This window comes from Ferrovum myxofaciens (assembly GCF_000735045.1).
GTDB lineage: Bacteria > Pseudomonadota > Gammaproteobacteria > Burkholderiales > Ferrovaceae > Ferrovum > Ferrovum myxofaciens.
The window spans coordinates 1-41,338 of sequence record NZ_JPOQ01000056.1; the positions used below are offsets into that span (position 1 = coordinate 1).

Here is a 41,338-nt window from a genome sequence, read left to right on the forward strand (position 1 = left end):
GGTGCGACTCAACTCATCCTGAAATCGGCTGAAAACGGGTAAATCAGCCACTTTTGGTACAGGAAACTGGTGTAGTTGCCCGGTTAAAAGTGGCTTTTAAAAATATTCAGGGCGTTTGAGTCCACAGCTGGGTGGCAGGTCGAAGAGATATTTGCATAGCCTTTGTCATAGCTTAACCGGGCTCGTCCAACAAACGGTTCAGGTCGTGGCTCGCTTCGCGATCACGACCTAACCTTATTCGTTATAAGCCCTAATCCACGAAATTTTCAGATTCGTTTAAACCGATACTTATCATCGCAAGTAATAAGGTCTGTAACCTAAGGTTTAGGCGTGTGCGTGCGGTGTCTGGACAGACTGCACCGCTAGGCGCAGACCCATTGCTTTGAGAATGGCAGACAGGCTGCTAAGCACAGGATTACCCTCTGGTGACAAGGTGCGGTAAAGTTGTGTCGTGCTCAAGTGAGCAGTTTCAGCTACGGTTTGCACTCCGCCAAAGGCTTTCGTCATTTGACGTAGGGTAATTAGAAGTTCGCTCTGATCGCCGTCCTCAAGAATACTATTGAGCAATTGAATCGCATAGCCGGGATCATCCCGGAACATCTCGGCCATTGCCTCGTCATGCGCTCTATCTTTCATCGTTTGATCTCCTTTGCCAGTCTTGCCAGTATCCACATGCCCTATCGATATCTGCATCTTGGGTTCGCTTGTCGCCGCCACACAGAAGCAAAACAATTTCTTTACCAGAAACCGCGTAATACACCCTATAGCCAGAACCAACATCAATGCGTAGCTCCCATACTCCATCACGACAAAATTTATGATCGCCAAAATTGCCAAGCTCGATGCGCGTCACTCGTCGATTCACCGCAATTTTTGCAGTCACATCGCGCAATTCTCGAAGCCAGTCGAGATAGATATCCTTCTCGTCCGTAGTTAGATAGTGTCGGATTTCGTACATGGTTAATTTTCGTCTATAAACGAATTACTGTCAAGAGTTACGAGATTCGATAAAGGAAGTAAATTTGTTTCAAAACTGCGGCAATTGCAACTTCTTGCCTGTCGGAAAATAAGTGATTGTCAATGGCCAACAGATTTGACCCACTTTTGGCCATTAATTTTGACCCACCCCAGAACCACCGCCTAATTTTTGCCTCAGACGGTAGCTTTCACCCCCAAGCATGAATATTTGGGCATGGTGTATCAGTCGATCAACAATTGGTACGACCACATTTTCATCAATAAAGAAATCTCCCCAGCGTGTAAAGTCCTTGTTGGTGGTCAGGATGATTGATCTGAACTCATGCAGGGCATGGATCAGTTGAAACAGATTATGGTTGCTCTGTCGGCTCATCGGCAGGTATCCCAATTCGTCGATTACGATTAAACCCAAATTGTTCATTAGAGATTTGGGTTGATTTCTGGCAAACTACCAAGGCCATTGACTGAGGGGGTCATGGTTGCAAAGGTTCTAATGGACATAATTAGATATATTCTTTTTTATCATGTGGTTACCGAAAATGGCGCAATCTGAAATTCTTTCTGGCGATGATTTTTCCGTGGGATTCAGTGACCGCGAGGTGACTGCCTGGGGTGGGCTGGCCCTATTCAAGAAAATGCTCGACAGTATGGGGTTTTCTGAGGCAGTCACGACCTGGGGGCTCCCCGAACCTGGTTCCAATCGGGGATACGACCCGAGGCAGTTGGTGGAACAATTTCTCGTATCGATATGGTGTGGTGCCTGTCGGTTTTCGCATCTTGAGATGGTGCGTATGGATAACACGCTGGTACGTTTGTTTGGCTGGACGAAAGCGGCTGGGCACAAGGCTTTGGTACGTTTTTTCAATCGGTTTGACATGATCCGTAACGAGCAGGTGCAGTGCGAGATTTATCGCTGGCTGTTTGATCAAATTCACGCGTTGAAAAGCGTGACTCTGGATCTGGACTCTACCGTGATCACGCGCAATGGGGAGCAAGAAGGGGCGGTCCGAGGGTACAACCCGGGGCGGCGTGGTCGGGCCAGTCACCATCCCTTGTTGGCTTTTGTGGCTGAGGCGCGCATGGTGGCTAACTTCTGGCTACGTCCGGGAAATACACACTCCGCCAACAATGTTCTGCAATTTCTTGAGGCCACATTAGCCCATCTTGGGGAGAAAAAAGTTGGGTTGTTACGTGCTGATAGCGGCTTTTTCGAAGATGTTTTCCTGAAGGTTCTGGAAGAAAAGAGAATCCCTTACATTATTGCGGCACGCCTGAATCAGGTATTGCAACGGGGGCTTTATCAGGCCACGGGTTGGTGGGCACTGGAGCCCGGATTAGAATTGACGGAAATTAGTTATCAAGCGGCATGCTGGAGCCAACCACGCCGGGTTATCGTGGTACGACAAAGCATCCGACAAAGGAAAAATGCTCCGGGAAAACTTTGCCCCTCTTCGAAGATGATCCTGACATTCAAGGATGGCGTTACGGGGGCTTTTGTCACTACTCTGGAACTCCCGGTTGCGGAGGTCTGGCGCACTTATCGCGGACGTGCGGATTGCGAGAACAGAATCAAGGAATTGAAAGCCGACTTCGGTCTGGATGCATTCAATCTCAGGGACTTTTGGGCGACAGAATCCGCTCTTGGATTTGCCATGCTGGCCTACAACCTGATGAGTTTATTCCGTCAATCCGTGATGCGCGCACGGGTGCAACATACCTTATCTACCCTGCATGGGCTCGTGCTGTCTATCGGAGGCGCATGGAAAACAAATTCGAAGACCGATGAGCCAAAACGACTGATGCTATCAATCCCAAGAAAACATAGGGCTTGGTTACTTCGCGCAACCGTTCCGGCATCTGATCAATGATGTCGAAAACTTCTGCGCCGAAAGCCTTGACTAGCCTGCCTGCATATACCGGACCGATGCCCTTGACCATGCCTGAACCCAGATAGCGCTCTATTCCGGACAAGGTATTGGGGGGAGAGACTTTGACGACGAGGGCGCGAAATTGCCTACCATGTTCTCGGTCTATGGCCCAGTTTCCGGATGCCGAGACATATTCTCCTGGAGAGATCATGGGGGTATGTCCGATCAGGGTGACGAGTTCGCGTTCTCCCTTGACCTTGAGGCGCAGGACGCAGAAGCCGTTTTCGGCGTTATGGAAGGTGACGCGCTCGACCAGACCGGCCAGGCGCTCATGTTCGCTGGTGGTTTCTTGCGGAATTCTTGGATTCAGCATGGGAGGCGTAGCCGAAAAATACGAAAGGACGGCAAGCGGTGCAGAGTACCGTCTCAATCAATGGAATAACTCATCGGATCCACAGCACTTCTTGAATTTCTTGCCGGAACCGCACGGGCACGGGTCGTTGCGTCCCACTTTGGCGTCGCTTCGGCGAAAGGGCTGTGTTTCATCATCGTTTGAAGTACGAATATTCCCGATACGCGACTCAATTGCCTGCATGCGTAGGGGCTCGAAATAAGCGTGCAGCGCCACTATGGCATCGGGAATGGAATCATAGGCTTCCTGAATCGCGCGTTTCTCGTCGGCACTCTCTGAAAGAATCTCCCAACCCGGCTCGGTTCCCAGGAGCACCATGGGTGCAACCAGTTCGGTGCGATCCTTCATGATGGATCGCCACCAGGGTTCAAGAAATACCGCGGCACCGAGCATGAATCCTTCGCACCAGCCTTCAGCATCGTAAAACTCACTGTTGTCAGGTTGAGGTAGTACAAATAGCAGGGGGCCGAAGCGGTCCTCGTCGATTGTGGTTGCTACCGTGTTGTAATGGCGCATGATCAGGTTCGAGATGCGGCTCGCCTCATCCAGCGTGTCGAATTCGGGAGATTCTTCGCCATTGTCCATATCCCATACCCATGGTAACCAGCGGCTGGGAAGGATTACATCGGGATTGAGTACGACGGCTGCCAGAAAACCATCGAAAGTGGAAATATCCATACAGGATCCCGGCGATTTATCGGAAAGCAGAAAATCATCCAGTTCGTTGATTTCATCATCGGTAAGAGGCTGGTTCACATTCATCGGAGAATCCCTTATCGAATAGTGCTGACGGTTTCGAGTTTTTAGTTCAACACCTGACGGTGGCTGCCGTAGCGCACCGTTACTTCGAATAATACTTCTTCTGAATCCAAGTGCTTTTTTGGGTCTGTGGTTGAGGCGATTCACAGCCTGCTATTCCCTGTTTCGGTCGCCTACGCTCACCCAATTCGTGATCATAACCGATGAGCCGGAAACCCGCATGAATCCTGGACGCGACCTCTTGAGCGCTCAAGAGGCCAACAGAGAACAGAGAGAGGAAAACAAGGAAAGTGGTACCGGAAACTGGGTCGGTTGCAGGGTAACGCTCAAGAGAAAAACTGCCGGAACCGCGCCAACAGGGGCGTTGCGGGCAAAAAAATCCCAACCGATACGGGTTGGGATTTAAGGTAATGGTGGTGGGGCGCAATCCCGCGCCAAACCGCGCCAGTTCAGGCCATTATGCCCGCTGCCAACTGCTGCGGAAAGGTGCGAAACCTACCCGTTACTTCCGTGGATGGAAACAAATCCCAGCGCTTCTGACGTCAGCATGTGCCGCAAGATCGACAGCCAGTTCGATTCCCGTTTACGGAATTGAACCCGCGTCCGCAGTCCGACAAGGATAGCAAGGTTTTGATCTTGCGGTCGTGGATTCGAGTATTTGGCCGAATTCCATCCGCCCGCACTTACCGTGCGAGGGCGCATCGCCCTGCGAAACCTGTGCTGTAACGGCCCAATCGTCGAACGCCCCAGTTCGATCCCCGATTCCGCTATCGAACCACCGCCCCAGGAGCGAAACCCGGTACCAGACGACCTGCCTGGATAGAGTACGCCGTTTAGTCATCATCATTAAGCGATAGACTTCGCTGCAATATGCGACGCTTGACGTTGTGTATTGAGTCGTATAAACTCTGCTAAACAATACCGATAGACCATCGAAGCCATAGCAAATGTCCAGCGACCAACTTTCAGCAATGACCCAATCGCAACGCGACCGCCTCGCGTTCCTTGAGTTGCGCCTGCGTTTTGTCGGGGAATTTCGCCGCCAGGACTTGGTGGAACGGTTTGGCATCCAGGCGGCGGCGGCAACTCGCGACATCGGCCAGTACAAAGAACTAGGCCCTCGCAATCTTGACTACGACACCAAGCGCAAGGTTTATGTGCGCGCCGATTGGTTCCGCCCGGTGTTCGACTTTGCAGCAAGTCGCGTCCTTACGTGGCTGTCGCAGGGCTTTGGTGACGGCGAGCCGATGCGTGTCCGCCAATTGGTGGCGTGTGAAGGTTCGGAGCTGTCGATCAATCTGGATCTCGAAATGTTGTCGGTGCTGACTCGCGCCATCCACAAGAAAACAGCTGTCGAGATTTCTTACCGCGCGCTGTCCAGCGGATTGACCACCCGTGAGATCGTCCCATTCGCCTTGGCCGACAACGGGCAGCGTTGGCACGTCCGCGCGTTCGACCGTCGCAGCGGCGACTTCCGCGATTTCGTACTGACTCGAATTGCTGATGCCAGACCGGTCGCCGGTGCGGTTCAGGAGCACGAAAACTCCGACCAAGACATTCAGTGGAACCGGATCGCTGAGATTGAACTGGTTCCTCACCCGGCCAACGTTCAGCACCCCGATACCATTGAAGCCGAGTACGGCATGGAAAACGGCGCGCTACGGATGCGCGTGCGCGCGGCAATGGCCGGATATCTGATGCGTCGCTGGAACGTGGATTGCACCGAAGACCACAGTCTCAAGGGTGTCGAATACCACCTCTGGCTGCGCAATCGCCAAGCGCTTTATGGCGTGACCAACCTCGTGCTTGCACCCGGGTACGAGGTTTAGGAGAAGGCTTACAAATGCTAAAACTAGAAGACATCAAGAAAAACGCAGCCATCTCCGGTATCGAGCCCGGGCATGTCGTGCGCATTGTTACCACGGAACCTGTCGGCGACAACGCCCTCACCGTCTACTACAAGACAGCGGATGGCAAGCTCCTGGAACGGATGCTATTCCGCAACGACGAGGTGAAGTTGTCGCTGGCCGAGGCTGGCCGCCCCTGGGCGTTTGATGCGCCGGGTGAGGAATTTAAGCTCGCAGTCGAAGCCTACCGGATCAATCTGGCCCACCTGTTCGATCCAATGATGGCCGTCCACACATCCAATGTGGAGCCGCTGCCGCACCAGATCACCGCTGTTTACGAATCAATGCTGCCACGCCAGCCCCTTCGTTATGTGCTTGCGGACGATCCGGGTGCGGGCAAAACCATCATGGCCGGGCTGTTCATCCGCGAACTGTTGATGCGTGCCGATGCCAAGCGCATCCTGATTGTTGCGCCGGGCAGTCTGGTCGAACAGTGGCAGGACGAAATGTTCGAGAAGTTCGGCCTGTCTTTCACATTGTTTTCCCGCGAGCAAGTTGAGCAGTCACGCGGAGGCAATCCGTTCGACGATATCGACCTGATGGTCGCTCGGGTAGATCAACTCTCCCGCAACGAAGACCTCCAAGAAAAGCTGCGACTATCCCATTGGGATCTGATCGTTGTCGATGAAGCGCACAAACTGTCAGCCAGCTACTTCGGCAACAAGGTCAACAAGACCAAGCGCTTCCAACTGGGCGAACTGCTGGGTTCGATCACGCGCCACTTCCTGCTGATGACGGCAACGCCGCACAACGGCAAGGAAGAGGACTTCCAGTTGTTCATGTCTTTGCTGGACTCCGACCGCTTCTATGGCAAGTTCCGCGACGGTGCGCACAAGGTCGACGTCACCGATTTGATGCGCCGCACAGTCAAGGAAGAGATGCTGCGCTTCGATGGCACCAAACTGTTCCCTGACCGCCGCGCGATCACCGCCAACTACAAACTCTCTGATCCTGAAGCTGCGCTTTACGCTGCTGTCACCGACTACGTCAAAGAGGAAATGAACCGGGCCGATCAACTGGACGGGCAGCGCAAAGGTAACGTCGGCTTCGCCTTGACATCCCTGCAACGGCGATTGGCGTCGAGCCCCGAGGCGATTTACCAATCACTCAAACGTCGGTGCAACAAACTCAAGCGCCGTGTTGAAGATGAAAAACTGCGCAATCGTGGTCAAACGCTGGCTGAAACGCTCAACGTCAATGGCGCTCCAGAAGACATTTGGGAGTCTGCCGACGCCATGTCTCCCGACGACTATGAGAATTTCGAAGAGGCCGTGGTCGATCAAGCGACAGCCGCGCAAACGATTCAGGAGCTCGAGGCTGAAATCATCATCCTTGACGCCTTGGAGGAGCAGGCAAAGCAGGTTGTCCACTCCGGCCAAGACCGCAAGTGGGACGAACTTTCCAACCTGTTGCAGTCGCCGACCATGCGCGAAGAAAGTGGCCGCCAGCGCAAGCTGATCATCTTCACCGAGCATCGCGACACGCTGAATTACCTCGCGATCAAGATTCGTGGACTGATCGGCAACGAAGAAGCCGTGACGATGATCCACGGCGGCGTCAAACGCGAAGAGCGCCGCAAGGTTCAGGAACTGTTCCGCAATGACCCGGCAACGCGCGTACTGCTGGCTACCGACGCCGCTGGCGAAGGTGTGAACCTGCAAAACGCCAACCTGATGGTCAATTACGACCTGCCCTGGAATCCCAACCGCTTGGAGCAGCGCTTCGGTCGTATCCACCGGATTGGCCAGACCGAGGTCTGCCACTTGTGGAATATGGTCGCCGCCGAAACCCGCGAGGGTGACGTGTTCCAGCGCCTGTTCGAGAAGCTGGAAGTCGAGCGCGAAGCATTGGGTGGTCGTGTGTTCGACATCCTCGGCGAAGTGTTTGAGGACAAGAGCCTCAAAGATCTGCTGATCGAAGCGATACGCTACGGCGAAGACCCCGAAGTCCGCTGGCGCCTGCTGCGCAAAATTGAAGGTGCGCTCGACACTGTCCACCTTGAAAACATCATCAAGCGCAATGCCCTGTGCGAAGAGGTAATGAGTACCGAGCGCCTGTTTGCCGTCAAGGAGGAAATGGAAAAGGCAGAGGCCCGCAAGCTGCAGCCTTATTTCATTCGCTCCTTCTTCAATCAGGCATTCCAGCAACTCGGCGGTGAACTGCGCCCGCGCGAACAAGGGCGCTACGAGATCACCCACGTTCCAGCCAATATCCGCGAACGCGACCGCCAAATCACCGGACGTGACCGCCGCAACGCCGACACCGTACTGCGTCGCTACGAACGCGTTTGCTTCGAGAAGCAATTCGTCCGTCTAATCGAGCGTGTCGGTGCGCCAATGGCCAGCCTGATGCACCCCGGCCACCCGCTGATGCAATCGGTGACCGACCTCGTGCTGGAACAGCATCGCAACAAACTCAAGCAAGGCGCAGTGCTGGTCGACCCCAGCGATATGGGCATCACCCCCAAGGTGATGTTCATCATCGACCAATCGGTGCGAGAAGGTGCAGATCCCGCCCACGTTGTGTCTCGCCGGATGCAATTTGTTGAGATCGACCCACAGGGCAACACCATCAATGCTGGCTGGGCCCCCCACTTGGATATGGAATCCATAAGCAAGGCCGATCTAGCACTGATTCAGGACGTGTTCGAAGCACCGTGGCTCAACGGCACCGATGCGCAAAACCTCGAGCAGGTTGCGCTGGCGCACGCCTCCACCCATCTCGTGCCAGAGCACTTCGACGAGGTGCGTAATCGCCGCGAGAAGAATGTCGACAAGACCCTAGCCGCAGTTCACGAGCGCTTGGTCAAGGAAATCAATTACTGGTCAGACCGCTACATCAAGCTTCAAGACGACATCGCCGCAGGCAAAGACGTGCGCCTGTCGCTCGAAAATGTCCGCCGCACTATTGACGACCTCACAGCCCGCCGCGAATCACGCGAAAAAGAACTGCTGGCCATGCGCCACGTTATCTCAGCAACGCCCGTTGTTGCCGGTGGTGCCTTGGTGATTCCTGCAGGCCTGTTGGCGCAGCGCGCAGGCGAACCTGAATCAATCGCAGGCTGGACAGCCGATGCCGACGCCCGCGCCCGGGTGGAGTGGGCAGCCATGAACGCCGTGATGGCTGCCGAGCGTGCCCTTGGCCACGAGGTCATTGACGTATCGGCGCAAAAGTGCGGATGGGATGTAACCAGCCTGCCAAAAGCGATAGATGGCAAGTTGCCCCCCTCACGCCACATTGAGGTCAAGGGTCGCGCCAAAGGTAGCAGCACGGTTACGGTCACCCGCAATGAAATCCTCTACGGGCTGAACCAGCAGGACAAATTCATCCTGGCCATAGTCATGGTGGACGGTGACCAGCACGAGGGGCCGTTCTACGTGACCAAGCCCTTCACGCAAGAACCGGATTGGGCAGTCACCAGCATCAACTTAGACCTTGAACAACTGTTGGCTCGATCAGCACTACCAGGAGGACAAATATGAAGCTCGAACGGCTACATCTAAAAAATTTCCGATGCTTCGATGAATTGAGCATCGACTTTGGCAAGCGCCTCACGGTCATCATTGCCGAGAACGGTGCTGGTAAAACGGCGATCTTGGACGCAATTGCAATCGGATTTGGTCGCTATCTGATTAAATTGCCTGGTGTGTCTGGTAGAACCACTAAAGAAACCGATCTGCGCGTCACGCAAGGGGAGCGGCGCGAGCCATTCATGATGCTCGCTTGGGAAGCTCGCACACGAGAAGACGCTCAACTTGCTTGGGCAGGCGGTCGGAAGCGGGATGGCACGGTGAATGCGTCGGCGATCAAGAAACTACTTTCTGAAGAACAAGCAGCCCTTTTGGGCCGTGGATTGAAAGATCTGGATGAGTTCACTCTCGGACTCGTTCAAGCCGAATCCGAACAACAGGCGTACTTCCTTCCTGTCATTGCCTACTACGGCACCAACCGCGCTATCCGCGAGGAGGTGCAACGCCGCCGTGGCTTCAAGAAAAACTTCTCTCGGTTTGATGCTTTGGCTGGTGCGCTAGAACCAGATTCACGGTTCAGAGCAGCTTTCGAGTGGTTCAACGCAATGGAGGATGCCGAGCGCCGTGAGCGTGAAACACGCCGTGACTTCGACTATCAACATCCAGAGCTAGAGGTAGTGCGAAGAGCCATCGTTCGTCTGCTTCCAGTCGGATTCAGCAAACCACGTACCGAAATCCGTCCTCTGCGTTTCGTCATTGATCGGCTGGCGCCTGACGGCACCACCCGTACCTTGCGTATCAGCCAACTCAGCGATGGCTACCGCGTGGTGCTTGGGTTGACTATGGATTTCGCTCGCCGCTTGGCGCAAGCAAACAGTCGGATGGTAACTGATGGCATGGAGATCATGAATCCTCTCGATCTCCCTGCTATTGCCTTGATCGATGAGGTTGATTTGCATCTGCACCCATCGTGGCAGCAACGCGTGCTCACTGATCTGATGCAAACCTTCCGCAACACCCAGTTCATCGTTACGACCCACAGCCCTCAGGTTCTTAGTACAGTCAAGCGCGAAAACATCCGGGTCATAGGCCCCGATGCCAGTGGAAAAATCATTGCAGCACCTCCTTTGGCCATGACCTACGGTGAGCCCAGTGGCGACGTGCTGCACAGCGTGATGATGGTTGACCCGCAACCGCCCGTCAGCGAAAAAGCTGACCTGCAGCGCCTAACCGAGTGGGTTGATCAAGGCAACTATCAAAGCTCAGAGGCAACGCAGTTGATGCAAACCCTGGTTGCCGCGTTGGGTGCACAACACCCGCAATTGCAACGACTGCAACGCAGCATCCAGCGGCAGGAGGCTCTGAAGCAATGAGGGCCATCACCAAACAAGGCAACGGTGGCTATCACCTCAATCAGTCACACGCCAATCCGCCTACTACGCCGCAGCAGGCCACCAGTCGCTGGAGCAGTTTCAGTCACAAAGCAGCTGTCCAGCAATCCATTCTCAATGAGCAGTATCAACTGTGCTGCTATAGCGAAATGCGGTCTGATGAAGAAGGCTTGGGCTACCACATCGAACATGTAGAGAATAAAAGTCAGAACCCGGCGCGCACCTTTGATTACAGAAATCTTGCTGCAAGCGCGCTTGACAGCTCCAATGACCTCGCCGCGTTCAAAGCACAAGGCCACGAGGTCTTTGGTGGTCACGCACCAGGCAAACGTGATTCGGTTGACCTAGCGCGCTTTGTCTCTTGCCATCAACTGGATTGCCGACGCTATTTCGCCTACCTGTCCGATGGCCGTGTAGTGCCTGCGGGCAATCTGAATGCGCAGGAGCAAGACCGGGCTCAATACACCATTGATCTACTTAACCTTAACAGCCCCTACCTGATCACCCGCAGACGGCAATGGTGGGATGAGCTCGATCAGCTTTTTCAAGAGCACCAAACCAAAGGCTGGAGCCTGCCCGATCTGGCCAGCATTGACTTGCTGCCGCGCAACGAGCGCCTCAGCCGTTTCTTCAGCCTGACACGCCAGTTCTTCGGCCAGCTTGCCGAACACACCTTGCAGCAGCACGCCCCAGGACTCGTATGACCACCATCAAAACACCAAAAAAACTCATTGAGGTCGCACTGCCGCTCGACGCAATCAACGCCGCGTGCGCCCGCGAGAAATCAATCCGCCACGGTCATCCAAGCACGCTTCATCTGTGGTGGGCACGTCGTCCATTGGCTGCTGCGCGGGCTGTAATATTTGCACAAATGGTCAACGACCCTGGCTACCAGCAAGGTGGTGGCTTCAAGTACGGGGTTAACAAGGAGAAGGCCGAGATCGAGCGTGAGCGTCTTTTTAAGATCATTGAAGACCTCGTGCTTTGGGAAAACACGACCAACGAGGAAGTGTTGGCCCGGGCTCGGGCCGAAATTGTGCGCAGTTGGCGTGAGACATGCGAGCTGAATAAAGGCCACCCACAGGCCGCCGAGCTGTTCAATCCGGACAAGCTGCCCGCCTTCCATGATCCGTTTGCAGGTGGTGGCGCATTGCCTTTGGAAGCCCAGCGCCTTGGACTGGAGAGCTACGCATCTGACCTCAATCCTGTGGCGGTGACGATCAATAAGGCGATGATCGAGATTCCCCCAAAATTTTCTGGACGAGCACCGGTAGGGCCGCGCGCTGTGGGCGACAAGCAGGGCAAATTATCCGAAGACTGGAGTGGCGCGAGGGGACTGGCCGAGGATGTGCGTCGCTATGGCGCGTGGATGCGAGCAAAAGCAGAAAAGAAGATCGGCCACCTCTATCCACAGATTGAGATCACGGAAGCAATGGCTGCCGAACGCCCCGATCTAAAACCACTGCTTGGACAGAAACTCACTGTGATTGCTTGGTTATGGGCACGCACCGTGCGTAGTCCAAACCCGGCTTTTAGCCACTCAGAAGTGCCGCTGGCATCGACTTTTGTGCTCGCAAGCAAGTCTGGCAAAGAGGCGTATGTTGAACCCGTCGTTGAAGGAGATCAGTACCGCTTTGAGGTGAAAGTTGGCACCCCTACAGAGGCAGCAATAGCTGGTACCAAGGCACTCGGTCGCGGTTCAAATTTTGCATGCCTGTTGTCGCAAACCCCAATTGGCGGTGACCACATTAAAGCAGAAGGCCAGGCTGGGCGCATGGGTAGTCGGTTGATGGCTATCGTGGCAGAAGGTGTGCGCGGTCGTGTTTATCTGTCGCCGACCAAAGAGCAAGAAGCTGCTGCTAAAGGAGCGCAACCGACTTGGAAGCCGTCAGGAGATGTACCTGCGCGTCTGACTGGCGGCACTTGCGTACCTTATGGCCTTAGGGAATGGGGTGACCTATTTACCGCCAGACAACTGGTGACATTGACAACCTTTTCCGAATTGGTACAAGAAGCTATTCAATGCTGCAGGCAGGATGCACTGACAGCAGGTTTCGCTGACGACAAAATTGGGCTAGATGCTGGCGGTAATGGTGCAACGGCTTATGCACAAGCCGTCGGAGTGTATTTGGCTTTTGCGGTGAGCAAAGTTAGCAATATCGGTTCGTCCATAGCCACTTGGATGAATGACCGCGGAGCTTTTCGGGAAACATTTGCACGACAAGCTATTCCGATGACTTGGGATTTTGCTGAGGCAAACTCGTTTGCCGATGCTGGAGGAAGCTTCGAAACTGCCATCGATAAGGGAGCAATGGCAATTCGTGATTTCCCCAGAAATGGCAACGGTTGGGCTCAACAGGCTGATGCTTCGACACAAATCATAAGTGTCAACAAGGTTATTTCCACCGATCCTCCCTATTACGACAATATCGGATACGCTGATCTGTCCGATTTTTTTTACGTCTGGCTGCGTAAGAGTTTGAAGCCGATATTTCCTGGCATCTACGCCACCCTTGCAGTACCTAAGGCCGAGGAGTTGGTCGCTACAGCATATCGGCACGGCGGAAAAACTCAGGCAGAAGAATTTTTCCTCAACGGCATGACTCGTGCGATGCATAGCCTGGCTGAACAGGCGCATCCAGCTTTCCCCGTAACCATCTACTACGCGTTTAAGCAGGCAGAGACGAAAAGAGACGCGGGCACCCACAGTACAGGTTGGGAAACCTTCCTTGAGGCAGTGCTGCGTGCTGGTTTTTCACTATCTGGCACATGGCCGATGCGGACTGAAGGAGCTGGGCGGATGATCGGCCAAGGTAACAATGCGCTTGCGTCCAGCATCATTCTCGTCTGCCGTAAGCGCGCACCCGACGCTGCCACTGTAAGCCGCCGTGAATTCCTACGTGAGCTCAACGCGTCGCTCCCTGAGGCGCTGCTGGATATGACCCGTGGAGGCGTGAATTCCCCGGTAGCACCGGTGGACTTGTCACAAGCCATCATCGGCCCCGGCATGGCCATATTCAGTCAGTACGCGGCGGTGCTGGAAGCGGACGGCAAACCGATGAGCGTGCGCACTGCGTTGCAGCTTATCAATCGTTTTTTCGCCGAAGATGATTTTGATCACGACACCCAGTTCTGTTTGCACTGGTTTGAAAGCCAAGGCTGGGCCACTGGCAAGTTTGGGGACGCCGATGTGCTGGCTCGTGCCAAGGGCACCAGTGTTGGTGGTCTGCAAGATTCCGGGGTGATTGAAAGCGGCGCAGGTAGCTTGCGTCTGCTGAGATGGGCAGAACTTCCCAAAGACTGGTCGCCTGAAGGCGACGCCCGTACACCCGTATGGGAGGCCCTGCACCAACTAATTCGAGCGTTAAACCAGGACGGTGAGTCGGCTGCGGGCGCACTGCTGGCGCGTATGCCCGCCCGTGCCGAGCCAATGCGTGCGCTGGCATATCGCCTCTACACCCTCTGCGAACGCAAAGGCTGGGCAGAAGAGGCGCGCGCCTACAACGAGTTGGTGACGGCGTGGTCGAGCATTGAGCAAGCGTCTGCGGACGCAGGCATCCTTGGTTCGCAAACAAAACTGGATATTTGATTGGGGAGATGAAGATGACTCTAAAACCCTGGCGTGAAATCGCCGTTCCGCATGAAGATGTCCTGAAGGGCACATTCCAGCAAGCTGAGTTCGCAGCAGACTTGTCGCGCGTCCACGATGGCACGGCGACGCCGGAATACCAGAACCCTGCGCTGTTCTTCCAGCGCACCTTCATCACCGAAGGCATGCGCTTGCTGCTTGATTCCGTGGTGAAGCGATTGTCCGGCCAGGGTGGCGATCCGGTCATTCAGTTGCAAACCGCATTCGGCGGCGGCAAGACCCACACGATGTTGGCGGTCTACCACCTTGCCAAAGGCGAAGTGCAAGCCAGTGACCTGCCGGGTGTGCCTGCCATTCTCGATGCGGCCGGAGTGACTGAACTACCGCGCGCGCGGATTGCAGTGCTCGACGGTATCAAGTCATCGCCTAACCAGCCGCCGATTCGGCAGGATGGTGATACAAAACAAGCCATCCGCACCCTTTGGGGCGATCTGGCGTGGCAGTTGGGTAAGGCCGAGGGCTACGCCCTGGTTGCGGATGCGGATTCTTCAGGCACTTCGCCCGGCAAGGCCGTGCTCGAAACGCTGCTCAGTCGCTACGCGCCTTGCGTCATCCTGATCGATGAGCTGGTGGCCTACGTGCGCCAGTTTGAAGAAGGCAAGACACTGACCGGCGGCAGCTTCGATTCCAACCTGAGCTTTGTGCAGGCACTGACCGAAGCGCTGAAAGCCGTGCCTACCGCTGTGTTGTTGGCCTCGCTGCCAGAGTCGGACAAGGAAGCGGGCAGCCAGCGCGGTGTGAAAGCACTGGCAGCGCTGGCGCACTACTTCGGACGCATTCAGGCGTTGTGGAAACCGGTTGGCACAGAGGAAGCGTTCGAAATCGTCCGTCGTCGGCTGTTCAGCAGCATCAACGACAAGCTGGCTGCTGAAACGGTGTGTCGCGCCTTTGCTGATTACTACACGGCGAACAGCGACGACTTCCCGCGCGAAACACAAGAGAGCCGATATTTCGACCGATTGATGCACGCCTACCCGATCCATCCAGAGGTCTTTGACCGACTGTATGAGGACTGGTCGTCGCTGGATAACTTCCAGCGTACCCGTGGTGTGCTGAAGTTGATGGCAAAGGTCATTCACCGGCTTTGGGACAAAAACGATAAAGACCCGTTGATCATGCCCGGTAGCTTTCCGCTTGATGATGCAAATACGCGCAACGAGGTGATTTACTACCTGCCTCAGGGCTGGGACCCGGTCGTCGAACGTGATATCGATGGCGAGCGTGCCGAAACCACCGAGATTGAAAATAAAGATACGCGCCTTGGTAGTGTGCAGGCCTGCCGCCGCTCGGCTCGCGCCGTCTTTCTCGGCAGCGCACCAACCACGGCAAACCAGATGGTGCGCGGCCTTGAACTAGAACGCATTGTTTTGGGCGTGGCACAGCCGGGCCAGCAGGTTGGCATTTACAAGGACGCGCTGCGTCGCCTGAGTGACCGCCTCCACTACCTGAACAGCGGCAACAACCGCTTCTGGTTCGATACCCGCCCGAACCTGCGTCGGGAAATGGAAGAGCGCAAACGCCGCTTCCAGGACAAGGAAGATGTGTTCCCGGCCATCCGCGACCGTGTGCAGAAGAGTTTTGCCACCGGCGTGTTCGGCGGCATCCACGTTTTCACGGCCAGCGGCGACGTTCCCGATGATTGGCAGCTACGCCTCGTTGTGCTGCCGCCCGACGCTGCGTTTAGCCGTAGTGGCCAGAGCCTTGCCATCGAGCGTGCGACTGAGATTTTGAAGGCCCGTGGCGATCAGCCGCGCTTCAAGCAGAACCGGTTGATCTTCATTGCCGCCGACTACGACAGCGTGAGCCGTCTAAAGGATCAGGTGCGGTCAACCTTGGCGTGGCAATCGATTGTGAGCGACATCAAGGAAATGAAGCTCAACCTCGACCAGTTCCAGTCCCGGCAGGCCAGCAAGAGTTTTGAGGATGCGAACGATGCCCTGCGCCGCATGATCCGTGAAACCTATAAGTGGATGGTTGCGCCAATGCAGGAGGCACGTCCCGGCAAGGGGCTGTCTGAGATTCAGTGGGAACACTTCCAGGTCAATCCGGGCGCTCAAAATCTGTCACAGGAAATTGAGCGCGTGTTGAAGGAAAACGAACTCCTGATCACCGAGTGGGCACCCGTCCACTTGACCAAGGTGCTGAAAGACTGGTTCTGGAAAGACGACAGCAAAGACACCAGCGCGCTCAACGTGTGGCAGCAAAGTTGCCAGCAGCTCTATCTGCCCCGCATCAAGGACGACACTGCGTTTCAACACACGATGGCGGTTGGTGCGGAAAGCCGGGATTTCTTCGGCTTCGCGCAAGGCAAGGAAGATGGTCGCTATGTTGGGTTCAGCTTCGGCAAGCGCACATCACTATTCCTTGATTCCTCGCTGTTGCTGATCGAGCCGGTCGCTGCTGCCGGATACGCCGAGGCACAAAAGGCGGCTGATGACGCCGCGCGGCCGACACCGGTCTATCCAACTGCCAGCGACACAGGTGACAAGCCGCACCGTGCCGAGGATTCGGGCAAGCCGCCAATCTATACCTCCGGGGATGCTGCGGCTCCACAGCCAGCAAAGAAGCAGTTCTACGCCAGCATCGAACTCGATGCGATCCAGGCCAAGAAACAGTTCGCAGATCTCGTCGACGAAGTGATCATGCAATTCACTGCTCGCCCCGGCGTAAAGGTGAAGATCGCCATCGAAATTCAGGCTGAATCCGCTATTGGATTCGACGACGGCATGCAGCGTGCGGTGAAGGAAAACTGCAATGTATTGCGGTTCAAGAACGCGGAGTTCGAATAAATGGCAAAGACTGAGCGTTCGCCCTCGCTAAAGGCGCAGAACAGCAAAGCCATCTGGTTGCTGGTGGTCGCCGATGTTGTGATCGTGACTCTGGTTCTGACCGGTTTCGCATTTACACAAGCATCTATCACGGAACTCGCCCATTCAGCATTCGTCAGAGGAATTTTGCTTGCCGCCACCGGCCCGCTTATCGCCGTTTTTCTAAACGACTTGCTTTCTTCGGACGCCAAGGCATCGATTGTCTTCTGGCGAATCAAAGATGTATTGCCGGGACACCGCGCATTTAGCAAACACGCGGAGGCCGACCCAAGGATCGATTTAGCGGCCTTGAAGGCCAAGGTCGGAGAGTTTCCGCAAAGTCCAAGGGATCAAAATTCCACTTGGTATCGCCTATACCAGAAGCATCAGTCAAACGTAAGTGTCAGCGATGCTCACAAACGATTTCTCTTATTCCGTGATGCGGCAAGTTTGACTGTTCTGATCACTATCGTTACGAGTGTTGCAGGTGTGTTGGCGGGTATTCCGTTAAGTCTTCAAGCCATGCTTTTTGGCGGACTCCTCGTCCAGTTTATGTGGCTTGCATTGTCTGCTCGAAACACAGGTATCCGATTCGTCCAAAATGTTTTGGCAGTCGAAGTGACTGACGACGGGCGGAAGAAGAAATGACCGCCCGATCTGTCATAACCCGGTTTCGTGCCTACCAATTAGGGCAGGCAGGTTCCTCTTTTTCGCTTTTCGCCGATGGGCGCTTTACCCTCATCGAGGCACGTTTGACGGAGATTAGCCGTGCTAGCGTTGATCAAGAATTAAAAGGATGTGGCAAGACGGCTATCGATGTGCTGCACATTACTGGATGGGATCAAGATCACTGCGCGCTTGCAGACCTAAAGGAAATACTCTCACGTTACATGCCGACTACGGTCGAGTATCCCGGCTATCTGCCTCATTCGGATACCGCCAAGCAGTGCTTGCAGGTTATCCGCGATTATCAGACATCTGCACGAGTTCGGGGACGTTCGGTGAGCTGCGTTGCGATCAATCCGGATTACGTCAAAGGTCTAAAGACTGCGGAGGATCTAGCATATCGCGACGTTCTATACCATCCCCGATACCTTTTCGATGGGGAATCAAACAACAACTCAACCATCAAACTCTTTCGACAAGGTTGTTTCAACGTCGCCAGTTTGGGTGACGTTGAGGACGCAAACCTCGGGGCATACCTTCGTCGCTGCAAAGTCTTCAAGCGTGAAGTGGATGTGCTGCTGCTTGCACATCATGGCGCAGATTGTCCAACTAACTCGAAAACGTTTCTCGAAGCAATTCGGCCAAGGATCGCGATTTGCAGCAGCCAACATAGCAACCAGTTTGACCATCCAAAGCCGGAAGTTCGCCAGAGACTTTTCGATCTTGGAATTCCTATTATGACAACCAAGACAGGCGACGTGATCATTCGATCACTTGCGCCGCACTCGCAGAAATTCCGCGCTACAAATCTGATCGCCAACTCGACGACAGTTTCAAGAGAGCTCGATTTTGTGACCCGAAAGAGCCACTGGCTATCAATGAATGCAGATACGCTTCGGAATCTTTATCGACCAGGCTTCAAAGGACTTCGTTAAACGGTGTGGAATGGAGAGAATCCGAGGGCTGAAGAATGGAACTGAAAATATTTGATGTGGAACACGGTGCCTGTGCCTTGCTTACATGCGACAACGGTACTCGGCTCATGATTGATTGCGGACATAACGGTGACACCGACTGGAGACCTGGAGCATATTTGCGGAACGAGGGCATCACATACCTCGACATGCTGGCAATCACCAATTATGACGAGGATCACGCAAGTGGTTTACCCGATTTGCTTGCAAATGTAGATATCGGGTGGTTATGGCGCAACCAGTCTGTAACCCCCCAAACCATCACAAATTTGAAATCTGAGAATGGGATGGGGCGAGGCATAGACGCCTTGGTCAATATGGCTTCGAGCTATACCGGGGGAACCGACGCTGTTGCTCCTGATTTCTTAAACGTTGAACGTCAGGTCTTCTACAATAATTATCCCGAGTTTGATGATGAAAACAATCTCAGCATGGTCGTCCATCTTGCTATTGCAGGAATCAACTTCTTGTTTCCGGGGGATGTGGAATGTGCAGGCTGGGAGGCGTTGCTCAGGCAGCCAGAGTTTTGTAAAGTTGTATCCGAGACTCACGTATTGATTGCCTCTCACCACGGTCGCGTAAATGGAATCTGCGCCGACGTTTTTGACACCTACAACTGCAATCCTTTTTACGTAGTCATTTCTGACAAAGGATACATGCACGACACGCAGGAGACCGTGCCGTACTACCGCAGCAAGACACGCGGAGGGCCATTTCGCGGGGAGACACGGCACGTATTGACCACACGAAATGATGGGCGGATTGCGTTTGTTTTTCAGAACGGACAATGGTGGCCAGAATGAGGAATAGGATGGAAGCGAATCACTGAAGGTATCGCAGCGATTCTGCTTCTCGTCGCATGATAAGACCGCGAAGCTTTAAGCGTTCAGTCGGCGGCTGTCCCGAGGGCTTCTGCCTTCTTCCGATGCCACCAATGAAACCCCACCTCCATCACAGTGGTCTGCCCATCTTCAAACCGAATTTCTACGCTGCTCCGTTCACCCGTTCCGCGACATGTAGCCCCCCAAGGCCCAACATGCCAAGCGTGAGCGTGGCCAATGTTCCAAGGTCAAGCGACGGTAGGTTGAGAGAATGCTCAACTGCGGCCACCGCGTTCGTGACCGGCCAAATGTTGTGTAGTGTCGTTTACTCGTGAGGTGCTGCGTGTGCCGTCGCCTGCTCCCGATACCACCGCTGAAACCCCACCACCATCAGCGTCGTCTGCTCCGCATTTCCAAGTAAATCACCTACAACTTCACCGCCCCAATCCCAAATGCCACATTTGCCAATGTGGTGTCTGGCGTCGTCGGCGCCGTGAGTGTCAGAACATCTCCTGCTGTAAAGTTGGTCTGACTCGCTGCGGTCAGTGTCACGGCACCACTGGGTGAGATAGCGATGGTTCCAAATGATGTGCCGTTTTTGGCCAGGGTAAATATCGTCGTTGCTGTGGCTGCAGTGCCTTCCGATGCCGTGGTGCCTGTGAGCCCGGCGGGAATGAAGAAACTGCCTGCAGCGATGTAGCGTAACACCGACTGGTTCGCGGATAAGACTCCTGACGCAGAGGCCTGGATGGTGAATGGGATCTGGCTTCCCAGCCCCGTTACGGTGTAGGGGTAGGCCGTGCAGGTGGAAATATCCTGAGTAGCGGAGCCGTACAGGTTGAAGCTCTGGAATTTGAGGGTGATGGTTTGCCCGATGAGGCTCGTATTGGTGGGGAGGGTGAACTTGAAGGTGGTGGTGCTGGGCAGGAATGCAAACTGCGCCCCTAGCGGATGGGATGAAGCGGTGGTTCCATACATCCCCCGATACAGGGTCGTGAGGTTGTAGTTGTTGGCCGTCGTCAGGGTCTCATTCTGATAGGCGATTAGTTCCCCGTCTACGTAGCACAGCGACAGGCCTTGGGCCGCGCCTCCCGTGGGAACCGGCTGAAGCACTCCCACGCACTCACTCAAATCTACCGCCAGAATGTCGCTGTTGTCCGGGCTTGCCCCGCTATAAGCGGCAAGGCTGGCCGTCAAAGTGCCCTGGATTCCCTGACCGCTGACAGTACCGATCTTGACGTAACTCACCCCGTCCGTGGAGGACCAGACGGTGCACCCGCCCCAGGTGGCCGGAGGGCCGGAAACTACCATCCAGACCTGCGGGCCTGCCGCTCCGCACAGCACGGCGGGGGGCTCAAAGACCACCGGGGGATTGATACTTCCCGGTGCGATCATCGAATTCGGAATATACCCCTGACTTCCTTGCTGCGGATAGGCCACGGACCAGCCCACGCCGGGGAGGTATTCTTCCGCCAGGATCTTGAGACTGCCATCGCTTTGCTCCGCGATACTCTGGACCCGCACCAGTTTGCCATTGAGTCCCATGTTGGCGCTGGTGAGCGAAACGATATCCATGGGTTCGATCAGCACATTGGCCCAACTCACCGAGAACTCGTAGAGGTTGCGGATATAAAGTTGCCGGTTCTTGATGAGTTCCAGACACATCGTCGCCATGCTGGCGTTGGCCAGGAAGTGGGCCGTGATGGGGGAGGCGAGGCGTATTCCCGAGGGAAGCAGTTGCCCCAGAGCATCGATGCTGGCCTGATCTTTGGTCTCGAGGGTATTGGCATTGTAGTCATAGGCCCGATCCTTGATCTCGATTTTCCAGTCATTGAAGGCATCGAGTGGGTCAGAACGACTGATCTTGAGATAATCCCCATGCCCCCCCTCCACGAAGTCGTCATCTGTCAGAAATGCCTTGATCCCGGTGTCGGCTGTATAGGTGATCCCATAGCCCGAGAAGGTCACATCCCCATAGGGAATGAATTTGAGCACCCCATCAGCCCAGAAGGCCGCCGTGTTGGTGACCTGCAGCCATTCCTTGAGGGAGTCGATGGCGGGACGGCGTTGGTTCATGAAAACACTAAACCCCACGCCCATGGCCCCCACATATTTCTGGTAACTGTTCTGAGCCAGCACCAGCGTGTTGAGGTCGATCTTCGACTTCGGGAACCCCGCGCCATAGGTGGGATGGGTCAGAAAGTCATAGATCACTTGGGCGGGATCGGCATCCGGGGTACCCGCCGTGCAGGTGCTGTTGAGATTCCCAAAACATTCCAGCCACATCACCGGCAGATCCGGCGAGTAACCGAGGTTCAGGTTGGCGATGGCCATATAGGCCGTATCCGGATAAGGCAGCGCCTGATCGGGATGAACGGAGGTGAGATAACCCCAGGGTGCCTGACCCGGTGCCCCACTCAGGAGGGCCGCGCTGAGGTTCGCGAGAGTGGTCATGCCCTTGTTGACCCAAACCGTTCCCGATCCCGCACTGGAAGGGGTGGTGCCGTAAACAGTGGCAGCGCCATAGACTGACACCAGATCGGTGTAGAGGGCGCTGTTCACGCCACTGGACTGGATGCCATAGGTCGTGAAGATCACGCTGGCCACCGCCGGGGTTACTACCCCTTCGCCGAGGCCCACGATGACGGAAGCCGAATAGGTGGATTGCCCACTGCCTTTTCCACCTCCCTTGCCACCGCCTTTGCCGCCTACCGGGTTTTTGGAGAAATCTCCATACCAGAGCAGATTGCCACTGACTTTCTGGGCTCCGTAAATAATTGGAATGGGGAGCCCTGTGGCTGAGGTCTGGACATTGAGCTGGGTGTAATTGGGCTGTGCATTGTTTCCTGCCGCCGTATGCCCTAACAATCCCCCCATGGTTTAAGCCTTTACGGTAAAGACCCGGAAGAGCCGATCTTTCAGAGGAGAGAGGGTCAAATCCCCCCACACCACGGCACGCTCCTGGGCGTGGGCGTGAATCACGGCAGGGGAACGAATCACAATGGCCGAATGACTGAATGTCCGCCCATAACGAAACAGCAGGAAATCTCCCGGTTCGGGAGAGGTGAAGATTTCTTGGGCATAGGGCGCAATGGTCTCGAGGTAGCGCTCCTCTGAATGGTGCAAATGCCAGTCCACCGGATAGGGCCGGGGATCGATGAAGGGGACCACCCCGGCGGCACTATAAACACGGGCCAGAAACATGGCGCAGTCCACTCCCTGGCCTTTCACGTCGGCACAGTGATGGTATGGCGTGCCAACCCAGGTCCGGGCTTCACGTACAACAACTTGTCTTTGTTCAGGGGTCATAGGGCAAGGGTAGCAGAAGGAATGTAAGGATACGAGCGATTGTGGGCGGTATTGTTAAAACGGTTCTGGCAGGTCAAATAAGTTTTGTCACAGCCGGGGTAAGCAAAGAACAAATCCCCGGCGACTGGCATCCAGGGCAGGGGCAGGTGGAGCATCAACTGATTACCAGTGGCCAGTTTGATGGTGCGCGAGAGCCCCATGTTGGGGCCCGAGGTAAACGAGATCATGCCCTGCCAGTAATAGCCGGAAGTCGCCCCGCTCCAGTTGAGGGTGTTGACCGTGGAACCTGCTCCCACCTGTCCGCTCACCTGATAGGCGGCTTTGGACAGTTTGCACCCCGCATCGAAGAGGGTGTGCAGGCAGGAGGTTTGCCAACTGTTGCGCGGCATGGGCTGATTGAGCAGGCTGAGATAACTTTTCACCTTGAGTTGGCACTGGGTCGTGGTGAGGGAATCGATGGTGGAGACGATGCCATCGAACAGGATGACCGAACCCACCGGAGGGGAGTTCCAGTCGGGGGCAAAGACCCGTTCCCGACGAATTTCGGCATTATCCAGCAGGCCATTGGCAATCTCATCAAACCAGGGCTGTCCGTTGATGAGTTGATCGCGGGTGGCGCTGATCGAAAGGCTTTGCTCATCCACCGAGAGTCCCACGGATTTTTTGAATTGCAGCCCCTCGATGGCGAGGGAATAGGGGTCATAGAAGGTGTTGTTCCACCATACGGGTCGGTCGACATTGGTGACATTGATCGTCTGCCCGGTGCGGGCCAGGGTGAGGGTAAAGAGATCGGCCATCACGAATTGCCGGGTGGCGAGTAACACTTTGAGGGCATTGGCACCCAATCCAGATCCGGAGAGCAGAGCCTTGCCCTGTACCGCCCCAGCGCCTGTCACGAACAGTCGGGCCAATCCCACTCCGGAGAGTTGTGCCTGTCCCGAGATGCTGCCGTGGTAACCTGCCTGACTGACCCCACTCAAAGTGGCTTTGCCCTGGACGCTCCCCGTCGATGATGCCAGAGCGTGACCCACTCCGGTCAGGGTGGCGTTGGCCACAAGGGTGGCGAGCGCAGGCTTTGCTGCAACACCTGAACCGGACAGGATTGCCTGCCCCGTGATCGTGCCGTGCCAACCGGCAACGCTGACCCCACTGAGGGCAGATTGACCGGCAATGCTCCCTTGAGATTTGGTGATTTCGGAACTGATGCCGGAAACGACGGCTTTGCCCAGGATCGATCCGGCTCCAGTGGCCACGGTGCCAGAGGAGCCGGTGGAGAACGAGAACGAGGTTCCATTCCCCGCCGGAGGGGTATAGCCGCTGACCGTAAAATCAAAGTTGGCGGAATTCCCGAGTGCAGGTGTATAGGACATCGCTACACCGGGGTCAGGTTATCGAGAATAAGCGCATTGTCATTGGGCGTATCAAAGGCCACGGCATAGACCTGAGTGCGCCCCATCCCGGAAATCGAATAAACCCCGGTGCTCGGGTCGGAGACAGCCTCCCCCAACAGCCAGCCCGACTGCTCGTCATAGAGCCGAACGATCTGGGCAGCGGCGACCCCATTATTTTGAACGGTGCCGGAGATGTGGCCGCTGCCTCCCAACTGGCCATTTCCAAAGGGCGCATATTGGCTGGGGCCGTTGGCCCCTGCACTCATCGCGTCACTGACAAATTGCCCCAGGTTGACGGTTGAGCCCACCGTGGTGAGATCCACGCTCACAAACCCGGCAGGAGGCGTATAAGCAAAGGGCCCTGTAAAGTTGGCCACTACCGTGGGGTCAGAGGAAACCACCTGCGCACCGAAGGCGGGGTACAGGCTGCTGAAGGCCGACATTCCTGACAGACTGATCCCACCCACCCCGGTTGCCGGATTATTGGCGGCGGCATTATTCCAGTTGCCCCCGTTTACATTGAACCAGATGAGCCGGTTCGCAAGATCCACGGCGACCTGCACCACAGCGCCCTGGGCATAGGACTGTAAGGTTGCCACAATTGCATTGTTGAGCAGGACACCGCCATTTTGCTCGAAACCGATGCCGTTGCTGTCAACGCCGAGCAGGGTGGTTCCTGTGATGTTGAAGCTGCCAGTGCAAACCCCCAGGGACATGGAGGAGGGGAGTTGGCTGACCGTGACTTCCCAATAGGAAAGCGTACTGGTCAGTTGTCGGTTGGCCCGGATGTTGCCGGTGCCTGTATAGGTGAAGGCCATCAAGCCTCCGCCGATGATCAGACTTCCATCCGAGAACCCCACTGCGCCGTGATTGTTGGCATCCCAGAGCGTTTTGCCGATGCTGGGGGCCCCGGCAGGTGTCCACAGTTGGACATTGAGCATTACGGCTCCCTGCGAATCCATGCTTCCGTTGAAGGTGATGGATTGGATCCCGGTAGTGGTATTGGGGATTTCATAGATCGCCCCATCGTGATAATTGCCGGTGTTCTGCCAGGTGGTGGGGGAGAGCAGGGTCCAGCCGGTGGGGACGGTGGAAACACCCACCCCATTATCCCAGGCCAGTGCCAGCAGATTCAGGCCATTGGGATCCGCATTGACGGTCAATGGGGCGGTGGTTACAGTGGTGCCCGTCCCCGCGCAGGCATTGGCCAGTACATTGAGATTGGAAGCGGCTCCACTGATCTCGAAGACCGCGAGATTGCCCCAGTCATTCATGCCGGAAATCGTGAAAGTCGTACCCATCCCCGCCGTAACCGGGCCAATCCAGCATTGGGTGCCCTGGTAACTGTTGAAATTCCCCTGGTCGATTTCAGCCAGCGCCAGTACGGGCGAGAGACTCAGACCGGCATTGCGCCCGACATAAATCACGAGAATCTGATTTCCGAGCGTGGGTACTGCCGTCAGGGTCGCGATGGTGGGGCTGCCATTGTTGCGCGCAAAGGTGCTTTGAACCAGAGCAAGAGCCATGGCTTAACTCCAGGTGGAGGAAGTTTCCACCATCACCTGCCCGGCCCACCCGGTGTTGTTGGTCCCGCCGAGAATGTTCTGGGCCAGGAAACTTTTACCGGCAAGATTACCGGTTCCGGTGAAGGTGTCGTGATGATTGAGCGGCGTGTTGTGCAATGGCGCCCAGAGACCTTTCAAATAGCCCCGGATCGAGCCATTGTGCCCGATCCAGAGGGGACTCAGGTAGAGGCCGCCATCAGGCCCGTTGGGGTAATTCATCTGCAGGCCACCCATGTTGGGAATGCCTCCCCCGAGGGAGGATTGGCTGTTTCCATTGAGATACATGGAGGAACCTGCCCCTACGCCAGAATTCACCACACCTCCGCCATTGTTGGTGAAGTTCAGGGTAAATTTGGACACCGGCACAGAGCCACCCACGCCTGTCCAGCTGCGATCCATGTAGTGCCCCGCCATGGTGGAACCGCTGATGAGCCAGACACCGGGGTTTTGTGGCAAGCCGCCGAAGTTTTCGAAGGCGCTGTTGCCGTTGTTCTGGACATTGCGCCCGATCAGAATGGTGCGATACGCATCACTGGATTTGAACGCGAAGATGTCCCCAAAAGCAATGGTCATGGGCCCGAAGGGGTTCAAGTAATCCCCGCTGACGGTGAAGAGGTAAAAGCAGGTTTGATCCGCCACCAGAGTCCAGGGCCGTGGGGTGGTGTCAGCGGTCGTGCTTTTGCGACAGGTCACCGCGCCAATCCCCAGGGCACACTGGGCGCTGGTGGGAAACTGGCCCGTGCCCGTCCCTAACCCTGTAGGCGCTTCAAACCCGGTGAGATAGGCTTCCTCTGGAGTGGACCCTGAAATCGTGGCGGAATCATCCACGAAGAGCGAATTGCCGGTTCCCAAGGTGGGCGACATCTTGTAGACCCGCTGATTGGTCCCCGTATAAGCGATGGTCCAGCCGGCTCCGGCCTTGGTCCCGTAACCATTCACCAGACAGGCATCGAGCACCGCCACGAGCGAGCCCACAGCACCGGTGAGCACTGGGGCTGAAGCATCGGTGCTCTGATACAGAGTGACAGTGGTGGTCATGATCAGGATTCCGTGGCGGTGGAGGATGTAGTGAGTTCCGGCGTCACCCCGTTGGACACTACGATGCCGGGCGTAATGGCACCGGAGTACAGCAGCGTGCCCGCCCCAGTGGCAGCCCCCCCAATGCCCCAGAAAGTTTCAGTCTCGGACCCCGCGGTGGCCGCAGGAAAAACGATGGTGGAGGCAGGGCTCACGCTGTTGCCGGTCACGGTCCAGCCAACGGCGGAGCGCGCTACCGCCACCCGCGCATAACCGGTGTAGGCGGCTTCACTGGTATTCTGGGCTCCTGCAACCCCCGGATCGGCCGTGTGCAGGCTGATGTAGAGGTTGGTCAGTGGAGCGGTGGCTGCATTATCGGCAATGTTGGCAACGGGCACGGCCTGAAACAGGAGTTTCAGAAGGTCGTTGGCCCAGGGGGTGGTTTTACCAGCCATGAGAGAGTTCTCCTTGATGAGTGACTACGGTTCTTGCAAAACTCCAGAAATATCAAAATCCCGACGGCTACGTCCGCCGGTTTGAGACGATTTTTAACGTGTCGGCACAGTTGCGGCGGTGTTCCTGATCCTGATGGTCGGTATTCATGTCCTGGCTTGAACACTGTCCTGCGTCAATAGAGGTATGGGCTGTTGGAAATCGGGAGAGGGGGGTGGCAGTCATTGCCGCAGACGCATCAGTGGACCGGGCAGCGAATATCCAAGGGACTGGCCGCCTCACCTGGTGTGACCCTTTCCCGGCGTCAGGTGAGGGCTATTGGTCCGCAGTCGTGATTGGCGGCGTGAGGGGGGCGACAGATAGCCCTCTGTAATATTTACGGGCAGGACGCTTGCGAGATATCGAAAAACTTTACACTTTTTTACATATTTCCGTTCCGTTCCGTTCCGTTCCGTTATTATAACTAATTGTAATTGTTAAATTATATTAAAATATTCAAGTAAGCGGCACGATTAGTGCTTTACTATGAGATGAGGGGATGGAATCGGTTTCTTCGAAACTTTCCATGCAGGAAAGTGCGGGAAAGTCTGAACAATATGACTCATGGGGGGGACATATGAACAAGTATTCTGTGTATCGTGTCGCGGGGCTGATGTTTATGCTTGTAGCCGGTGATTCTGCTTTTGCTGGCGTTTGCCCATCTACTGTGGGCCTTGGCCCTTTTGGAGGTGGTGGAACGGGCAATGCAACAGACTGCAATTTTACAATCATATTCAATACGAACGGCAGCATTGGAACTACGTTCGGGCCTCAAACAACTTATGATAGTCTTGATGATGCTTTAATAGGTGTAGTGAACAACAGCGGCCATACAATTTCCAGTTTTAACCTTAGTGGTCGTGGTGTTTTTACGTTCGATGGTGATGGGGTTAATGGGTACACTGGAGTCACTAACACTGCCACCGGGCTTTCTTCCCAAGCTTTTTACAATTATAACGGTAGTGTTCTGGGAACAGATCAGTATGGTGGGGCGGATGCATACTTTACCAACGTTTTTATCGGTCTCGGCTATTTAGGTCAAAACAGCAGTGGAACAGTCAACTTCAAGAACGCAATCTTGGGTAATGGCGGGACTGATTACTTCGCATTGGAGAATCCGATTAACATCAATGCACCACCACAAGTGGGAACAGTACCAGAGCCCGCGAGCGTGGCGCTGCTTGGAATCGGGTTGTTGGGATTGATGGCAGGACTGCGGCGGCATCGGCGCTTCGGGTGATTCGATCCTTTCGAGGGTGCGGGGGGCACCCGCCCCCTGCAGACTGTCGAGAAATTTTACACCTGATGGCGCGATACGCGCATTCGCCACCCTGCAAAGTTACGGCTTCACCATCTCCAGGGTGAGTTTCTTCAACTCCCAGAGTTGGTACATGAAATTGTTGTAGTCCTGGACATCCTCGCCAAAGCGCACCCGGTAGTACCAGGTGTAACTCGCACTCACCACAGATCCTTTGGCCGGAGGTACCGGGAAACTCAGCGTATTGGGCGTGATCAGGTTCCATGTGGAAGGGGAATACACTTGCACTCCACCGACAAACACCTTCAAGGTGGTGACGTCCACATAGCCCACCGGTTCGATGAATCCGCCATAGGTTTTGGTCAGGGGATATTCTGTGGTGAATCCATCTCCTACGCCAAGGTCATAGCCCGATACCGTGTTGGGCTCCGCTGGATCGGCAAACAGGAAGGTATCGAAACTACCTGTTCGCGCCAGAAAAAACCCGCATAAGACCTGCAATTCTGCGAATCCCTGGGTCTCGCGCAGCAACTCATAGGACATCTCCCATTTCCACAGGGGATATGCGGTGTTGGACACACGGGTTTCCCGCCCGGAGGTGTGTTTGACGATGGTGGTGTGGAACTGAGGCGACTTCACAATGTTCCACTGCAGGCCAGGAAGCGTCGGAAACAGCAGGTTGCTCATGGTGAACTCCGCAAAAGGCGGCAGTGGGTAGTCATAGAGGATTTCAAAGACGATCTGGGAGGCGTGGGCGTGCGGGTCGTCATCCACCAGGATTTCGGTGACCATCTGGGACACCCGAGCGTGTACAAACTCGTAGAGAATCTCTACCGAGAATTGGGAGGTCCGAACCTGGGGATCATCATCAGCCAGGATTTCTGCCAGTAATTGACTGAGGGTGGCAGCGGGATTATCGTCTGCAAGAACTTCAGCCGCGAGAGTGCTGATGCGGGCAGCCGGGATCCCTGACTCCAGTACCTCGGTGGTCAGTTGAGTGATGCGATTGGCCATGGCTCAACTGATGACTTCGTAGCCGATCTCGAGGGCGTTGACATCGGTGGTCACCCAACTTGCCCCAGTCGCCGGATTCACTGCAAACACATCAGAGAGGTACTGGTAACTGGTCCCCACATTCTGGGTTGCACCTGCCGACTGGACCGTGCCGGTTTTGATCAGATTGGCGATCTGTCTGGTTCCGGCATCGTCCTTGCGATAAGCTCCCACCACGCGCACTCCATATACCGTGGCACCGGGGGGCAAGCCGGCTACTGTGCTGAAAAGATCTGCGGCCCCCACCGTGGCGCTACTGTTGTAGGTCTGATCCCCATCCAGCCCGTCCTCGGACACAGCGGCGTAGTTGGTCAGGGTATAGGTGTAGCCAATGTTGAGTTTGCCATTGGTGATGGCAGGGCCTGAGGGCAATGGACCGGGAATGGCGGGAGGGGAGGCATAGGTCAGTGGGTAGACCGCGGCCAGTGGATTGCCATAGGCGTAGACGCTGAAGGTATCAAAAGCAAAACTGGTGTCGGTGATAAACCCCAGAGCGTAGGGGGTGTCCTTGGTGACGGCTGCCGTGACCGCCGAGAAGGTGAGGGTGTTCTGGCCGGTGACGAGCCCGATTTTCTCATCACCCACATAGAGAATCCCAATCGGCATGCCATTGAGCGGATTGATTTGGGCGATGACCGGGCGGATTTTGAGGGCAGGGTAATTGGTCTGGGCATACAGGGTCAACGCTGTAATGGTGCAGTCATGCGCCATACGCGGGGCCACTCCCGTGAGGGGATCATCCATGTTTCCAGGGTTGACCCCCGGCAGATTGGTGCTCGGATTGTCAGAAAGTGTCAGAATCAGGTTGTTGGCAGAGAGCGTCTGCCAGTTGCCCCCGTTACCCATGGCCAACTGCCCCGCTGTGACGGGGTTCGAGGGTGTAAAGGCCGTGCTCACATTGGCAGAGGGATAGACCGTGCGGGTGCGCTTGTCGCCCAGAAAGGTGTTGCAGGGGTGAACGCCCGGACCCGTGGTGTTATCGCAGAAGTAGAGGTCATCAATCAGCATGGCCCCATTGAACTGGATGTTATTGATGCTGGCATTGGCACTGTTCTGGATGTTGATCCCCGAAACATTGAGCACCACATTGCCGTTGATGCGTACGGTCAACTGACCTGCGGCGCCTACCGTTCCCCCGATTTCCAGGAAATACCACCCGGCGCTGGGCATGACGCCCGCAAGGGACTGTGCCAGCAGATTGTTGGTAGGGTTGCCACGCCCCACCTGAACCACCGAATTGACTGCATACACCCAGAACTGGTTGGTGTTCACATCGTTGAATACGGTCTGGAATGCGCCGTTGACGGCGATCCCCATATAAAAGGTGGAGAAATTTCCCGGCAGATTACGGATCAATGGAGAACCCCACGCACCCAGAAAGTAGGCCTTGCCGGGAAGCCCGAAGCGACCCGGCACCAGCGTTGTATTGTTGCCACTACCACCTCCCGACCAACCGTCATAGTTGACATCGGAGGCCTGGCCGTATTTGTCGAATCCGTCCCAGAGAATGAGTGCCATGATTGTTGAGCCGATGAAATTTGAGAGGGTAAGGCAGGGGATTTCTCCCCTGCCAGTGGGATCACGCAGTTTTGATGGTATTCACGCCATTGACCACGGTGGTGGCCAGGGTGGCGATGGTTTTTTCCGAGATGGCTCGGCCCAAAGTGGTGAAGGCCGCACGGGCCGCATCGATGCCCACCGTGATGGCGGCTCCCGAACCACTGCCCGCCGCAGTGCTCTTCAAGACCGCAATCCCGACCTGTTTTACGGCATTCTCGAGATCCGTCACCGCCACTGTATTCAGTTCGGCTGCTGCTGCTTTGAATTCGGCCACGATCTGGGCTCCGATGGGGTTTTGCGACAGCCAGCTCTCGAACACCGCAAAATCGGTTTTCAAGGAATCCAGGGCGGATTTGGCATCACTTTCCAAGGTATCGATCAGACTCATTTGTTTCTCCTGAAATTTACATGTCGCGCTGAGGAGTAAAGGGCAGCGCGTTCCCTTGTACGACTTACTTCAGTCCCATGTCCTTGTTGGCAACCAGGTGCACCACGATGTTGGTGGCCGCCACAATGCCCCCGGCCAGCATCCCGGCCTGCTGGTCAGAAATTGAAATGGCCCACCCCAAGGCATGGAACAGATCTTCGAGTTTCAAGATCATGGGCGAGAGCAGGGTCACCGTGATGGCGCCGGTTTTCCAGAGCACGGGGTCGGCGACCGATTCGCCAACCTTGAATACGCTCCACAGAGCGAGAAGTTTTTGCATGGAATTCTCCTGAGGGGGTGAAAGAACATTGACAGGTTCAGACATTGCATCGAGGCTCTCCAGCCCATGGGTATGGATCACCCGGGCAATCTTGGTGCCGTAGTTGGGGTCGGTGGCATAGCCCGCGCTCGCGATGGCGTAACCAAAGGTGACGCCGCTGCCGGTCTTGAAAGCCCCCGCATAACGCGCACCTTTCAGAAACCGGGCGTGATCCAGGATCGACTCCTGCCAGTTGGCGTATTGGCGAAACCAGGCATTTATGGTTTCTTTTTGCCCTGCCACATACTCAATGGTGGCAATCCGGTAGCGCTCGTCCGTCCAACTGGCATCGGCCTTGATGCCGAAGAGGTTGTTGGCGGCTCTGGTCAACTGGGACTCCCCCCAGGCGGATTCGAGGGCCGCCTGCGCGATAGTAAAACTCGCAGGAATCCCTTCCTCCTTCTGACAGGCCAGGGCCGCTCCCTTGATCGTGCTGATAAAATCTTCCGGACTCATTTCCAGTGCTCCTTGAGGGTGGTGAAGAGTTGATAGGCAACTGTGCCGATGCCGCCCAATACGGTGATCACGAGCCAGCCCAGCACGCTCGTCTTGACGCGCTCGTTGCGCTGCTGGCGCAGGGCAGTGTTTTCTAATTCCTTCTTGATAAATTCGTGATGGTCACGGTGCACCTCCAGCGGTACCCCGAAACTCTCCAGTTCGGCACGCACCGCCTCGGTAATGCTGGCCACCAATAGCTCACGCATTTCCTCGGTCAGAGGAACTTGTCGACGCTCGATCATTTAGGGACCTACCCGAAGTTTCTGAGGTGATTCTTGAGGGCCGAGGCAATCGCCGCGCCATTGTTTTTGAACAAACGCTCCACGCTCTGGGCGTCGGTGGCGTGTATGTGCACATGGGTGGTGGAACTGCTCCCTCCCTTTTCCACCATGGAGCGCAGTCCTCCGGCAATCCCTGCCGGCAGAATGGTCTCGTTCCGGTGCACGAACTGCAGCCGGTCCACGGGGATGTTCCACTCTCCACCCGCACTCGAAGCCACCGATCCCGCCACCGCCGCCACGGCCCCCATTCCAACTGCTGCTGGAGCCGCCGCATAAGGCCCCATGGTGGGTGCCAGAAACCCGAAGATCCCGGCAAAGGTTTCTGACGCACTGTTCATGATGGATTTGATGATGGTGAGTGCACTGGTGGAAAGACTGGCGGTGCTGGCCATCTGACTGGAGGCCATGCGTACCTCGTCCTGCGTGGTGGTGGCCAGCGTCATGGCCAACTGTTGCGAGGCCCAGGTGCTCACCATCTTGATGCCGGTGTCGATGAACGAGGAGAGGATGGAGGTGAGGCTGCGCTGCCACGCCTGCTGCCAAGTCTGGGTGCCCATGATGACTCCCTTGATGGAAGTATCAAAGGCCGAGGTCAGGGGAGCGAACATCTGCTGGTAAGATTTCTGGTTATCGAGCACTGCCGTCTGGGTGGCCCGGGTCAACTGTGCTTCCCGATCGGCATTGAGTTTGACGATCTGATCATCGATCTTGGCCCGTTCTTTCGCGTCAGTTTTATAAAGTTCCAGCTTCTTGGCCAGCAGATCCAGAGAAATCGCATATTCCTGAGCCGCCACCTCCTGATCCCGTACCAACTTCTGGTCCTGGGTGATTTTGCCGATTTGAAGCAGGAACTGATTGCCCTGGGTCACCGTTTTGAGGTGATTGCGTTCGAGATTGGCCTCACTGTTGAGTTGCTGCAACTTGAGTGACAACTCTTCCTGACTGGCCTTCTGGGCCGATGAGACCTGCGCCCGATAGATCTGGCGTTGCAAATTCACCACCTGATGCAGCACCGCGTTGTAATCCGCCGAGCCTTTTCTGGCCAGCGCCAGTTTCTGTTGCCAGAACGCCAGTTCATCCTGTTTGGAGAGTTCGTGATAAGCCCCCTCCAGATCCTGCTTCTGGGTGAGTTCAGCACGCCACGCGCTCATCTGACCGTGAGAACTGTGACCAGAATGAGCGACCCCAGGCAGGGCCATTTGACCCAGAGGTGATGATTTATTGCCGGAAGATCCACCAGCCGAGGCGAGTTCTCCCTTGAAGGCAAGAATTGTGTGCATCATGGAGCCCACCTGCTGGTCCACCGCGAGTTTGGTTTCGGTGAGCCCCCGATTCCAGGCGGCCTTGATGCCGTTCCAGTCGAGATGTAGGGCCGAATTGATCACCCCGGCCACCGTTACGATGGCGCCTGCCATGGCGGCGGTGACCACCTCCAGTGATTGCCAGGCCAACTCCAGTCCCAGCACCAGATACTTGACGGCATCGGCCAGTGCCTTCAAGGTGTCTGCGAGAAACCCGCCGGGTTTTAAGCTGTCGGATAGAGCCCCCGTCAACCCCTGGATCGCCGGGGTCAAGTCAGAGCCAAATCCCACCGCCGCCATCTTGAGTTGGGACCCCAACTGTTTGAGGCTCTCGTTGAACTGGGCATCCTTGGCAATTGCCTGATCACCCAGCACCAGCCCCAATTGCTGTGCCTTCTGGGTCATGGCATCAATGTTCTGGGATCCCTGGTTCAGAAACGGAATCAGATCTGTTCCGGCGCGTCCAAAGAGTTGCATCGCAACCGCCGTCTTGGCGGCTCCATTCTGGCTCTTGGCAAAAGCATCACTCACCCGAGAGAGCACATCCTCGATACGCATATTCTTGAGGGAGGCCGCACTCAAGCCGACACTCTGAAAGGCTCCGGCCACCTGTTTATTGCCCTGGCCCACGGAGGCCATGGCCCGCGAGAGCCGGAACAAACCCTGCTGCAACTGGGTAAACGACACATCGCTCTGCCCGGCAGCGTATTTGAGCCCCTGCAGCGCATCCGTAGAAATCCCGGTTTTCTGCGAGGCGTGCTCGATTTCATCGCCATACTCGGCGGCAGACTTGCCCAGTTCCAGCAATTTGGCCCCGATCTCCGTGATCCCGCCCAGTTCGGTCAGAACCTTGAACACCTCGAGGGATTTCTTGACTCCATCCATGTGCTCGCGGATATTCTTCTGCATCTCAGCGACATGGCCCTGAATCCCCCGGGTGGATTTCTGGACTTCATTGCGCGCTGCCTGCATGTCCTGCGACAGGCGGGCAATGTTGGCCTTGATGTCGATCTCGAGCGATCCGATTTTGGATGCCATGATTATCCTCGCCGCCCACCTGCCGCCTGAAACATCTCGATGAAGGCTTTCATGTCCGCTTCAGTGTTCTGGATAGATTTGTGGGGAACTGCTTTTGGTTCAGTCTTGAACCCTTCGGGTTTGATGCCCAGATAGGCTTGCACCATCTCGCGCAAGGGTGGGTGCTGTGCCCAGTAGCGCCTCAGTGCATACAACCGGGGAATGTCCATGGAATGATCGATGTACTCCCAACTCCAACCGGTACGGTCGATGATCTGGCAGTAAATCTCATCCCACGCTATGACTTCCCCGCCGCTGCTTCCCCCGGTTCAGTCTCCTGGGGTTGATTGACCGAGAGACACACCCGAAACGCTTCACGGAAGTTGGCGATGTCCAGGTTCTGGAACTCGAACACCTCCTGCTGCAATTCCGGATAATTACGCCTGAGGCTGGTGAACAGGATGTCGGCCATCTGGTTCAGGCTCGCATCTGATTTGCCGGTAAAAATGTCTTCATACTTGCGCACACAGGCAAAGGGCGCAGGCGGGCAGAGGAAGGAGGCATCGCCCAGTTTGATTTCTGTCCCATCAATCATGATTCACCTCAGTCCGCAAAAGAGATCCAACCCAGGGTGTTGGATGAATCCACCATGATGCTGAAGTCCATCTCGGGGATCGCGTAGTCCTCGAGTTTGGTGGCAAAGGAGAGCTTGGTGGAGGTGCACTGGTTGAGTTTCAGGGTTGCCACCTTGGGTCCCACATGAGCGGTGAAGATAGCCATGAAGGTGGGGGTGGTGCCCATGATCTGGTTGGTGAGGGCAATGCGGGTACCCCCGGTGGCCGTGGTGTAGAGATAATCGATCAGCACCGGAATTCCCGCATCTCCGGCAGAGAAGGTATAGACCCCACTGGCCTCGGCGTACTGGCCGGTGGCCGGATTGGAAATCACCTTGGTGAAGGGCAACCCAGTGGCGGCGTAGACCACCCCCAGGTCGGTGTCGAAGGTGGCGGCGTTGACCACCGTCACCGTATAAGGGGTTGCCGCCGGAATGTTGCCCAACTCCCCGATGACAGAGAGAATCAAACCGGGAGTGGCATTCTGGCCGAAGAAGATGTCATTCACCAGTCCGCCACTGATGTTGGCGAACTTGGCTTTGCCGGTGAACTTGCCTTCTCCCCGACGCACATCCACTGCAAAACTCTGCTGTCCGTAGAGTTCCTTGGTGGTGAAGGTGAAATCAAAGGTGACATCCTGCAGGGTGCCGAATTTGCGCGGCGTCGAGTTGGTGGCGGAACTGATGCCGTAGAGGTATCCGGATCCAAAGTTAATCATGTGGGGTTCTCCATAAAAAAGACCGCTTGAGCGGTCACCAAGGGGGTGGTTCCGTGTTGACTGAGTTAGTGGATTGACTTGAAATACGGTGCCAATATTGATACCATTTGCTCATGATGGTTTCCCGAAAAATTCTCGAGCAAATGCGGCGTGAGCCTGCCAGTGTCCGGTTTGGCGATCTCAAGAAAGTCTGCGAGGAATATTTCGGCAAGCCACGCCAATCAGGTACCAGCCACGTGATCTTCAAAACGCCCTGGGTTGGAGATCCGCGGATCAATATCCAGGATGACAAAGGCAAAGCCAAGGCCTACCAGGTACGCCAGGTGTTGCTTGCAATCGAGAAACTGGAGGATTTACGCCATGAGAATTGATCACTACACTTACCGCGTCACCTGGTCTCCCGAAGATCAGGAGTCGGTTGGACTGTGCGCCGAATTTCCATCTTTATCCTGGCTTTCCCGGACTCCTGAAGCCGCCCTCAAGGGCATCCGTCAACTTGTGGCGGATACCGTTGTGGATATGCAATCCAACGGTGAGGAGGTTCCGATGCCCCTTGCCGAAAAGCACTACAGCGGCGAATTTCGTGTGCGCATTCCGCCCGAAGTGCATCGCTCCCTGGCACTGCAGGCCGCCGAGCAAGGCATTAGTCTGAACCGGTTGGCAAGCGCCAAACTGGCAGGCTGAGCACACCTGTCAGCGCAGGTAATGCACCATGAAATCCATGGGCTTCACATAAATGTTGACGAGTTCATCATAGGAATCGGTGCCAGCGCCGGACTGAATACAAGCCAGCACCGTCACTCCGCCAAAGGTGCCTGACTGGTTGTGGCAGGCGATCTTGACGGCCTCCCGCACATTGGCCGCATCCTCGGCCATCTGTCCCAGGCAGTTGACCTGGAGTCGTGCTTTGGCCGTTTCAAACTCTCCCACCCGGGTGTTGTCCTGTTTGTCGCTCACCAATTCGTACACCACGGCAGGCAGTGGATCTGCCTCGGGTCGGGTGTCGAGATAAATCCTGCTGGAGACTAATGTTCCCAATTCACTCGAGGCATTGAGCAGGGCATAGAGCGCCGTTTCGGCTTTCATTTGGCGACCTCGGTGTCCAGTCGGTTTCTGACATACTCAGCAAAGGTGCTGATGGCCTCATCCACCTTGGAATCCAGCGCCGGGCGCATGAAGGGTTTTTTCTGGGCTCCGGGGTGATCGATGACTTCCTTGAATAGCCCTGCAATAAACAGGCTCTTGCGATTCCTGGGTTTGATCAGGTGATGCGCCGTGCCGTACTCCACCATATGGGCGTAGTAGACATTGTTCTTTCCCCCAGCCTTGATGCTGGCTGTGATGGTGCCGTGTTTCGAGGACATCGAGATCCGGATGGAGTCGCGCAAGGCTCCGGACTTATGTCCCCTGGGCAGGTTCTCGCCCACCGGGCACAGACGCCGGGCTTCATCGCGGATCACCTTGGCCGCCGCACGCAATCCTCCCCGCACCATATTGGCCTCGATCCGGGCCGGAAGTTCGTCCAGCAATTTCTGCAATTCGGAGAGCCCCTTCACCTCTATATCAGTCATCGAGCCTCAAGCAGTAAAGTTCCAGTCGTTCTTTGCGCGTGACATGCCGGATCCACTCGATTCGGGCGAGTGAGCCATCGGAGAAGAGAATGCGCTGGCTGGCACGAACATCAGTGCGAAACCGGATGGTGATCAGCATGGTGGCGGCACTGCCCATGGCCTTCGCCTGGAAAATCTCGCGCCCGGTCATGTCCAGCATTTGCGCCCAGACGGTGGCCAAGGGGGACCAGGTCTCGTCGTGCCCTCCCAAAGCGCCACGCACCACCGTCAAGGTTTGAATTGTGATGCGCTGGTCGAGAAACCCTGCCGCGACGAGACTCATCAGAACACCACCGTATAGGGATCGAGCAGTCGGTCCATAAAGGGCAAGGGCATCACCTTGCCCGTCTTGTCAAAGGCGGCCATCTCCTCCCGGTGTTGGTACAAGGAGCCCACCCGGATTTTGATCCAGGCGCGGATTCCCTCTGGCACCGACCCCACCAGGTTCGTGCCTGACCCCGTATCGGTCAGCGTGATGGCGGGTCCTTCTGGGGTGGCTGCCAGGGTGTACACGCCGGGAGTAATTACCGAGGCAATCCAGTAGTTGGTGGCCGGTTGCAAAGGTGAGGGGAGGGCACCTCCTGAATTGGAGAGCACAAAGGGTTGTGTGGGAAACCACGGACCCTGAATCGAGAGGGTGCCATTGGCCGCATCGGCCACGAAAGGCTCGGCATATCCTGCCGAGAAATCCACTTCCACTGCTCCGATCTGAGGCATCGGAATCGGCCAGATCTGCCCGAATACCGGCGTGATCCGGCAGGGCTCCGAGGTTAAATCCACGGTGTAATTGGCCGGGGGCATCACCTGAATCACCCCACTCATGTCCAGATACTGGATCGCGGTGACCACCCGGACCTGAGATTTTTCCAGGATGATGGCGTGACCCGGGAGCGTGAACGGCTTGCCCCATGGAATACCGATCAGGGTGGGGCCCGGAAAAGAATCCAGCACCAGTTTCCACGACTGGGCGATCAGCGCCCGCCGGGTCACAGTTTCCGCATGCATCCGGGCGGCAACGATCAGCGCAGAGATCAGCGCATCATCGTCCGTTATATCCACCCGCAGGTGGGCCTTGGCCTCGAGCAGCGAGACTGGCTCCACCACGGGGCCGCTGATCAGTTGCAGGGGCATGAAGAATCAGCCGACGATCTGGGTCACGCCCGCCTGATTGAAGGCAGAGGCCGGTTCATAACGGGCGGAGGCTCCCAGGACAAACCCGGCAGTCTCAGAAGCGGCCACCCCAACAGTCAAAGTGAGTTCCACAAACTGATACCCATTGTTGACATCCAGTTCATGGTCCTGCAGATTGATCAGCGCCTGAGTGTTGTTGCCTGTGGCGGCCACTATCGTGGCAATGGCCTTGCCGGCGATGGCTTTGGCCCCGGTGCCGAGAGCATCCAGTGCTTGCTGCAGATTGGCATCTACCGTGGCCAGGGCTCCCAGAGTGCCGGTGGAAACCATGGCCAACAGGGTGCGCACATTGGCCAGGGAGATCCAGCCGGTGGTCAAGGTTCCCACCGCCTGGGCAGAAGGGTTGATGGAGCCCAGGAGGGCCAGAAACTCGGAGGCTTTGGTATTCATGTCCATGATTTATGTTCCTTGAGAGAGAGGGAGATTAGCGGGCGCCCAGTTGCACGAAGGGAGAGAGCGCGGCGCTGCCCTTGGCGGGCAAGATGGGGGCTGCAATCTTCGGTTGGCCATCCATGCGGAAGATGGTGCGAAACGCCGTGGCATCGGCATCGAAGTACAGATGCATGGAGGTGGCGGTTTCCATCCCTCCTACCTTGGTGATGGTCTGGTAGTAGGTCAAATCCACCAGCAGCACATCCCCCTGGGAGGAGAAGGCACTGGCGTGTTGAGACACATAGACCGGACGGCCCAACAAGGTTCCGTAGGGCGAGCCCTTGAAGGCGGCCACGCCCCCACCCAAGGGTAGGTAGATTGGGTAATTGCCCAGAGTGAGGGTGAAGAGTGATGGCAGCACGCTGTTGTTCACGATCCACACCGCTTTCTTGAAACTTCCTGGCGGCAAGGCCGCGATCATGTTGGCAAGATTGGTGGGGGTGAGTGTATTGGTGGCCTGTCCCGAGTCCTTGGAGATGGTGACGAGCGCCTTCCCGCTCAAGGCCCCTTGAGGAATCCCTGAGCCGTTGCCAAAGAGAATGCTTTCATTGATCTTCCACTGCATGCGGCTCGCCACCTTCTTGGGCGTATAGGAGGTCAGGGCATCGGTATCGGAGAGCAGTTCATCGGTGATGGGCACCAGCGCCATGAGTTTCTTGAGGCGCAGCGAGGCGGTGCCGAACTTGGGCTTGGAAGCATTGGCGGGCGTGCCTTCACCCTGCCAGGCGACCGTAATGCCATCCGTCCCCCAGGGGGTGGTTTCATCCTTGGGCAGCACCAGGGAATTACCCGAGATCTCGATATTGTCCGTCAAGGGCAGGAACGCCTCGTCATCAAGGGAGAGCATGAAGATGTCCTTGGCAAACTGCGGCGGGATCAGAAAACCCCCATCGGCGCCAGCGCTCTCGTTCCCATATACCCCGGGCACTGCGGCGTTGCGCAGCATGGACAGACGATTATCCACGGGGTTACCGGGCAAGCCGGCCTGGTGCACCGCATACGCATATTCCCCGAAGTTCTTGAAGCCCCACTTGGGATCCGCCGTCATATTCTCGGTGACGCTCACGGAAGGGAGTGCCGATTCGATTCCCAGTTGCGCTTCCTCCGCGATCAGGGTCTGCTCGCGCTCGATAGCAGCGTTGAGCGCATCGATGCGCCCCTTCAGGCTATCAAAAGCAGTGACCTCCTCATTGCTCAGATCACGCCCTTCGGTGGCTGCGCCATCGGTCAGGGCTCGGGCGGATTTGACCAGTTCGGTCTTCTTGACCTGCATTTCTCGCAACTTCTTGCTCATTTGGGTTCTCCAGAAATAAAAAAACCGCTCAGGGCGGGATTGATGGGCACAAAAAAACCGCCATGGGGCGGTGGTGGACTTGATGCTGATGAGTCGTGTCAGTTCGTGGAAAGACTCAATGGATCGTCACCTGCAATAGGAGTAATATTGGACGGGAAATGGTTTCCTGAATCCGTGTTCGAAGCCCTTAAAAACATATACAACCGTTTGAATTAATGAGATAATTAGTCATATTCTTTCTTCACCCAAACGAACATGGCACACTTTGAAGTCCGGCAATCCGAGAAAC

The 41,338-nt window shown here is 56.0% G+C and carries 37 protein-coding genes and 2 pseudogenes; 13 read left to right on the top strand and 26 right to left on the bottom strand.

Annotated elements, in window-relative coordinates:
• Positions 1 to 324 precede the first annotated feature (324 nt).
• From IV91_RS0107760 to IV91_RS0107775, 3 genes and pseudogenes are all read right to left on the bottom strand, one after another.
• Positions 325 to 636: a helix-turn-helix domain-containing transcriptional regulator gene (locus tag IV91_RS0107760; protein WP_031597379.1), complete on the bottom strand. Its 312-nt coding sequence runs from the start codon at positions 634 to 636 to the stop codon at positions 325 to 327.
• Complete coding sequence (locus IV91_RS17210; RefSeq protein WP_031597380.1) at positions 626 to 958, bottom strand: type II toxin-antitoxin system RelE/ParE family toxin; 333 nt, start codon at positions 956 to 958, stop codon at positions 626 to 628. Before IV91_RS17210 ends, IV91_RS0107760 begins: the two co-directional genes overlap by 11 nt.
• 153 nt (positions 959 to 1,111) lie before the next feature.
• A pseudogene (locus tag IV91_RS0107775) lies at positions 1,112 to 1,384 on the bottom strand (ATP-binding protein); the annotation flags it as partial.
• Between the two features lie 229 nt (positions 1,385 to 1,613).
• On the opposite strand from IV91_RS0107775, the gene IV91_RS0107780 reads away from it, so the two are divergent.
• On the top strand, positions 1,614 to 2,846 hold the full coding sequence (locus IV91_RS0107780; protein WP_411463866.1) for an IS1380 family transposase: 1,233 nt from the start codon (positions 1,614 to 1,616) through the stop codon (positions 2,844 to 2,846).
• Here the strand turns inward: IV91_RS0107780 and IV91_RS19710 are convergent.
• Positions 2,809 to 3,219 (bottom strand): annotated as a pseudogene (locus tag IV91_RS19710) (YrrC family ATP-dependent DNA helicase); the annotation flags it as partial. The gene IV91_RS0107780 and the pseudogene IV91_RS19710 overlap by 38 nt on opposite strands.
• 57 nt (positions 3,220 to 3,276) lie before the next feature.
• Positions 3,277 to 4,164 (bottom strand): UPF0149 family protein, encoded by an 888-nt coding sequence (locus IV91_RS17905; RefSeq protein WP_150112426.1) that lies wholly within the window; start codon positions 4,162 to 4,164, stop codon positions 3,277 to 3,279.
• Between the two features lie 800 nt (positions 4,165 to 4,964).
• Between IV91_RS17905 and IV91_RS0107795 the strand changes: the two genes are divergently transcribed.
• The 9 genes from IV91_RS0107795 to IV91_RS0107835 are packed head-to-tail and all read left to right on the top strand — an operon-like array spanning position 4,965 to position 19,684.
• Positions 4,965 to 5,846, top strand: a complete 882-nt coding sequence (locus tag IV91_RS0107795) for a helix-turn-helix transcriptional regulator (protein WP_031597385.1) — start codon at positions 4,965 to 4,967, stop codon at positions 5,844 to 5,846.
• A gap of 14 nt (positions 5,847 to 5,860) precedes the next feature.
• Positions 5,861 to 9,406 (top strand): helicase-related protein, encoded by a 3,546-nt coding sequence (locus IV91_RS0107800; RefSeq protein WP_031597386.1) that lies wholly within the window; start codon positions 5,861 to 5,863, stop codon positions 9,404 to 9,406.
• Positions 9,403 to 10,767, top strand: coding sequence for an AAA family ATPase (locus tag IV91_RS15755; protein WP_035417459.1), 1,365 nt, complete (start codon positions 9,403 to 9,405; stop codon positions 10,765 to 10,767). The genes IV91_RS0107800 and IV91_RS15755 overlap by 4 nt, the downstream gene beginning before the upstream one ends.
• A complete protein-coding gene (locus IV91_RS0107810) occupies positions 10,764 to 11,489 on the top strand; it encodes a retron system putative HNH endonuclease (RefSeq protein WP_031597388.1) in 726 nt (241 codons plus the stop codon). The genes IV91_RS15755 and IV91_RS0107810 overlap by 4 nt, the downstream gene beginning before the upstream one ends.
• Positions 11,486 to 14,374: a DUF1156 domain-containing protein gene (locus tag IV91_RS0107815; protein ID WP_031597389.1), complete on the top strand. Its 2,889-nt coding sequence runs from the start codon at positions 11,486 to 11,488 to the stop codon at positions 14,372 to 14,374. The genes IV91_RS0107810 and IV91_RS0107815 overlap by 4 nt, the downstream gene beginning before the upstream one ends.
• Positions 14,375 to 14,388: 14 nt before the next feature.
• The gene (locus IV91_RS0107820; protein ID WP_031597390.1) at positions 14,389 to 17,223 is read left to right on the top strand and encodes an ATP-binding protein; all 2,835 of its coding nucleotides are present in this window, start codon (positions 14,389 to 14,391) and stop codon (positions 17,221 to 17,223) included.
• Positions 17,224 to 17,889: a hypothetical protein gene (locus tag IV91_RS0107825; RefSeq protein ID WP_051862329.1), complete on the top strand. Its 666-nt coding sequence runs from the start codon at positions 17,224 to 17,226 to the stop codon at positions 17,887 to 17,889.
• On the top strand, positions 17,886 to 18,842 hold the full coding sequence (locus tag IV91_RS0107830; protein ID WP_035417460.1) for a ComEC/Rec2 family competence protein: 957 nt from the start codon (positions 17,886 to 17,888) through the stop codon (positions 18,840 to 18,842). The genes IV91_RS0107825 and IV91_RS0107830 overlap by 4 nt, the downstream gene beginning before the upstream one ends.
• Positions 18,843 to 18,877: 35 nt before the next feature.
• Entirely contained in the window at positions 18,878 to 19,684 is an 807-nt protein-coding gene (locus IV91_RS0107835; RefSeq protein ID WP_035417461.1) for a ComEC/Rec2 family competence protein, read from the top strand.
• A 444-nt stretch (positions 19,685 to 20,128) separates the two neighbouring features.
• Here IV91_RS0107835 and IV91_RS0107845 read toward each other — a convergent pair whose 3' ends face one another.
• The 6 genes from IV91_RS0107845 to IV91_RS0107870 are packed head-to-tail and all read right to left on the bottom strand — an operon-like array spanning position 20,129 to position 27,439.
• Positions 20,129 to 22,579, bottom strand: a complete 2,451-nt coding sequence (locus tag IV91_RS0107845; RefSeq protein ID WP_051862331.1) for a phage tail protein — start codon at positions 22,577 to 22,579, stop codon at positions 20,129 to 20,131.
• A 3-nt stretch (positions 22,580 to 22,582) separates the two neighbouring features.
• On the bottom strand, positions 22,583 to 23,011 hold the full coding sequence (locus IV91_RS0107850; protein WP_031597397.1) for an NlpC/P60 family protein: 429 nt from the start codon (positions 23,009 to 23,011) through the stop codon (positions 22,583 to 22,585).
• Entirely contained in the window at positions 23,008 to 24,381 is a 1,374-nt protein-coding gene (locus IV91_RS16795; RefSeq protein ID WP_051862333.1) for a DUF2163 domain-containing protein, read from the bottom strand. The genes IV91_RS0107850 and IV91_RS16795 overlap by 4 nt, the downstream gene beginning before the upstream one ends.
• A gap of 2 nt (positions 24,382 to 24,383) precedes the next feature.
• Positions 24,384 to 25,928, bottom strand: a complete 1,545-nt coding sequence (locus IV91_RS0107860) for an SPRY domain-containing protein (protein WP_031597399.1) — start codon at positions 25,926 to 25,928, stop codon at positions 24,384 to 24,386.
• 3 nt (positions 25,929 to 25,931) lie between these two features.
• Positions 25,932 to 27,005, bottom strand: coding sequence for a hypothetical protein (locus tag IV91_RS0107865; RefSeq protein WP_031597400.1), 1,074 nt, complete (start codon positions 27,003 to 27,005; stop codon positions 25,932 to 25,934).
• Positions 27,006 to 27,007: 2 nt separating this feature from the next.
• Complete coding sequence (locus IV91_RS0107870) at positions 27,008 to 27,439, bottom strand: phage tail fiber protein (protein ID WP_035417462.1); 432 nt, start codon at positions 27,437 to 27,439, stop codon at positions 27,008 to 27,010.
• Between the two features lie 536 nt (positions 27,440 to 27,975).
• Here IV91_RS0107870 and IV91_RS0107875 point away from each other — a divergent pair.
• A complete protein-coding gene (locus tag IV91_RS0107875) occupies positions 27,976 to 28,716 on the top strand; it encodes a PEP-CTERM sorting domain-containing protein (RefSeq protein ID WP_084189994.1) in 741 nt (246 codons plus the stop codon).
• Positions 28,717 to 28,815: 99 nt separating this feature from the next.
• On the opposite strand, the gene IV91_RS16800 is transcribed toward IV91_RS0107875, so the two are convergent.
• The 9 genes from IV91_RS16800 to IV91_RS0107920 form a co-directional block, all read right to left on the bottom strand.
• Positions 28,816 to 29,748 (bottom strand): DUF2460 domain-containing protein, encoded by a 933-nt coding sequence (locus IV91_RS16800; protein ID WP_051862335.1) that lies wholly within the window; start codon positions 29,746 to 29,748, stop codon positions 28,816 to 28,818.
• 3 nt (positions 29,749 to 29,751) lie between these two features.
• Positions 29,752 to 31,305, bottom strand: a complete 1,554-nt coding sequence (locus IV91_RS0107885) for a hypothetical protein (protein WP_031597406.1) — start codon at positions 31,303 to 31,305, stop codon at positions 29,752 to 29,754.
• Between the two features lie 61 nt (positions 31,306 to 31,366).
• Positions 31,367 to 31,735, bottom strand: a complete 369-nt coding sequence (locus IV91_RS0107890; protein WP_031597408.1) for a hypothetical protein — start codon at positions 31,733 to 31,735, stop codon at positions 31,367 to 31,369.
• 64 nt (positions 31,736 to 31,799) lie between these two features.
• On the bottom strand, positions 31,800 to 32,549 hold the full coding sequence (locus tag IV91_RS17225; RefSeq protein WP_200874349.1) for a glycoside hydrolase family 73 protein: 750 nt from the start codon (positions 32,547 to 32,549) through the stop codon (positions 31,800 to 31,802).
• Positions 32,546 to 32,833 carry a hypothetical protein gene (locus IV91_RS0107900; RefSeq protein ID WP_031597412.1) on the bottom strand — a complete coding sequence of 96 codons (288 nt, stop codon included), beginning with the start codon at positions 32,831 to 32,833 and terminating at the stop codon, positions 32,546 to 32,548. The genes IV91_RS17225 and IV91_RS0107900 overlap by 4 nt, the downstream gene beginning before the upstream one ends.
• Positions 32,834 to 32,841: 8 nt before the next feature.
• Entirely contained in the window at positions 32,842 to 35,211 is a 2,370-nt protein-coding gene (locus IV91_RS0107905) for a phage tail tape measure protein (RefSeq protein WP_031597414.1), read from the bottom strand.
• A gap of 2 nt (positions 35,212 to 35,213) precedes the next feature.
• Positions 35,214 to 35,420 carry a hypothetical protein gene (locus IV91_RS15760; RefSeq protein WP_051862337.1) on the bottom strand — a complete coding sequence of 69 codons (207 nt, stop codon included), beginning with the start codon at positions 35,418 to 35,420 and terminating at the stop codon, positions 35,214 to 35,216.
• 68 nt (positions 35,421 to 35,488) lie between these two features.
• Entirely contained in the window at positions 35,489 to 35,785 is a 297-nt protein-coding gene (locus tag IV91_RS0107915) for a hypothetical protein (protein ID WP_031597415.1), read from the bottom strand.
• Positions 35,786 to 35,793: 8 nt separating this feature from the next.
• Positions 35,794 to 36,522: a hypothetical protein gene (locus tag IV91_RS0107920; RefSeq protein WP_031597416.1), complete on the bottom strand. Its 729-nt coding sequence runs from the start codon at positions 36,520 to 36,522 to the stop codon at positions 35,794 to 35,796.
• Between the two features lie 113 nt (positions 36,523 to 36,635).
• Here IV91_RS0107920 and IV91_RS0107925 point away from each other — a divergent pair, with 113 nt between their 5' ends.
• Positions 36,636 to 36,893, top strand: coding sequence for a toxin HicA (locus IV91_RS0107925; RefSeq protein ID WP_031597418.1), 258 nt, complete (start codon positions 36,636 to 36,638; stop codon positions 36,891 to 36,893).
• Entirely contained in the window at positions 36,883 to 37,206 is a 324-nt protein-coding gene (locus tag IV91_RS0107930; RefSeq protein ID WP_031597419.1) for a type II toxin-antitoxin system HicB family antitoxin, read from the top strand. Before IV91_RS0107925 ends, IV91_RS0107930 begins: the two co-directional genes overlap by 11 nt.
• Positions 37,207 to 37,215: 9 nt before the next feature.
• On the opposite strand, the gene gp17 is transcribed toward IV91_RS0107930, so the two are convergent.
• The 6 genes from gp17 to IV91_RS0107960 are packed head-to-tail and all read right to left on the bottom strand — an operon-like array spanning position 37,216 to position 41,049.
• Positions 37,216 to 37,608, bottom strand: coding sequence for a tail completion protein gp17 (gene gp17, locus IV91_RS0107935; RefSeq protein ID WP_031597420.1), 393 nt, complete (start codon positions 37,606 to 37,608; stop codon positions 37,216 to 37,218).
• Positions 37,605 to 38,093, bottom strand: a complete 489-nt coding sequence (locus IV91_RS16805; protein ID WP_051862338.1) for an HK97-gp10 family putative phage morphogenesis protein — start codon at positions 38,091 to 38,093, stop codon at positions 37,605 to 37,607. The genes gp17 and IV91_RS16805 overlap by 4 nt, the downstream gene beginning before the upstream one ends.
• A complete protein-coding gene (locus tag IV91_RS0107945; protein WP_051862341.1) occupies positions 38,086 to 38,415 on the bottom strand; it encodes a phage head closure protein in 330 nt (109 codons plus the stop codon). The genes IV91_RS16805 and IV91_RS0107945 overlap by 8 nt, the downstream gene beginning before the upstream one ends.
• On the bottom strand, positions 38,415 to 39,263 hold the full coding sequence (locus tag IV91_RS0107950) for a head-tail connector protein (RefSeq protein ID WP_031597423.1): 849 nt from the start codon (positions 39,261 to 39,263) through the stop codon (positions 38,415 to 38,417). The genes IV91_RS0107945 and IV91_RS0107950 overlap by 1 nt, the downstream gene beginning before the upstream one ends.
• A gap of 6 nt (positions 39,264 to 39,269) precedes the next feature.
• A complete protein-coding gene (locus IV91_RS0107955; protein WP_031597424.1) occupies positions 39,270 to 39,719 on the bottom strand; it encodes a hypothetical protein in 450 nt (149 codons plus the stop codon).
• A gap of 28 nt (positions 39,720 to 39,747) precedes the next feature.
• Entirely contained in the window at positions 39,748 to 41,049 is a 1,302-nt protein-coding gene (locus tag IV91_RS0107960) for a phage major capsid protein (RefSeq protein ID WP_031597425.1), read from the bottom strand.
• Positions 41,050 to 41,338: the final 289 nt, after the last annotated feature.

Bases quoted from the DNA above. Each gene is read 5' to 3' on its own strand.
- IV91_RS0107760 (WP_031597379.1), bottom strand. From the start codon at position 636: ATGAAAGATAGAGCGCATGACGAGGCAATGGCCGAGATGTTCCGGGAT.
- IV91_RS17210 (WP_031597380.1), bottom strand. From the start codon at position 958: ATGTACGAAATCCGACACTATCTAACTACGGACGAGAAGGATATCTAT.
- IV91_RS0107780 (WP_411463866.1), top strand. From the start codon at position 1,614: ATGCTCGACAGTATGGGGTTTTCTGAGGCAGTCACGACCTGGGGGCTC.
- IV91_RS0107795 (WP_031597385.1), top strand. From the start codon at position 4,965: ATGTCCAGCGACCAACTTTCAGCAATGACCCAATCGCAACGCGACCGC.
- IV91_RS0107800 (WP_031597386.1), top strand. From the start codon at position 5,861: ATGCTAAAACTAGAAGACATCAAGAAAAACGCAGCCATCTCCGGTATC.
- IV91_RS15755 (WP_035417459.1), top strand. From the start codon at position 9,403: ATGAAGCTCGAACGGCTACATCTAAAAAATTTCCGATGCTTCGATGAA.
- IV91_RS0107810 (WP_031597388.1), top strand. From the start codon at position 10,764: ATGAGGGCCATCACCAAACAAGGCAACGGTGGCTATCACCTCAATCAG.
- IV91_RS0107815 (WP_031597389.1), top strand. From the start codon at position 11,486: ATGACCACCATCAAAACACCAAAAAAACTCATTGAGGTCGCACTGCCG.
- IV91_RS0107820 (WP_031597390.1), top strand. From the start codon at position 14,389: ATGACTCTAAAACCCTGGCGTGAAATCGCCGTTCCGCATGAAGATGTC.
- IV91_RS0107825 (WP_051862329.1), top strand. From the start codon at position 17,224: ATGGCAAAGACTGAGCGTTCGCCCTCGCTAAAGGCGCAGAACAGCAAA.
- IV91_RS0107830 (WP_035417460.1), top strand. From the start codon at position 17,886: ATGACCGCCCGATCTGTCATAACCCGGTTTCGTGCCTACCAATTAGGG.
- IV91_RS0107835 (WP_035417461.1), top strand. From the start codon at position 18,878: ATGGAACTGAAAATATTTGATGTGGAACACGGTGCCTGTGCCTTGCTT.
- IV91_RS0107845 (WP_051862331.1), bottom strand. From the start codon at position 22,579: ATGGGGGGATTGTTAGGGCATACGGCGGCAGGAAACAATGCACAGCCC.
- IV91_RS0107850 (WP_031597397.1), bottom strand. From the start codon at position 23,011: ATGACCCCTGAACAAAGACAAGTTGTTGTACGTGAAGCCCGGACCTGG.
- IV91_RS16795 (WP_051862333.1), bottom strand. From the start codon at position 24,381: ATGTCCTATACACCTGCACTCGGGAATTCCGCCAACTTTGATTTTACG.
- IV91_RS0107860 (WP_031597399.1), bottom strand. From the start codon at position 25,928: ATGGCTCTTGCTCTGGTTCAAAGCACCTTTGCGCGCAACAATGGCAGC.
- IV91_RS0107865 (WP_031597400.1), bottom strand. From the start codon at position 27,005: ATGACCACCACTGTCACTCTGTATCAGAGCACCGATGCTTCAGCCCCA.
- IV91_RS0107870 (WP_035417462.1), bottom strand. From the start codon at position 27,439: ATGGCTGGTAAAACCACCCCCTGGGCCAACGACCTTCTGAAACTCCTG.
- IV91_RS0107875 (WP_084189994.1), top strand. From the start codon at position 27,976: ATGGAATCGGTTTCTTCGAAACTTTCCATGCAGGAAAGTGCGGGAAAG.
- IV91_RS16800 (WP_051862335.1), bottom strand. From the start codon at position 29,748: ATGGCCAATCGCATCACTCAACTGACCACCGAGGTACTGGAGTCAGGG.
- IV91_RS0107885 (WP_031597406.1), bottom strand. From the start codon at position 31,305: ATGGCACTCATTCTCTGGGACGGATTCGACAAATACGGCCAGGCCTCC.
- IV91_RS0107890 (WP_031597408.1), bottom strand. From the start codon at position 31,735: ATGAGTCTGATCGATACCTTGGAAAGTGATGCCAAATCCGCCCTGGAT.
- IV91_RS17225 (WP_200874349.1), bottom strand. From the start codon at position 32,549: ATGAGTCCGGAAGATTTTATCAGCACGATCAAGGGAGCGGCCCTGGCC.
- IV91_RS0107900 (WP_031597412.1), bottom strand. From the start codon at position 32,833: ATGATCGAGCGTCGACAAGTTCCTCTGACCGAGGAAATGCGTGAGCTA.
- IV91_RS0107905 (WP_031597414.1), bottom strand. From the start codon at position 35,211: ATGGCATCCAAAATCGGATCGCTCGAGATCGACATCAAGGCCAACATT.
- IV91_RS15760 (WP_051862337.1), bottom strand. From the start codon at position 35,420: ATGGACATTCCCCGGTTGTATGCACTGAGGCGCTACTGGGCACAGCAC.
- IV91_RS0107915 (WP_031597415.1), bottom strand. From the start codon at position 35,785: ATGATTGATGGGACAGAAATCAAACTGGGCGATGCCTCCTTCCTCTGC.
- IV91_RS0107920 (WP_031597416.1), bottom strand. From the start codon at position 36,522: ATGATTAACTTTGGATCCGGATACCTCTACGGCATCAGTTCCGCCACC.
- IV91_RS0107925 (WP_031597418.1), top strand. From the start codon at position 36,636: ATGATGGTTTCCCGAAAAATTCTCGAGCAAATGCGGCGTGAGCCTGCC.
- IV91_RS0107930 (WP_031597419.1), top strand. From the start codon at position 36,883: ATGAGAATTGATCACTACACTTACCGCGTCACCTGGTCTCCCGAAGAT.
- gp17 (WP_031597420.1), bottom strand. From the start codon at position 37,608: ATGAAAGCCGAAACGGCGCTCTATGCCCTGCTCAATGCCTCGAGTGAA.
- IV91_RS16805 (WP_051862338.1), bottom strand. From the start codon at position 38,093: ATGACTGATATAGAGGTGAAGGGGCTCTCCGAATTGCAGAAATTGCTG.
- IV91_RS0107945 (WP_051862341.1), bottom strand. From the start codon at position 38,415: ATGAGTCTCGTCGCGGCAGGGTTTCTCGACCAGCGCATCACAATTCAA.
- IV91_RS0107950 (WP_031597423.1), bottom strand. From the start codon at position 39,263: ATGCCCCTGCAACTGATCAGCGGCCCCGTGGTGGAGCCAGTCTCGCTG.
- IV91_RS0107955 (WP_031597424.1), bottom strand. From the start codon at position 39,719: ATGGACATGAATACCAAAGCCTCCGAGTTTCTGGCCCTCCTGGGCTCC.
- IV91_RS0107960 (WP_031597425.1), bottom strand. From the start codon at position 41,049: ATGAGCAAGAAGTTGCGAGAAATGCAGGTCAAGAAGACCGAACTGGTC.